At 62.7% G+C, this 46723-nt stretch carries 41 protein-coding genes, 1 tRNA gene, 2 pseudogenes and 1 riboswitch (1 of these 45 only partly in view); of the genes and pseudogenes, 18 read left to right on the forward strand and 26 right to left on the reverse strand.

What is annotated here, in order from left to right:
- From NKJ23_RS09390 to NKJ23_RS09400, 3 genes are all read right to left on the reverse strand, one after another.
- A protein-coding gene (locus tag NKJ23_RS09390) for a PQQ-dependent sugar dehydrogenase (protein WP_352680113.1) crosses the window boundary here: on the reverse strand, positions 1-280 show its 5' end (the start). It extends 1067 nt beyond the left edge of the window; the window shows 280 of its 1347 coding nt (coding positions 1-280); the start codon lies at positions 278-280; the stop codon falls past the left edge of the window.
- Positions 280-729, reverse strand: coding sequence for a DUF2231 domain-containing protein (locus NKJ23_RS09395; RefSeq protein ID WP_352647795.1), 450 nt, complete (start codon positions 727-729; stop codon positions 280-282). The genes NKJ23_RS09390 and NKJ23_RS09395 overlap by 1 nt, the downstream gene beginning before the upstream one ends.
- A 131-nt stretch (positions 730-860) precedes the next feature.
- Complete coding sequence (locus NKJ23_RS09400; protein ID WP_023678896.1) at positions 861-1217, reverse strand: SPW repeat protein; 357 nt, start codon at positions 1215-1217, stop codon at positions 861-863.
- Positions 1218-1711: 494 nt separating this feature from the next.
- Here NKJ23_RS09400 and NKJ23_RS09405 point away from each other — a divergent pair, with 494 nt between their 5' ends.
- The 3 genes from NKJ23_RS09405 to NKJ23_RS09415 all read left to right on the forward strand — a co-directional run bounded on the left by NKJ23_RS09405 (position 1712) and on the right by NKJ23_RS09415 (position 6837).
- Positions 1712-2806: a glycosyltransferase family 4 protein gene (locus NKJ23_RS09405; protein WP_352680115.1), complete on the forward strand. Its 1095-nt coding sequence runs from the start codon at positions 1712-1714 to the stop codon at positions 2804-2806.
- Positions 2807-3040: 234 nt separating this feature from the next.
- Positions 3041-3907 (forward strand): class I SAM-dependent methyltransferase, encoded by an 867-nt coding sequence (locus tag NKJ23_RS09410; protein WP_023678894.1) that lies wholly within the window; start codon positions 3041-3043, stop codon positions 3905-3907.
- A gap of 350 nt (positions 3908-4257) precedes the next feature.
- The gene (locus NKJ23_RS09415) at positions 4258-6837 is read left to right on the forward strand and encodes a bifunctional diguanylate cyclase/phosphodiesterase (protein ID WP_352680156.1); all 2580 of its coding nucleotides are present in this window, start codon (positions 4258-4260) and stop codon (positions 6835-6837) included.
- An 88-nt stretch (positions 6838-6925) separates the two neighbouring features.
- On the opposite strand, the gene radC is transcribed toward NKJ23_RS09415, so the two are convergent.
- Both radC and map read right to left on the reverse strand, forming a co-directional pair.
- The gene (radC, locus tag NKJ23_RS09420; RefSeq protein WP_352680117.1) at positions 6926-7672 is read right to left on the reverse strand and encodes a RadC family protein; all 747 of its coding nucleotides are present in this window, start codon (positions 7670-7672) and stop codon (positions 6926-6928) included.
- Between the two features lie 52 nt (positions 7673-7724).
- Positions 7725-8552 (reverse strand): type I methionyl aminopeptidase, encoded by an 828-nt coding sequence (gene map / locus NKJ23_RS09425; protein WP_352680119.1) that lies wholly within the window; start codon positions 8550-8552, stop codon positions 7725-7727.
- A gap of 297 nt (positions 8553-8849) precedes the next feature.
- Between map and NKJ23_RS09430 the strand changes: the two genes are divergently transcribed.
- Positions 8850-9146 carry a DUF982 domain-containing protein gene (locus NKJ23_RS09430; RefSeq protein ID WP_352680121.1) on the forward strand — a complete coding sequence of 99 codons (297 nt, stop codon included), beginning with the start codon at positions 8850-8852 and terminating at the stop codon, positions 9144-9146.
- 126 nt (positions 9147-9272) lie between these two features.
- On the opposite strand, the gene NKJ23_RS09435 is transcribed toward NKJ23_RS09430, so the two are convergent.
- The 3 genes from NKJ23_RS09435 to phaC form a co-directional block, all read right to left on the reverse strand.
- Positions 9273-9347: transfer RNA gene (locus NKJ23_RS09435), tRNA-Glu, on the reverse strand.
- A gap of 175 nt (positions 9348-9522) precedes the next feature.
- Complete coding sequence (locus tag NKJ23_RS09440) at positions 9523-10641, reverse strand: YcbK family protein (RefSeq protein WP_352680157.1); 1119 nt, start codon at positions 10639-10641, stop codon at positions 9523-9525.
- 327 nt (positions 10642-10968) lie between these two features.
- Positions 10969-12804 (reverse strand): class I poly(R)-hydroxyalkanoic acid synthase, encoded by a 1836-nt coding sequence (phaC, locus tag NKJ23_RS09445; RefSeq protein WP_352680123.1) that lies wholly within the window; start codon positions 12802-12804, stop codon positions 10969-10971.
- 97 nt (positions 12805-12901) lie between these two features.
- Between phaC and NKJ23_RS09450 the strand changes: the two genes are divergently transcribed.
- The 5 genes from NKJ23_RS09450 (at position 12902) to recJ (ending at position 18931) form a co-directional block, all read left to right on the forward strand.
- A complete protein-coding gene (locus NKJ23_RS09450; RefSeq protein WP_352680125.1) occupies positions 12902-13288 on the forward strand; it encodes a hypothetical protein in 387 nt (128 codons plus the stop codon).
- A 40-nt stretch (positions 13289-13328) separates the two neighbouring features.
- Positions 13329-14546 (forward strand): LL-diaminopimelate aminotransferase, encoded by a 1218-nt coding sequence (locus NKJ23_RS09455; RefSeq protein ID WP_023678886.1) that lies wholly within the window; start codon positions 13329-13331, stop codon positions 14544-14546.
- Positions 14547-14586: 40 nt separating this feature from the next.
- On the forward strand, positions 14587-15900 hold the full coding sequence (locus NKJ23_RS09460) for a homoserine dehydrogenase (protein WP_352500850.1): 1314 nt from the start codon (positions 14587-14589) through the stop codon (positions 15898-15900).
- A gap of 202 nt (positions 15901-16102) precedes the next feature.
- A complete protein-coding gene (glpX, locus tag NKJ23_RS09465) occupies positions 16103-17086 on the forward strand; it encodes a class II fructose-bisphosphatase (RefSeq protein WP_352680127.1) in 984 nt (327 codons plus the stop codon).
- Between the two features lie 60 nt (positions 17087-17146).
- Complete coding sequence (gene recJ, locus NKJ23_RS09470) at positions 17147-18931, forward strand: single-stranded-DNA-specific exonuclease RecJ (protein ID WP_352680128.1); 1785 nt, start codon at positions 17147-17149, stop codon at positions 18929-18931.
- A gap of 19 nt (positions 18932-18950) precedes the next feature.
- Here the strand turns inward: recJ and NKJ23_RS09475 are convergent, their stop codons facing one another.
- From NKJ23_RS09475 to folE, 3 genes are all read right to left on the reverse strand, one after another.
- Positions 18951-19922: a patatin family protein gene (locus tag NKJ23_RS09475; protein ID WP_352680129.1), complete on the reverse strand. Its 972-nt coding sequence runs from the start codon at positions 19920-19922 to the stop codon at positions 18951-18953.
- Positions 19923-20006: 84 nt separating this feature from the next.
- Positions 20007-20477 carry a phosphoribosyl-AMP cyclohydrolase gene (gene hisI / locus NKJ23_RS09480; RefSeq protein ID WP_352568834.1) on the reverse strand — a complete coding sequence of 157 codons (471 nt, stop codon included), beginning with the start codon at positions 20475-20477 and terminating at the stop codon, positions 20007-20009.
- A 10-nt stretch (positions 20478-20487) separates the two neighbouring features.
- Positions 20488-21150, reverse strand: coding sequence for a GTP cyclohydrolase I FolE (folE, locus tag NKJ23_RS09485; protein ID WP_023678880.1), 663 nt, complete (start codon positions 21148-21150; stop codon positions 20488-20490).
- Between the two features lie 240 nt (positions 21151-21390).
- Between folE and NKJ23_RS09490 the strand changes: the two genes are divergently transcribed.
- Positions 21391-21837 (forward strand): iron-sulfur cluster assembly scaffold protein, encoded by a 447-nt coding sequence (locus NKJ23_RS09490; protein WP_023678879.1) that lies wholly within the window; start codon positions 21391-21393, stop codon positions 21835-21837.
- Here the strand turns inward: NKJ23_RS09490 and NKJ23_RS09495 are convergent.
- Positions 21834-22523: pseudogene (locus NKJ23_RS09495) on the reverse strand (LysR substrate-binding domain-containing protein); the annotation flags it as partial. The gene NKJ23_RS09490 and the pseudogene NKJ23_RS09495 sit on opposite strands and share 4 nt — an antisense overlap.
- 144 nt (positions 22524-22667) lie before the next feature.
- Between NKJ23_RS09495 and yidD the strand changes: the two are divergent.
- The 3 genes from yidD (at position 22668) to thrS (ending at position 26145) form a co-directional block, all read left to right on the forward strand.
- The gene (gene yidD / locus NKJ23_RS09500; protein ID WP_031212323.1) at positions 22668-23042 is read left to right on the forward strand and encodes a membrane protein insertion efficiency factor YidD; all 375 of its coding nucleotides are present in this window, start codon (positions 22668-22670) and stop codon (positions 23040-23042) included.
- A gap of 146 nt (positions 23043-23188) precedes the next feature.
- Positions 23189-24004, forward strand: coding sequence for a class D beta-lactamase (gene blaOXA, locus NKJ23_RS09505; protein WP_352454452.1), 816 nt, complete (start codon positions 23189-23191; stop codon positions 24002-24004).
- Between the two features lie 167 nt (positions 24005-24171).
- A complete protein-coding gene (thrS, locus tag NKJ23_RS09510; RefSeq protein ID WP_352680130.1) occupies positions 24172-26145 on the forward strand; it encodes a threonine--tRNA ligase in 1974 nt (657 codons plus the stop codon).
- 159 nt (positions 26146-26304) lie between these two features.
- Here the strand turns inward: thrS and NKJ23_RS09515 are convergent, their stop codons facing one another.
- Positions 26305-27270, reverse strand: a complete 966-nt coding sequence (locus NKJ23_RS09515) for an RgsD C-terminal domain-containing protein (protein ID WP_352680131.1) — start codon at positions 27268-27270, stop codon at positions 26305-26307.
- A 156-nt stretch (positions 27271-27426) separates the two neighbouring features.
- On the opposite strand from NKJ23_RS09515, the gene NKJ23_RS09520 reads away from it, so the two are divergent.
- Positions 27427-28011: a nitroreductase family protein gene (locus NKJ23_RS09520; RefSeq protein ID WP_352680132.1), complete on the forward strand. Its 585-nt coding sequence runs from the start codon at positions 27427-27429 to the stop codon at positions 28009-28011.
- 20 nt (positions 28012-28031) lie between these two features.
- On the opposite strand, the gene NKJ23_RS09525 is transcribed toward NKJ23_RS09520, so the two are convergent.
- Together NKJ23_RS09525 and NKJ23_RS09530 are read right to left on the reverse strand one after the other, a co-directional pair.
- Positions 28032-28913, reverse strand: a complete 882-nt coding sequence (locus tag NKJ23_RS09525) for an HpcH/HpaI aldolase/citrate lyase family protein (RefSeq protein WP_352680133.1) — start codon at positions 28911-28913, stop codon at positions 28032-28034.
- Positions 28914-28916: 3 nt separating this feature from the next.
- Entirely contained in the window at positions 28917-29408 is a 492-nt protein-coding gene (locus NKJ23_RS09530; protein ID WP_502902519.1) for a MaoC family dehydratase, read from the reverse strand.
- 110 nt (positions 29409-29518) lie between these two features.
- On the opposite strand from NKJ23_RS09530, the gene NKJ23_RS09535 reads away from it, so the two are divergent.
- Positions 29519-30640 (forward strand): DUF2336 domain-containing protein, encoded by a 1122-nt coding sequence (locus NKJ23_RS09535; RefSeq protein ID WP_352680135.1) that lies wholly within the window; start codon positions 29519-29521, stop codon positions 30638-30640.
- Here NKJ23_RS09535 and NKJ23_RS09540 read toward each other — a convergent pair.
- Entirely contained in the window at positions 30637-32703 is a 2067-nt protein-coding gene (locus NKJ23_RS09540; protein ID WP_352680136.1) for an FUSC family protein, read from the reverse strand. The two genes, NKJ23_RS09535 and NKJ23_RS09540, sit on opposite strands and share 4 nt — an antisense overlap.
- A 42-nt stretch (positions 32704-32745) precedes the next feature.
- Entirely contained in the window at positions 32746-34797 is a 2052-nt protein-coding gene (gene parE / locus NKJ23_RS09545; RefSeq protein WP_352451346.1) for a DNA topoisomerase IV subunit B, read from the reverse strand.
- 274 nt (positions 34798-35071) lie between these two features.
- Here parE and NKJ23_RS09550 point away from each other — a divergent pair, with 274 nt between their 5' ends.
- Positions 35072-36241: a GGDEF domain-containing protein gene (locus NKJ23_RS09550; protein WP_352680137.1), complete on the forward strand. Its 1170-nt coding sequence runs from the start codon at positions 35072-35074 to the stop codon at positions 36239-36241.
- A 71-nt stretch (positions 36242-36312) separates the two neighbouring features.
- On the opposite strand, the gene gcvP is transcribed toward NKJ23_RS09550, so the two are convergent.
- The 3 genes from gcvP to gcvT are packed head-to-tail and all read right to left on the reverse strand — an operon-like array spanning position 36313 to position 40632.
- Positions 36313-39123 carry an aminomethyl-transferring glycine dehydrogenase gene (gene gcvP / locus NKJ23_RS09555; RefSeq protein ID WP_352680138.1) on the reverse strand — a complete coding sequence of 937 codons (2811 nt, stop codon included), beginning with the start codon at positions 39121-39123 and terminating at the stop codon, positions 36313-36315.
- Between the two features lie 16 nt (positions 39124-39139).
- Positions 39140-39508: a glycine cleavage system protein GcvH gene (gene gcvH / locus NKJ23_RS09560; protein WP_352473895.1), complete on the reverse strand. Its 369-nt coding sequence runs from the start codon at positions 39506-39508 to the stop codon at positions 39140-39142.
- A gap of 5 nt (positions 39509-39513) precedes the next feature.
- Positions 39514-40632, reverse strand: coding sequence for a glycine cleavage system aminomethyltransferase GcvT (gene gcvT, locus NKJ23_RS09565; protein ID WP_352680139.1), 1119 nt, complete (start codon positions 40630-40632; stop codon positions 39514-39516).
- 148 nt (positions 40633-40780) lie between these two features.
- A riboswitch (glycine riboswitch) is annotated at positions 40781-40867 on the reverse strand.
- 204 nt (positions 40868-41071) lie between these two features.
- On the opposite strand from gcvT, the gene NKJ23_RS09570 reads away from it, so the two are divergent.
- Entirely contained in the window at positions 41072-42070 is a 999-nt protein-coding gene (locus NKJ23_RS09570) for a hypothetical protein (protein WP_352680140.1), read from the forward strand.
- A gap of 12 nt (positions 42071-42082) precedes the next feature.
- Here the strand turns inward: NKJ23_RS09570 and NKJ23_RS09575 are convergent, their stop codons facing one another.
- A complete protein-coding gene (locus NKJ23_RS09575) occupies positions 42083-42898 on the reverse strand; it encodes a transporter substrate-binding domain-containing protein (RefSeq protein ID WP_352680141.1) in 816 nt (271 codons plus the stop codon).
- Between the two features lie 98 nt (positions 42899-42996).
- Here NKJ23_RS09575 and NKJ23_RS09580 point away from each other — a divergent pair, with 98 nt between their 5' ends.
- A complete protein-coding gene (locus NKJ23_RS09580; protein ID WP_352680142.1) occupies positions 42997-43599 on the forward strand; it encodes a DUF3011 domain-containing protein in 603 nt (200 codons plus the stop codon).
- 23 nt (positions 43600-43622) lie between these two features.
- On the opposite strand, the gene NKJ23_RS09585 is transcribed toward NKJ23_RS09580, so the two are convergent.
- From NKJ23_RS09585 to NKJ23_RS09605, 5 genes and pseudogenes are all read right to left on the reverse strand, one after another.
- Entirely contained in the window at positions 43623-44432 is an 810-nt protein-coding gene (locus NKJ23_RS09585; RefSeq protein WP_352680143.1) for a molybdopterin-binding protein, read from the reverse strand.
- A 1-nt stretch (position 44433) separates the two neighbouring features.
- Complete coding sequence (locus NKJ23_RS09590) at positions 44434-45315, reverse strand: cytochrome b/b6 domain-containing protein (protein ID WP_352680144.1); 882 nt, start codon at positions 45313-45315, stop codon at positions 44434-44436.
- 104 nt (positions 45316-45419) lie between these two features.
- Entirely contained in the window at positions 45420-46097 is a 678-nt protein-coding gene (locus tag NKJ23_RS09595; RefSeq protein ID WP_352680145.1) for a DUF1345 domain-containing protein, read from the reverse strand.
- A gap of 5 nt (positions 46098-46102) precedes the next feature.
- Positions 46103-46570, reverse strand: coding sequence for a YaiI/YqxD family protein (locus NKJ23_RS09600; RefSeq protein WP_352454435.1), 468 nt, complete (start codon positions 46568-46570; stop codon positions 46103-46105).
- Positions 46571-46636: 66 nt separating this feature from the next.
- Positions 46637-46723: pseudogene (locus tag NKJ23_RS09605) on the reverse strand (S-(hydroxymethyl)glutathione synthase); the annotation flags it as partial.

Here is a 46723-nt window from a genome sequence, read left to right on the forward strand (position 1 = left end):
CGTAAAGCGACCGCGGATGCTGCAAGCCGTGGGCATAAGCCTGGATCTGCAGCCCCTGCGCGACGGTCGGCTTTTCGTCGTTCTTCCATCCGACCACGGAAGCGAGATGCATGGGCGGGAAGAAATATTGGATCGGCTCCGGCAGGTTTGGATTCGGCCCTATCTGACTGCTGGGATCCGGGTCGTTGCCGCTGCACGCTGCAAGAGTGATCGCCGCAGTGCAAACGAGGACGGACACCGCGATGCGCCTGGTCTGACCGATGGAGCTTGCTATGCGCATCAATCCGCCACTCCGACGTGATGCCGGTACACCATGGACCAGCCCAGCCAACCAGTGAAGATGAGGATGAGCACGACAACCGCCGAGAGGATCAAGCCGGTAGGAACGATGGAGGTCCATGCATCGCGGGTGTGCACGAGCATGTTGATGATGGATAACGCCAGCGCCAGAAGATTGCCGAGCACGTGCGGCCAGGCGGGGGGCTGTGCCCTTATCAGCGGATTGGCCAGGAAATCGATCAGCCCCGCGATCGCTGCTAGGCAGCCCATGATCACGCCGACGGTAACCAGCCAAGCGGAGAAGTCAGCCCACATCACCTCCGCTGTTCGCCAATAGGCTAGATCCGTCAGCAGGGTGCCGACGAAGCAGGCGATCGGAAATGGCACGAGCATCGGATGAATAGGATGTCCCGCAATCCTGGCCGTCGAACGCGGATTGTCACCGACCATAATGCGCCATCCTTCCTATTCTCGTCCAAACAAACGCCGCCTGCCCGGCCTCCGGTGGCTGTTGCCGAGAGACCGGCAGACGACCGATAGATCCGTCAGGCCCAAAAAAGGGCGCTGGCTGGCTGCGCCTGTTAGGCGGCGGACTGGGTCGGCGGGTTCTGATACATCATCCAGAGCTCGATCGCCGCCAGCACGGCGACCAGAATGCCGATCACGACATGCACGGTCATCGCCGTGGTCGCCTGGAATCCAAGCACCCAGGGCGATGCGAGAACCCACAGTCCGACGACCAGGTTCACCCACTCTTCCCACACGGCAAATGCTGCGAGGGCGGCAACCGAAAGCACGACGATCAAGATTCCGCTGCCGAGGGCGTTCTGCGTCTGCGGGCCTGCCGCAAATGCGAAGATCCAGGGAGAGAAGAACAGAATTGCCCCAAGGATCAGGTTGGCTACGTCACAGAGCCTGGCGTTTGTCCACTGGTTCATGGCATCCTCCATAAGGAGCGTTTATGGCTCCTGAGTTCGGCAAGGTGGTGCCTGAGTTCGGCGAGATGCGCCCGAAGCCGCTCACTCCGTGTCACGGTAGTGCCCTGCCCGGCTGGAATTCCGCATCTGGCGGTACTCCAGCCAAATCCAGCTATCTAACTGAATTCCGGGCTTTATGTTCCATTCGGCACCGGCACGCCTGGATCAATTGGTGGTGATCGAGCGATCCAAAGCTGCCTGTCAGGGAGCGGCGGGGCGGCGGCGCGTAGCTCATTCTGTCTTTTTATCGAGCCGGTGAAACATTTCTCATGGATCGCAGTTCTTGGATGCAGAGGAGTTGAATAAGGGAAACCTGATTGCACGGGAGGAGCACGGACGGCACAACTATAAATACGCTCTGCATAGAATACTTCGCAACGGGAAGCTCTCGCTTGTCTTGGTTGCCGCCGAAGCTTGTTTGAAAGACGGCGATCGCCGCCGAAAAGATTTTCTAAATGAAAATAGCCCAGATCGCACCGCTAACCGAATCCGTGCCGCCCCGAACCTACGGTGGAACCGAGCGAATTGTCTCTTATCTGACCGAAGAACTTGTCCGACAGGGCCACGAGGTGACGCTGTTCGCCAGCGCCGATTCTCGTACCTCAGCCGAGCTGGTGCGGTGTTGCGACGTCGCGCTGCGCCTGAACCCCAGGGTCCAGGACGGTGGTCCGCACCATGTTATGATGCTTGAACGGGTGCGTCGGCGAGCCGATGAATTCGACGTTTTACATTTCCACGTCGATGTCCTGCACTTCCCCATAATTCGGGATTTTGCCAGACGAACGGTTACCACGCTTCACGGCAGGCTCGACCTGCCCGATCTGGCGCAGCTTTATGCGATGTTCGACGACGTTCCCCTGGTCTCGATCTCCTTCGACCAGCGCCGGCCCATGCCGCCCGTCAATTGGGTTGGAACCGTGCATCACGGCCTGCCCCGCGATCTTTTACCATTCCACCCGAACACCTCTGGCTATCTTGCGTTTCTCGGTCGCATCTCGCCGGAAAAGGGGCCGGAAGCGGCCATAGAAATAGCAGCGCGGGCCGGGTTTCCCCTGAAGATCGCCGCCAAGATCGACAAGGTGGACCAGTCGTTCTGGAAGGAAAGGGTCGAGCCGCAAGTGCTGCGGCATTCGAACGTGGAGTTCATTGGCGAGATCGATGAGCGGCAAAAGGCGGATTTTCTGGGCAATGCGATAGCGCTTTTGTTTCCGATCGACTGGCCGGAACCCTTCGGGCTCGTAACGATCGAAGCAATGGCCTGCGGTACGCCGGTGGTTGCGTTCCGGCGTGGCGCCGTCCCGGAGATCATCGATGACGGTGTGTCCGGATGGATCGTGGATACGGTGGAGGAAGCCGTGGGCGCGCTCCGGCGCATAGACAGCCTCGATCGCGCACGAGTGCGGCAGACGTTCGAGAAGCGGTTCACGGTCGAGCGCATGTGCAGCGATTATGTGGCACTCTACCGAGCACTTACGAGCGGCACGGCAGACGCAGTTGCCCCCACAAACGAGCTCACCAGAAATATCGCGATGGTGGCTGTGCCGGGCTGAGGAACCGACTAATCCACATACAGAGGACGGCGGAGTCCGGGAGCGCCTGCGGGGTCTTGTCGCCGGGCGCGGCGATCGCGCCAGAAGCCTTTGATCAGCAGCAAGCCTTCCCGGGGCTAATGCTTTCGCGAGCGGCGGCGCACTGCCGCCCGGTCCGGATTGACGCGCGCTACTTTCGCTGCAAAGGTGTTTTAACGACTTGTTTACCATGCGTCAGTCAGGGGTGGGGGGAATTTGGAACGGTTTCTGGGCGCGAACCGCCTTAATTGGGATGATCGGGCCGAACTGCACTCGACCGACACAACGGGCAGCTACCACATCGAGAATGTGCTGGCCGGCGGATCCAATCTCTATGAGCTGGAAACACGCGAGCTCGGCGACATCGCCGGCAAGGATATCGTCCACCTGCAGTGTCACATCGGTCTTGACACGATCAGCCTGAAGAATCTCGGCGCAGGCAGCGTGACCGGGCTCGACTTTTCACCGACGGCGATCGTGGCGGCGCGGGATTTTGCTGCGAAGGCAGGCACCGACGTGCGCTTCGTGGAAGCGCCACTGTTCGAGGCGGTGGAAGCGCTCGGCCGGACCTTTGACATCGCTTACGTTACTTGGGGCTCGGTAAACTGGCTGGACGACGTGTTCCGTTGGGCGCGGGTGGTTGCCGATCTCCTGCGACCCGGCGGCCGCCTCTACATGGCCGAGGGCCATCCATTGATGTTTCAGTGCGATCGAAAGGCCGCGGCCCTGGAATTGAAGCACGACTGGCGAACGCCGATAGCTCGGCCGCTCGCCTGGAACGAGGAACTGACCTACACCGGCGATGATCGTATCTTGAAGCATCCTCGCTATTATGAATGGATCCACCCGATCAGTGACGTGGTGAATGCGCTGATTTCAGCTGGTCTGACGCTCGATTTTCTCAATGAGCATGACACCGTTTCGTGGCAGCACTTTTCATTTGCCGTGCGGGCCGGCAAGGATATGTACGGCCTACCCGAGAACTCTCCCAAGATACCGATGGCCTATTCCATTGGCGCGACGAAGCGCAGCGTCGGCAAGATACCATACCTTGTGTCTCCCAAGGCGATTGAGGGGCACTAGTCCAAGGTCAATGCTCTGACGTACTCGGGTCGGGGCGTCGAAATGTGCAATGGCGCTCGTGCGCCTCGATCTTCCGAGCAAGGCTGATCTAGCTGGCGTTTCATGTTGGTCCGCATCGTGCAGCCCGCCTTCAGCATCGCTGTCGGTATCGCAGCCGGCGTCAGCCGTCGGAAAATGAAATTTCTCAGGAGTATGAAGGTCAAATTAAACATTGAAAGCTAATGTTCCTCATCGGGTCGACCCCGAGAACCTGAAAATGGCACTTGAGGAATCGCCTATTGGCTTTTTTCCGCGCTAGGTTCAACGGCATCAAGGAGGCCGTCTTTTCGTCGGCAAATATTCCGGCGGCGATCGCGTTTGTCGTCATCCTTGTCAGCGCAGCGTTCGCGGAGCACCAGAACAAAATCGTCTCGGACCAGGCCGTCCGTGCGGACGTGCTGACCAAGGTCAATCTCATCCGCGCCAAGCTCGAAGGCAATATCAATGGAAACCTCCAGCTCGTGCGTGGACTGGTCGCCGCGGTCGTGACCGAGCCCTATATGGGACAGCAACGCTTCGCCTCGCTCGCGAGCAATCTGTTTGGCGCCGACTCGCAATTGAACGATATTGCCGGCGCGCCCGATCTGGTCGTTTCCCTTATGTATCCGATGGAGGGTAACGAGCAGGCGATGGGTCTGGACTACCGCAAGAACGAGCGGCAGCGTGCAGCTGCGCTAAGGGCGCGAGACGAACGCAAGCTGGTGCTTGCCGGTCCCGTCGACCTGAAACAGGGAGGACAAGGCTTCATCGGCCGCTTTCCGGTCTTCGTGCCGAGCGCTGGCAATACGGAAAGGTTCTGGGGTATCATTTCCGCCGTTGTCGACGTGCAGCGCCTTTACAGAGCGAGCGGCTTGCTTGACGACGATCTCGGGATCGACGTAGCGCTGATCGGCAGGGACGCCCTCGGTCACCGAGGTGGTCAATTCTACGGCAATGAGGAGATCAGCAAAAGCGATCCGGTGACGGCTGACGTTTTGCTTCCTTCCGGCTCGTGGCAGCTCGCGGCCATTCCCAAAAATGGCTGGCCTTCGACGCCAAGCAACGCATGGTTGTTGCGCGCGATCATGGCGACCGCCGGGGCCTTGGTTGTGTTCCCCTTCCTGGTCACCGGTCGTCTGATAGGCGAAAGACAGCGCAATTATGCGGAATTGCGTCGATTGTCACGACGCTTGGAACTCGCTCTGGAAGCTTCGGCTATTGGGGTTTGGGAACACGATCTCGCGACCAACGAGCTTACGTGGGATGATCGCGTCAACGAAATATATGGCAAACCAACCGGCGAGCACCGGGGCTACCCAGACTGGGCGGGAGCAATCCACCCAGATGATTTGGCTGGCGCCAACGCGGACTTCGACAGGGCGGTGGCCAGCGGACGACCATATTTGTCGGAGTACCGGATTGTGCGTCAGGATGGCGAGATCCGTCATGTCCGGTCCAAGGCGATCCTTTACCGGGTCGCAAACGACACCCCAAAAATGATCGGCGCGGAATGGGACGTGACTGCCGACGTCCTGCTGAACAAGGATCTGGTTCGTGCAAAACAGCTGTCCGAGTCGAAAAATGCAGAACTCGAGTCGGCCAAAGCGCGCATAGAGCACATCGCGCTTCATGATTCGCTGACCGGCTTGCCCAACCGGCGTTACCTCGACCAGGTACTGGAACATTACGCGGCAAACGCCAGGCGCTCAGGCGGGCACGCGGCACTACTTCACATAGATCTGGATCGGTTCAAGCACATCAACGATACGCTGGGCCACGCCGCCGGTGACGCGATGTTGGTTCACGCGTCAACCGTGCTCAGGTCGAAGGTCGGCGACGAGGGATTCGTCGCCCGTATCGGGGGAGACGAATTCATCGTTCTGTGCGTGGTGCGCGACGATACCAAGCAACTGGCGCTGCTCGCCGACCGCATCATCAGCCAGATGCGCGAACCCGTTTACTATCAGGGTCATCGATGCCGTTTTGGTGTCAGCGTGGGAATCGCTGTCGATAACGCAAAAGATGTCGAAGCCAAACACCTGCTGGTGAACGCCGATATCGCGCTTTACCGAGCAAAGGGGCGGGGCCGCAATCGATACGAATTCTTCACCGACGCGATGCAAAGCGAAATCGTCGATACTAAGCGGATTGCCGACGAAATTCTCGGCGGCCTCGAGCGCAACGAGTTCATCCCCTTCTACCAGCCCCAATTTGACGCAAAGACGCTCGAAATCGTTGGGGTTGAGGCGCTGGCGAGGTGGAAACATCCAACAAAGGGTATTTTGGCGCCCGACGTCTTCCTGAGAATTGCAGAAGAACTGAACGTCGTCTCGATCATCGACCAAGCCATATTGAAGCAATCGCTTTCGGATTTCGAAGAGTGGTCCGCTGCAAAACTTCATATTCCGCGGGTGTCGGTCAATGTCTCGGCCAGGCGCCTTCAAGACGAGGAGCTCATCAAGAGCCTGCGAGAACAAAATATCAAGAAAGGAACAGTTTCGTTCGAGCTTGTTGAGTCGATTTTCCTGGACGAGAACGACGACCTTGTCACCTGGAATATCGAGCAGATAAAAGAGCTGGGGATTGACGTCGAAATAGACGATTTTGGTACCGGCTACGCTTCGATGGTCAGTTTGCTGAAGTTGCAGCCGCGCCGGCTGAAGATAGATCGGCAGCTGGTCACCCCAATCGTCAAATCTCCGCAGAGAAGGCAGGTTGTCTCGTCGATCATTGAAATCGGCAAGTCGCTGGGTATCGAGGTCGTGGCGGAAGGCGTCGAGACGATGCAGCATGCACGGCTACTCAAGGGCCTGGGCTGCGACATATTGCAGGGTTATGCCTTCGGCCACGCATTCAATTCCGAGGGACTTAAGACCTTTGTCCGATCGCGACGCCTGCGTACGGCCAGCTGAGCCTCGGCGCCAGAATTTATCGAGCCGACCGCCTTCACGTTGCGGTACAGAGGCGCACAGCGGACAAAGCAGAAAACAACGCCAAACCTCAGATCAGCAGCAGGCCCTTCATGCTGGAGTGGCCTTTCCTGCCGATGATGATGTGGTCGTGAACGGCAATGCCAAGCGGTTTGGCCGTCTCTATGATCAGCTTGGTCATCTCGATGTCGGCGCGCGACGGCGTCGGGTCTCCCGACGGATGGTTATGCGCCAGAATGATCGCCGTGGCGGAGAGCTCCAAGGCGCGCCTGACCACCTCGCGCGGATAGACCGGTGTGTGGTCGACGGTGCCGACCTGCTGGACTTCGTCGGCGATCAGCGCGTTTTTCTTGTCGAGGAACAGGATGCGGAACTGCTCGCGCTCCTCGAAGGCCATCACCGACCGGCAGTATTCGAGAACCTGCGTCCAGGTCGACAACAGCTCGCGGCCGGCGATCTCGCCGCGCGCCATGCGCTGCGCCGTTGCCGCAACCACCTTGAGGTCGAGCGCCACCGCCGGGCCGATGCCCTTCACCTCCTGCAGGCGCTCGACGGGCGCACCGAGGACCTCGGCCAATGTACCGAAGCGTGCCAGCAATGCCTTGGCGACAGGCTTGGTGTCGGCGCGCGGGATCAGCCGAAATAATAAAAGCTCGAGCAGTTCGTAGTCGGGGAGGGTGTTGGTACCGGCGGCGAAGCGCTCGCGCAGGCGGTCGCGATGGCCGAGATAATGCGGCTTGTCGGCGGCCACCGCTTTCGCGGGCGATCGCACTGGCCTTTCGGGAAAGAAGGCCCGCTCGTCTTCGTCACCGTTCATGGCTGCCCCACCCAGCATTTGCCGGGCAAGGTAACGCCCGATCTGCCAGACACTAGGCCCGCAGGCCGGGGCGGTCGAGGTTTTTTGGCGACAGCGTGAAGATCTCGCAGCCGGTCTCGGTGACGCCGATCGTGTGCTCGTACTGCGCCGATAGCGAACGGTCGCGCGTCACCGCGGTCCAGCCGTCCGACAGCACTTTCACATGCGGCCGGCCGAGATTGATCATCGGCTCGACGGTGAAGATCATGCCCGGCCGCATCTCGACGCCTTCGCTGGCGCTGCCGTAATGCAGGATATTCGGCGCGTCGTGAAACAGCCGGCCAACCCCGTGGCCGCAGAAATCGCGCACCACCGAGCAACGCTCGGCTTCGGCATAGGTCTGGATGGCGGCGCCGATGGCGCCGGTTCGGGCGCCCGGCTTGATTGCTGCGATGCCGCGCATCAGGCACTCATACGTGACTTCGAGCAGCCGCTCCGCGGCACGCTTGATCGTGCCCACCGGATACATGCGCGAGGAGTCGCCATGCCAGCCGTCGAGGATATAGGTGACGTCGATATTGACGATGTCGCCATCCTTCAACGGCTTGCTATCGGGTATGCCGTGACAGACGACGTGGTTGATCGAGGTGCAGGATGATTTCGTGTAGCCACGGTAGTTGAGCGTCGCCGGAAGCGCGCCATGGTCCATCCCGAACTCGAAGACGAAGCGATCAATCGCTTCGGTGGTGACGCCGGGCGCCACCATCGGTACCAGTTCGTCGAGGCAGCGCGCGGTGAGATCGCAAGCCTTGCGCATGCCGACAAAACCTTCCTCGTCGTAAAGACGGATCTGGCCGGTGTTTCTGAGCGGTGCCGTGGCGGCGTCGAGATAGGTGACCATTTTTATCCGTCTTGCAGGGATGCGGGGCTGGATGAGCCTCCGCGAGAGAAACCTTCCCAGATTTGGCACTGGAAAGCGCAAGGTTCAAGGACGAACTGCCGGCGACGGCCGAAGACCGGCGATATTCACGCCTGGGGGCATTCTCCTTGCCTCTAGCGGCCCATGCTTCGCCGGGTTCATTGACCACCGTAGTGACGACACATTTCTAGGCGAGAAGCGGCCCAAGCATTAAGCCGCCACGGCAATTTTTTGCGACGAACGGCGTTGCTGCGGGGGTGTCAGTTCGGGAGAGATCGAATGGACAGACTGCAATTCGAGGTACCGGTGCGGATCGCGCCTGTGCCCGGCCAGCCGGTCGAGGAAATCTACAGTGTCGAGCAGGCGCTCGATTTCCTGCAAACGTGGCCGGTTCGCCGGAAGGGACCAACCTACCAGGCCGCGTTCAATGCCTGTTTTGGCGCCACGGTGGACATCGTCGAGACCGAAGACGCATGGCGGGCCTTCATGGCCTTTTGCCGGGTGAGCGGCCTGCTTGCCAGGGACATGATGGTTCCGCGCAAGCGCGGCGGCGAGGCGAGAGTACTACGGGCGTAGGAAGCCGTCGACACAATCCCCAGTCTGTCTTCGCCGCCTTTGCTGACATCCCCATCAGAGTGGGTAGGGTCCAGCAAAGCTTGCCAGCATCACGCTGGCGATAGACATATGCCAAGTTGAAATTGCTGGTACGCCCAAGGGGAATCGAACCCCTGTTACCGCCGTGAAAGGGCGGTGTCCTGACCGCTAGACGATGGGCGCGCTCAGATGTGAGCGCTTATAGTTGCGTCGCGACAAACCGGCAACCCGTCTGCCGCCGGCTGCGACAACTTTTTTCCTTTGGCTCCAAACGGCGTCTTTCCGACAGCCAAGCTGGGTTTTTGCGGCATGATGCAACGCCGCCGAGGGACTTCGCAGTAGCGGAAGAACCTCGTTCCTAGCCGCGCCTGCGGCAGCGCCAGTTCCAATCGCGCTCCGGGCCGACATCGACGTGAACGGATTCGGTGTGACAGTAAGTGCCGACGCCGCCGCGGCCCGGCATGGTGCGGATGTAGCTCGCCAGTTCCCATTTCGAGACGCCGGGGACCTGGATGTCGGCGGCGGCGCAGTACATGTGCAGCGAATTCTTGGCGCCGTTGGCGCGGCGGTTGCGGGCCGGATCGCGATAGCCGGAGGTGACCGTCATCTTGCGGCCGTAGTGGCCTTCGATCGTCTTCAGCACGCGAACCAGCGACGGCTTCAAGCAGGCGACATCGACGCTTTCGTTCTGTTTCAGGAGGCCGTTGGGCGCCAGCCGGGCGAGGCCGGCGGCGGAGGCGACCTGGTAGGCGCCACCCGAACCTTCGTCTTCGTTGAGATCGACGTCACTCTCATCGTCGAGGCCGGATTTGCGCTTGATCTCGAACAGCGCCGTCTGGCGCACGCCGGGCAGCGCATCGGCCGTGAAGTGGCTGGTATCGCCCGTCGACACCAGCTGCACCGGCTTTTCAGCCGGATTGGCCGAGGCCAGGGTGACGGTGGGTTTTGCCGCAGGCGTCGCCTTGGCCTGCATGACCGTTGGCTGCCCGCCCGATCTGCTGTTGGCCGGCGAAGAAGGTGCCGCCGAAGCAGGCGTGGCGCTGAACAGTGAGGCTAGGAAGTTTTTCTTCGGTGCGTAGGCCTGCGGCTGAGGCATCTCGCCGGCGGTCACATAAACCGGGTTGTTCATCGCCGGCGCGGCGGCCTTGGCGTCGGGCTTCGATGCATCAGCACTGTTCTGTGCCACGGCCTGTTCAGCCGTCTGGGCGTTTGGTTGCAGCGGCTGCGGCGTGTGTCGCGCGATCGTCTCGGCTGCCGTGGGAACGGCGATCGGGAAGCCGGCATCGGGCTTGGCCCCTGGCTTGGCCACTGGCACATAGGCCACCTGCTCGGGAAGGTTGGCGTCACCGTCGGCATTCATCGTCATTTGTGCGGTTGTCATCTGCGACGATGATGCGGCCGTGCTGGCCTGGGGCGCACCGGCGGCCGTGCTGATTTCGGTAGCCGAGGTATTATAGCCTGGCATGCCGACCGACATGGTCGGGTCGCCGGCCGAGGTGCAGGACGCCAGGAGCACCGAGAAAAGCGCCGCCACAATGGCGCGGCTTTCTCCCTTCGCGAGGCGCGATCCTGCTGATCTCAAAACAAAATTCCCCCTCGATATCCGACCGGTTCGTCATTGGCGCGGCGTCGAAACGTCTCGTCGAAATGACCCTTGTTCCCCGAACCGGAAACGAGACCTGTGTCAAATCTGCAAGCCTCAAAGTAATTTGGCGGCTAGAGGATGAATCAAGGCTGCTCAGGGTTGACGGCACCATTTCGCCCGCTTTTGGCGGCGCGTCAACTCACCACACATTACAGATGGTTACACGCGCACCTTGACATAGGTGCCGGGGGCTTCGCCTAGAACTTGCATATGCTCGCCCGGTTTGCGGGCCGGTACGCGGGTATTGTCCTTGGCTTCGATCCAGCGTTGCCAGTGCGGCCACCAGGAACCGGGATGGTCGGTGGCCCCGGCGAGCCACTGGTCGAAGTCGCCGGCCGGCTTGCCGCCGGTCCAGTAGTGATATTTCTGCGCCGCCGGCGGATTGACGACCCCGGCGATGTGGCCGGAGCCGGCCATGACGTAATCGACCTCGCCGCCGAAATATTTCGAGCCGAGGAATACCGACAGTGCCGGCGCGATATGGTCCTCCTTAGAGGCGAGATTGTAGACCGGCATGGTAACGTCCTTCAGCGAAACCGTGCGGCCCGCCAGTTCCATCATGCCTTGCGAAAGCCTGTTCTCGAGATAGCAATTGCGCAAATAGAAGGAATGGTTGGCAGCGCCCATGCGGGTCGAATCGGCATTCCAGTACAGCAGGTCGAAGGGCAGGGGATCCTTGCCGCGCATGTAGTTGTTGACGACATAGGGCCAGATCAGGTCGCCCGAGCGCAGCATGTTGAATGCAGTCGCCATCTTGGTGCCGTCGAGATAGCCTTTCTCGTTCATCGCCTTTTCGACGGCCGCGACCTGCTCCTCGTCAACGAACACTTTTAGATCGCCGGCATAGGTGAAATCGACCTGGGTGGTGAAGAAGGTGGCGGATTTGATGCGGTTGTCGCCTTCCTGCGCCATCAGCGCCAGGGCCGCCGCCAGAAGCGTGCCGCCGACGCAATAGCCGATGGCGTTGACTTGCCTTTCGCCGGTGGCCTTCTCGATCGTGTCGAGGCCGTATTGTAGGCCCTCCCTGATATAGGCCTCCCAGCTCTTGGCGCCATGCCGCTCGTCCGGGTTGATCCAGGAGATGACGAAGACGGTGTGGCCTTGCTCGACTGCCCAGCGAATGAAGGATTTTTGCGGATTGAGGTCGAGGATGTAGTATTTGTTGATCCATGGCGGGCAGATCAGCAGCGGCCGCTTGAGCACGGTGTCGGTCGCCGGATCGTATTGCAGGATTTCGGCGACGTCGCTGCGGCCGACCACCTTGCCGGGCGTGGTGGCGAGATTCTTGCCGATCTCGAAAGGCGAATAATCGGCCTGCCGCAGCTTCAGGTCGCCCTTGCCGGCGGCAATGTCCTCGGCCAGCATCTTCATGCCGCGCACCAGGTTTTCGCCGTTGGAGGCGACAGTCTCGCGAAACAATTCCGGATTGGTCAGGATGAAATTCGACGGCGAGATGGCATTGGACACCTGCTTGACATAAAAGCCGGCCTTGTGGCGGGTGTGCTCGTCCAGGCCGTCGGCGTGCTCGACCAGTTCGGTCGCCCAGCGCGAGGTGACCAGATACGCCTGTTTGAGGAAATCGAAGAAGGCGTTGCGGCCCCATTCCGGGTCCTGGAAACGCTTGTCACCGCGCTCGGGCTTGACCGCGTCCTCGGCGTCCTCGGCGCCGGCGCCGATGCGCTGGACGGCGTTGGCCCAGACGGTCATGTAGCCGGAAAACAGCCGCGTTTGCGCCTCCAGCGCGCGCTGCGGGTCGGAGAGCCAGTACTCGGTGAGCTTGGAGAACGTCTTCACCATGTCGACGACCGGCTCGGCGACGTGATCGCGCACCTCGCCCTTTTCCCGCGGCTCGGCCCATGCCGAGGCGGCCTTGCCGGCCTGCTCGATCATGCGGGCCATGTTCAGGGCGAAGCGTTCCGGGTCCTTCACCAGATATTGCTCGACGGTCGAAGGTTGGTCATCTTCCGCTTTGCCCGAATCGGGTGTTTTGGACATGGTTTGCGGGGTTCCTCCCGAAGCGTTTTGTTGACATATTACCATGGGATATCGAATAGGGTCCAATGTGCTCTAACCCGGCCGCCAGGAAAACAATATGACGATTAATATTGGCAAGAACGTTTTTTCCGGCACTGGTCGTTTTTGCCGCATGGCGCTCGTCCTGTTGGCGATGGCCGGTTGCACGAGCAGCAACATAGAAGGTGCAGCGCCCGCCACCGGCCTTGTCGGCGCGAAGGACACCGGTTCCTATCCGAACCTGAACATCCGGCCGCAGGTGGCGGCCGAGCAATTCACCGACGAGGAAAAGAACGCCAAGCTCGCCCAACTGAAGGCCGAGGCGCAGAGCCAGGCCGCCAAGGGCGGCGGCGTCAAGGTTGCGGACCAGGCAGCGCTGGACCAGCTGGCAAAAAAACACGGCGCCGAGGCGCTGAAGCAGATCGAAGGCAAATGCGACCCCGCTCTCGACCCTAGTTGCAAATAGGCTTATACGCGCGACCGCAACCTCACTGTCTGGAACTGCCATGGAAGAATTTCACAAGGTCCGCCGGCTTCCGCCCTATGTCTTCGAACAGGTCAACCGGCTGAAGGCCAGCGCGCGCTCGCGCGGCGCCGACATCATCGACCTTGGCATGGGCAATCCGGACCTGCCGACGCCCAAGGCCATCGTCGACAAACTCTGCGAGGTGGTACGCGATCCGCGCACGCACCGCTATTCGTCGTCGCGCGGCATTCCGGGCCTGCGTCGTGCCCAGGCCAACTACTATGCCCGCCGCTTCGGTGTGAAGCTCGACCCGGACAGCCAGGTGGTGGCGACGCTCGGCTCGAAGGAGGGCTTCGCCAATATGGCGCAGGCGATCACCGCCCCCGGCGACGTGATCCTGTGCCCTAATCCGACCTATCCGATCCATGCGTTCGGCTTCATCATGTCGGGCGGCGTCATCCGCTCGCTGCAGGTCGAGCCGGACGACGGCTTCATCCCGGCCCTGGAGCGCGGCATTCGCCATTCGATCCCGAAGCCGCTGGCACTGATCCTCAATTATCCGTCCAATCCGACGGCACTGGTCGCTTCGCTCGATTTCTACAAGGAGGTGGTGGCCTTCGCGAGGAAGAACGACATCATCATCCTGTCGGATCTTGCCTATTCGGAGATCTATTTCGACGGCAATCCGCCGCCTTCGGTGCTGCAGGTGCCGGGCGCCATAGACGTCGCCGTCGAGTTCACCTCGATGTCGAAGACCTTTTCGATGCCGGGTTGGCGCATGGGTTTTGCGGTCGGCAATGAACGGCTGATCTCGGCGCTGACGCGAGTGAAATCCTATCTCGACTACGGCGCCTTCACGCCGATCCAGGTGGCGGCGGCGCATGCACTCAACGGCGATGGCGCCGACATCGCGGAAGTGCGCGACGTCTACCGCAAACGCCGCGATGTCATGGTCGACGCTTTCAGCCGCGCCGGCTGGACTATTCCCGCACCGGCGGCATCGATGTTCGCCTGGGCGCCGATCCCGGAGCCGTTCAAGCACCTTGGCTCGCTTGAATTCTCCAAGCTCCTGATCGAGCACGCCGACGTCGCGGTGGCGCCGGGCGTCGGCTTCGGCGAGCATGGCGACGATCACGTGCGCATCGCACTGGTCGAAAACGAGCACCGGATCCGGCAAGCGGCGCGCAACATCAAGCGCTTCCTCGCATCCAGCGCCAAGCAGCCGAATAACGTCGTACCGCTCGCCGCGCATCGCTGATTTTCTACACATCGACCGACTGAATGGGGCGTCGCCGGACATGGCTGAAGCGTTGCGTGTTGGAATTGCCGGGCTCGGCACCGTCGGTGCGTCGGTGGCCCGCGTGCTGCGCGACAAGGCGGCTGAACTGACGCGACAGTGCGGACGCGACATCGTCGTGTCGGCGGTTTCGGCCCGCGATCCCAAACGCGACCGCGGCGTTGATCTTGGCACAGCACAGTGGTTCGACGATGCCGTCAAGATGGCGCAGACCGCCGAGATCGATGTCTTCGTCGAGCTGATTGGCGGCGACGAAGGCCCGTCACGCTCGTCCGTCAAAGCGGCGCTCGAGGCCGGCCGCCACGTCGTCACCGCCAACAAGGCGCTGCTTGCCAAGCACGGGGTGGCATTGGCCGAGATCGCCGAGAGGAAAGGCGTGCTGCTCAATTACGAGGCGGCGGTGGCCGGGGGCATTCCGGTCATCAAGACGATGCGCGAGGCGATGGCCGGCAATTCGGTGACCCGCGTTTTCGGCATCCTCAACGGTACCTGCAATTATATTTTGACGCGCATGGAAGCCGAGGGCCTGTCCTTTGATGCCTGCCTGAAGGATGCGCAACGGCTGGGCTATGCCGAAGCCGACCCGACCTTCGACATCGAGGGCCACGACACCGCGCACAAGCTGTCGATCCTGACCAGCCTTGCCTTCGGCACGAGGATCGCCGCCAACGATATCTACATGGAAGGCATCTCCAACATCAGCCAGGCCGACATCCGCGCGGCCGGCGATCTCGGCTACCGGATCAAGCTGCTTGGCGTCGCCCAACGCACCGAAAGCGGCATCGAGCAGCGCGTGCACCCGACCATGGTGCCGACGGCCTCGGTCATCGCGCAGGTGCACGGCGTCACCAACGCGGTGGCGATAGAAACCGACATCCTCGGCGAATTGCTGCTTTCCGGCCCTGGCGCCGGCGGCAACGCCACCGCGTCGGCGGTGATCGGCGACATTGCCGACATCGCCAAGAGCCGGCCTGGCTTCCAGCATGGTCCGGTCTTCGGCCGGCCGGCAAAGGAATTGAAGCCTTACAAGAAGGCGCAGATGCGCAGCCATGCCGGCGGCTATTTCATCCGGCTGACCGTGCACGACCGCCTCGGCGTCTTCGCGGCAATAGCCAAGCGCATGGCCGACAACGACATTTCGCTGGAATCGATTGTCCAGCATGCCGCCGGGCCGGAAACCGAGGCACAGAAGACGGTCATCCTGGTGACCCACGAGACGACCGAGGCGGCGGTGCGCAAGGCCGTCGACGGCATCACCAGGGACAGCCTTCTGACCGACAAGCCGCAAGTCATCCGCATCGAGCGGGCCGGATAGCAGTCTCACATTTTGCGTTTAATCGATTGATATTGCTGCGCTTTCAAAAAGGTCCAGCGCAGGTCTTGCTGTTGTCACGGGGCTTTGACACAAGAAGCGCGTCTCTGGCGGGAGGCTAATGCATGTCGCCCAAAAGTGTGCAGCGGTTTTGGGACAACGACATGCATAATAAAAACAAAGTGCCAACGAGGATTGTCCATCGATGAATGTGGCCCAGAACATTGTCGCCGGCCTCGACCGGATACTGACCATGGAATTGGTGCGCGTCACCGAACGCGCCGCGGTCGCGGCCGCCAGATTGCGCGGACGCGGCGACGAGAAAGCGGCCGACCAGGTCGCGGTCGATGCCATGCGGCAGGAGCTCAACCGTCTTGCCATCAACGGCACGGTGGTGATCGGCGAGGGCGAGCGCGACCAGGCGCCGATGCTCTATATCGGCGAGGAGGTCGGTACCGGCAAAGGCCCGGCTGTCGACATCGCGCTCGATCCGCTCGAAGGCACGACGATCTGCGCCAAGAACCTGCCCAATGCATTGGCCGTTATCGCCATTGCCGAAAAAGGCAGCCTTCTGTTCGCGCCCGACGTCTATATGGACAAGATCGCGATCGGCCCGGGTTATGCCGACGGCATCATCGACATCGACGCCTCGCCGGCCGAAAACATCGCCAGCCTCGCCAGGGCCAAGGGCGTGCCGGTGGCGGAAATCACCGCCTGCATCCTCGACCGGCCACGCCATGGCGCGTTGATCGAAGCCGTGCGGGCGACCGGAGCCGCAATCCGTCTGATCGGCGACGGTGATGTCGCCGGGGTCATCCATACCACCGACCCGGACGAGACCGGCATCGACATCTATCTCGGCACCGGCGGCGCGCCGGAAGGCGTGCTCGCAGCTGCCGCCTTGCGCTGCACCGGTGGCCAGATGCAGGGCAAGTTGATCCTCGATACGCCGGAAAAGCTGGCGCGCGCCGCCAAGATGGGCATCTCCGACCCTAAACGGATCTACCACACGCAAGACATGGCACGCGGCGACGTGCTGTTTGCCGCGACCGGCGTCACCGACGGCAATATGCTGGCCGGCGTCAAGTTCGGCCGCAATTTCATCACCACGCACACGATCGTCCTGCGATCGTCATCGCGGACCGTGCGCGAAATCAAGGCCAGGCACCAGGATCTGGAAAAGTTTTGATTTCGACTCAGTTAGCCGTTGCATACTGTGCGCAATGACAAATTGCAGACGGCGCGTCACGTGACGGGGGAAAGACGCTTTTTCCTCGATGTCAGGCAGTCGGCCACCGGCGTTTCCTGGGAACACCGGCTGACCGAGCGTCAGGACATGGCCGCGCTCGCCATCGCGCAAGGGTATGGCGTGCCTGACATCGTGGCACGCGTGCTGGCCGGGCGTGGCGTCACCGCCGAGCAGACCGAGCGGTTTCTGGATCCGACCATCCGCAACCTGCTGCCCGACCCGGCATCGCTGACCGACATGGACAAGGCCGCCTCTCGCATCGCCCAGGCGGTGATGGCCAGGGAAAAGGTGGCGATCTTTGGCGACTACGATGTCGACGGCGCCGCCTCATCGGCGCTGCTCAAGCGCTTTCTCGCACATTTCTCGGTGGCGTCGGAGATCTACATACCGGACCGCATCTTCGAGGGCTACGGCCCCAATCCGGAAGCGATGCGCGAACTCGTCTCGCGCGGCGCGACGCTGATCGTCACCGTCGATTGCGGCACCAACAGTGCTGCTTCCATCGACGCCGCAAAGGCCGCCGGCGCCGACGTCGTGGTGCTCGATCACCATCAGGTCGGCGGACCGTTGCCGGCGGCGGCTGCGGTCGTCAACCCAAATCGCGAGGACGACCTTTCCGGCCAAGGTCACCTTTGTGCCGCCGGCGTCGTCTTCCTTTGCCTGGTGCAGACCGCGAAGATCCTGCGCGGCCGCTTGCCGGATGCCGCACCGCCGGACCTGCTTGCCCTGCTCGACCTGGTGGCGCTGGGCACAGTCTGCGACGTGGTGCCGCTCACCGGCGTCAACCGTGCCTTCGTGGTCAAGGGGCTGCAGGTGGCGCGGCAGCAGAGAAACGAAGGGCTGGCGGCGTTGGCGCGGGTCTCGCGTATCGGCGAGCCGATCAGCACGTTCCATCTGGCCTTTCTGATCGGTCCGCGCATCAACGCCGGCGGGCGCATCGGCGACGCAGCACTTGGCAGCCGCCTGCTTGCAACCGACGACCCGGTCGAAGCCCGCACCATCGCCGAGACGCTGGATCGGCTCAACCAGGAGCGGCAGTCGATGGAGCAGGAGATGCTGGCCGCGGCGCGCTCAGAGGCCGACGCCGAGCTTGCCGGCGGCAATGGTCCGGCCATCGTGGTCACAGCCAGCAGCAACTGGCACCCGGGCATTGTCGGCCTGCTTGCCTCGCGGCTCAAGGACCATGCGCGCCGGCCCGCATTTGCCATCGCCTTCAACGCCAATGGTGTCGGCACGGGGTCAGGCCGTTCAGTGTCTGGCTTCGACCTCGGCCGGCTGGTGCGCGAGGCTGCCGATGCCGGACTGATCGTCAAGGGCGGCGGCCACGGAATGGCGGCCGGCATCACTGTCGAGCGGGCGAAGCTCGGCGAACTCAGGGCTTTCTTCGAAGAACGCGCGGCGGTGGATGTATTCCGGCTGCAAGGCGAGGAGAGCCTGGCGATCGACGGTGCGCTAGCCGCCGAGGGCGCCACGCTTGGGCTACTCGATGCACTAGAGAGGGCAGGGCCGTTCGGCGCTGGGCATGTCGCGCCGGTGTTCGCGCTGCCGCGTCACCGGCTTGTCGATGCGCGGGCGGTCGGCACCAACCACATCCGCGCCGACCTGCAGTCGGAAAGTGGCGGCCGCATCCAGGCGATCGCCTTTCGCGCCGTCGACACGGCGCTCGGCGAATTCCTGTTCAAGAACAGGGGCAAACCGGTGCACGTCGCCGGCTCATTGTCGGGCAATCACTGGAACGGCAACCGCACGGTGCAGTTCCGCATCGTCGACGCGGCGCTTGCCTGAGAGCTCGCTGCCGCCCTGCCTAAGCGAGGACGGTCTGCAGCCGGGTCAGGTCGCCGATCTGCGCCATCGTTGCCTGGTAGCCGATACGGATCGCTTCGTCGGCGCGGTGGAATTCGGTCAGGCCGATATGGCTGAGCTTCGGCTGCAGCGATATGTCCGGCGGGTCGCCGGCCAGCCTGGCGCGCGAAATGCGGTCCTGGATGATGTTGAAGGCCTCGACCATGACGCCGGTAATGCCGAGCCGCGTCTCGCGCGACTGGCGTTCGGGATCGGCGTGGCCGGCCCTCGGCGCGTCTTTCTCGATGACCAGCTCGCCGGCATTGTGCTTGATCACCGCGGCGCGGCCGAACAGATCGTAGTGAAGGTTCACCGCAACCACGAGCGGCTGCTCGTAGGCGCGGCAGACCGAGACCGGCACCGGATTGACCAGTGCGCCATCAACCAGCACGCGCCCATTGCAGGCGACCGGCTCGAACACGCCGGGCAGCGCGTAGGAGGCGCGCATGGCGGTACTCAACGAGCCGCTCGACAGCCAGATTTCATGGCCGGTACGGATTTCGGAAGCGACGCAGACGAACGGTTTTGGCAGGTCCTCGAAGCGGATGCCGGCTATGTGCTCGCGCAGCCGTGCGTCGAGCTTCATGCCACCGAACAGTCCGCTGCCGCGTAGATTGAGGTCGAGAAGGCCAAAAATGCGCCGCCTGGTCAGGCTGCGCGCGAATTCTTCCAGCTCGTCAAGCTTGCCGGCAACATAGCAGCCGCCGACCAGCGCGCCGATCGAGGTGCCGGCGATCATCGACACTTCGATGCCGGCTTCGTCAAGCGCGCGCAGCACGCCGATATGCGCCCAGCCGCGCGCACAGCCGCCGCCCAATGCCAGCGAAATCCCTGTTTTGCCCGGAGATTTGGTTTCGGCTGCGCCCGCGGCCGAGGAGAGGCCATTGGCCTCCCGAACGTCAGGTCTGTTGCGCAATGACGCCCAGTCGAGCATCACAATCTCCCTTGTCCCACGGCCATCCTATAGGCGGGCCGTATCGAAATCATGAATATACGTGGCTGAAGTGCTGCGAATGGTTCATATTGATGGTGTATTGCGCTTTCGATACGTTTTTTCCGCATCGAACAGCGGCTTGCTGCCGTCGCTGGCAAGTGTCCCTTTGCCATCGCTCAGCCCCACCGTCCGATAAAAGCATGAACGTCGGCCGGTGTGACAAGTTGCTTGGTGACCCAGCACTTTGACGCGCAACCATATCGCGTCCTGGTCACAATCCGTGAGCATCTCGACAACCTCCTGGACATTGCCCGAGGTTTCGCCCTTCTTCCACAGCGCGTTGCGCGAACGCGACCAGTAGTGCGCGATGCCGGTCTCGAGCGTCAGCGCCAGTGCCTCGGCATTCATGTGCGCGACCATCAGCAGCATGCCGTCTTCGGCATCGGTGACGACGGCGGTGACGAGGCCGCCGGCATCGAAGCGCGGCGAAAGGACCGTGCCTTCCTCAAGCGCCTTCTTGTCTGAGGGAGCTTTCGGGAACTCCAATGCCGACATTCGCCGGTCCTTATTTAACTAAGGTGGGGCGGGTCTGATCAGTTCCGCCGCCGCGCACCATGGTGACGAAGCGGACCTGCTCTTCGGGTGTATCCTTGAAGACGCCGGTGAAGGTCGAGGTCAGCGTGGTGGAGCCCTGTTTGCGGATACCGCGCATGGCCATGCACATATGCTCGGCCTCGAGCATGACGGCGACGCCACGCGGATTGAGCACGTCCTGGATGACCCCGGCAATCTGCGCCGTCATCGCTTCCTGGGTCTGCAGACGATGGGCGAAGATGTCGACGACGCGGGCGATCTTGGACAGGCCGACGACCTTGCCGTCCGGCAGATAGCCGACATGCGCCTTGCCGATGATCGGCACCATGTGGTGCTCGCAATGCGAGTGGAACGTGATGTCCTTGACGATCACGAGGTCATCGTAGCCGGCGACTTCCTCGAAGGTGCGGCCGAGTTCCTCGGCCGGACACATGTCGTAGCCGTTGAACATTTCGCGGAACGCCTTAGTGACGCGCTTCGGCGTGTCGATCAGACCCTCGCGGTCAGGGTTGTCGCCGGTCCAGCGCAGCAAGGTGCGCACCGCGGCTTCGACTTCGGCCTCGCTTGGCCGGTCGGTGACCGGCTTTTCCATATAGGCCGACTGCGGCATGAGTTTCTTGATAACGGCGTCCATAAAGGCGTCTCCCGTAGTTCCTCTCTTAGGAGGAACGAGTTGAACGGACCACGACCTTTCGGGTGTTAGAAACTCGCCCGGTTTCCAGCCCGTAAGTGGCGTGAACAGATTTGGGCATGACGAGGTTTGTGGTCGCCTTGTCGATACCCGACTACCGCCATTATATATGTTCGTGCCGAGCGAAAGGAAGACGCCAGAGCGGCAATCGCTGTTCGCTGGGCGGCGACGGATTGGAAAAATATGATCGACGATGTCTACAATGCGAAAATTCTGGGTTTTGCCGGAAATATCGCACGGATCGGCCGGCTCGACCGGCCCGACGCAACCGCACGAGCACATTCCAAACTGTGTGGCTCGACGGTGACCGTCGATCTGAAGATGGATGACGGCGTCGTCAGCGATTTCGCGCATGACGTGAAAGCCTGTGCGCTTGGCCAGGCGTCGTCTTCGATCATGGCGCAGCACGTCGTCGGCGCCAGTGCAGAAGAATTGCGCAGCGTGCGCGAGACGATGCTGAAGATGCTGAAGGAAAATGGCCCGCCGCCCGAAGGCCGCTTCGCCGACCTGAAATACCTGGAGCCGGTGCGCGACTATAAGGCGCGCCACGCCTCGACCATGCTGACCTTCGACGCAGTGGTCGACGCGATCGGCCAGATCGAAAAGAAGCGGGCGGAAGAGGCGGCTTAAACCTTGGCGAGAAAACGCCGGCTTTCGGCGAATTCCGCCCGGACCCAGTCGGCAAAAGCCCTGGCCGGCTCGGAAAGGTCATTCAGCCTTCTGGCCACTAGCCAATAGGCGCCCGACGCGACGTCGATGTCGAAAGGCTTGATCAGCGCGCCGGACGCAAGTTCTTCGCCGATCTGCAAAAGATCGCCCAGCGCGACACCATGTCCAAGCAAGGCTGCCTGCTTCGAAAGCGAAGCATCGGCCAGCATCGGGCCGCGCGCAGGCACGGCATCAGCCGTCACGCCCGCCGCTTCGAACCAGCGCGCCCAAGCCTGACGGTTTTCTTCGTGCAGCAATGTATCGCGACCAAGGTCGATCGGCTTTTCCAGAGCTGGGCCGGATGCAAGAAGTGCCGGCGACAGAACTGGGGAATCGACGACCGCGGCAAGCTGTTCGGCTTCGCTGCGTGGCCATGAGGTGGCGTGCGCACTGAAACGTAGGGCAAGTTCGGGCTGATCGCTGCGAAACTCTATCAACCTCGGGTCGACCTCAAGGGAAACGTCGATGTCGGGTCGCAACTCGCGAAACCGGTTGAGCCGCGGCACCAGCCATACGGATGCAAGCGATGGCTCGACGCTGACACGTACCACGGACTGCGTCGGGGCCGCCGTCAATTCCGAAAGCAGCCTGTCGATGCCCTCGAAACTTCAGCGTCGCCGTATGTCGAAGGCCGACGCCCGACCGCTACCCGGTTCGCCGTACCAGGCCATGACGGGATTGCCGGAACGGCATTGCGTTCCTGGCCCGATGCGCACATCTATCGCGTAGGGAAACGCGATGTGGAGACTGCGGTGGTCGGCCAACATCGGCAAGCGCACGGCGCCAGACCGATTCGACAAGGACGCAATTGGCCCGGCCCGTGGCGCAAGACGCCGGGCCGCGTCTTCGGCACGTCGCTTGTCCGACTCTACCAGCTGACGCTGTCCGGCTTCGTCGGCAATTCCTGCCGGCATCTGCCGACCTGTTCCGAATACGCGCACGAAGCGATCGCCCGCCACGGGCTGTGGGCCGGCGGCTGGATGGGGTTTTTCCGGGTGCTGCGCTGCGGACCGTTCGGCACGCACGGCATCGACCGGGTGCCTGAGGCACTGGCTGATCGCTACCTCTGGTTCATGCCATGGCGGTACTGGCGGATCGGGAAAAAACGCGGCGACCTGGACAGTTGACCGCAGCTGTGCGGTGCACAAAGGGATCGCTTTTTACGATCTGGTAGGGTTAACCGCAGCTTGCGCTGACATAGCGCATTTGAGACAAAATCGAGACAAGACACCTCGCTAAGCCGCTCCTGACACCCTTCAGGAGAGATTACCAAATGCGCCGGATAGATCGTCTTCCCTTCGTTTTCGCCGTGGTTCTCTATGTCCTGGCGTGGCTGATGGGTTTTCCGATCCGTGCGCAATCGGCGCCGCTCGGGGACGTCGAATGCACGCTGATCGTCGACGCCGCAAGCGGCGAGACGCTGTATCGCCAAGGGACCTGCGATCAACGCTTCAGCCCCGCCTCGACATTCAAGGTTCCGCTGGCGCTGATCGGCTATGATGCTGGAATCCTGAGCGACGAGCATACGCCAAGCTGGGAGTACAAGGCAGAGTTCAATGCCCCGAAACGGGACCGCAAGACCGTCGACCCGACCATCTGGGAAAGGGATTCGGTCCTTTGGTTCTCACGCGAGATTACGCGCCGGCTCGGCAGCAAACAGTTTGCCGGCTATGTGTCCAGATTGGACTATGGTAACACCGAAGTCTCCGGCACTGCCGGCAAGAATGACGGCCTCACCCATTCCTGGGTGAATTCTTCGCTCAAGATATCTCCGGTCGAGCAGGTCGATTTCCTGCGCAAGCTGCTGGCGCGGAAACTGCCGGTCTCGGACAAGGCCCATGCGATGACCAGCGCGATTGTCCCGACCTTCCGGGCAGGCGGCTGGACGGTGCAGGGCAAGACTGGAACGACCAGGCTCGGCGACAGCGCCGACAAGCGCTCGCTTGGCTGGTTTGTCGGCTGGGCGCAGACCGATGCTCGCAAGATCGTCTTTGCCCGCCTGGTAGTCGATACGAAACGTTCCGACACGCCAAAGGGGCTCAAGACGCGGGCGATGTTCCTGAAAGATCTGCCGAATCTCCTCAGGTGACCTACATCCGGCTTTACGGCGCCGAAAACTGCCCATAAAAGACCGCTCGCCGCCGGACGCATCCGGCTCTTACTGATGCATGTCGTAGCCCCAAAACCGCTAAGCAGTCTTGGGCGACATGCATTTCACCACCCGCGCTCGTTTGCGGGACTGGATAGGAGAATCTTATGCTGAATTCCGTTTCCCTGACATTTCCCGATGGTTCCGTTCGCGATTACGACGCGGTGATGACCGGCGCCGGCCTGGCGGAATCGATCTCGAAGTCGCTGGCCAAGAAGGCCGTTGCCTATTCGATCGACGGCACAGTGCGCGATCTTTCCGACCCGATCGGCAGATCGGGCAAAGTCGAGATCATCACCCGCGAGGACCCGCGTGCGCTGGAACTCATCCGACACGATGCAGCCCATGTGCTGGCCGAAGCCGTGCAGGAACTTTGGCCGGGAACGCAGGTGACCATCGGGCCGGTGATCGAAAACGGATTCTACTACGATTTTGCCCGCAACGAGCCGTTCACGCCCGACGATTTCCCGGTGATCGAGAAGAAGATGCGCGAGATCATTGCGCGCAACAAGCCGTTCACCAAGCAAGTCTGGTCGCGCGACAGAGCGAAAAAGGTCTTCGCCGACAAGGGCGAGCGCTACAAGCTGGAGCTGATCGACGCCATCCCCGACGATCAGGAGCTCAAGATCTATGCGCAGGGCGATTGGTTCGATCTCTGCCGTGGCCCGCACATGGCCTCGACCGGACAGATCGGCAATGCCTTCAAGCTGATGAAGGTGGCCGGCGCCTATTGGCGCGGCGACAGCAACAACCCGATGCTGACCCGCATCTACGGCACGGCCTGGGCCGACCAGGCGCAGCTCGAAGCCTATCAAACGATGCTGGAGGAAGCCGAGAAGCGCGACCACAGGAAGCTCGGCCGTGAGATGGACCTGTTCCACTTCCAGGAGGAGGGCCCCGGGGTCGTGTTCTGGCACGCCAAGGGCTGGAGGATGTTCCAGAACCTGGTCAATTACATGCGTCGCCGCCTCGACGAGCAGGGCTATCAGGAGGTAAACGCGCCGCAGGTGCTCGACAAGAGCCTGTGGGAGACGTCAGGCCACTGGGGCTGGTACCGGGACAACATGTTCAAGGTGACGGTTGCTGGCGACGACACCGACGACGACCGGGTGTTTGCGCTGAAGCCGATGAACTGCCCCGGTCACGTCCAAATCTTCAAGCACGGGCTGAAATCCTACCGCGATCTGCCGGTAAAACTTGCGGAATTCGGCAATGTGCATCGCTATGAGCCGTCCGGCGCGCTGCACGGGCTGATGCGCGTGCGCGGCTTTACCCAGGACGATGCGCACATCTTCTGCACCGAGGAACAGCTCGCCGACGAGTGCATCAAGATCAACGATCTGATCCTCTCGACCTATGCCGATTTCGGCTTCGACGAAATCACCGTCAAGCTGGCGACCCGCCCCGAAAAACGGGTCGGCACCGACGCGATGTGGGATCATGCTGAGGGCGTGCTGCAGGACGTGCTCGACAAGATCGCGGCGCGGTCGGGCAACCGGATCAAGACGGGCGTCAATCCGGGTGAGGGCACGTTCTACGGGCCGAAGTTCGAATATGTGCTGAAGGACGCCATCGGCCGCGACTGGCAATGCGGCACCACGCAGGTTGATTTCAACCTGCCGGAACGGTTCGGCGCCTTCTACATCGGCTCGGATTCGGAAAAGAAGCAGCCGGTGATGGTGCATCGCGCCATCTGCGGCTCGATGGAGCGTTTTCTCGGCATCCTGATCGAGAATTATTCCGGCCATTTCCCGCTCTGGTTCGCGCCGCTGCAGGTGGTGGTGGCGACGATCACTTCCGATGCCGACGATTACGCCCAAAAGGTCGTTGCGCAGCTGAAGGCGGCGGGGCTGATCGCCGAAGCCGATCTGCGCAACGAGAAGATCAACTACAAGGTCCGCGAGCATTCGCTGGCCAAGGTCCCGGTCATCCTCGTCTGCGGCAAGCGCGAGGCCGAGGAAGAAACGGTCAATATCCGTCGTCTCGGGTCGCGCGACCAGGAATCACTCGGCCGCGCAGCCGCCGTGAAGCTGCTTGCCGACGAGGCGGTGACACCCGACCGCAAGCGCCGCGCGGCCTGAACCAGTCGACCAGCAACGAATGGCGGTGGAGCGATCCACCGCCATTTTTTATATTTTATATGCCTTTCACGCCGCGCGCCTATCTGGCAAATCGATCGACGTGCGCGTCGGCGACGCGCTGGCGCGACGCATGCGCAAGGCAGCTTAGAGGGGCGCGCCTCAGTCGGCGCCTTCCTCGGAATCGATGGCCGAAGCCTCGGTGGCCAGAACCTCGATGTCCTGGTTGTGCCCAGCCACCACCGTAAAATCCTTCTGGTAGATGCGGTCGCGGTTCTTGGCGATGATGGTGTAGTCGCCCTCGGCCAGCACCATCGAGGCAAAGGCGCCGACGGTTTCCTTGATCGGATCGCCGGATTCGTTGAGCAGGGACCAGGAGGTGTCGGCGATCGCCTCGCCGCCTGGTTCGCGCACCAGCTTCATGGTCATCTCGGCGGCACGGTGCTCGACGGTCGCTTCGGTCAGCTTGCCGGCCTCGACGCGGATGTCGGAGCGGATGACCGCGTTCACCGCGCCATAGGTCGACACGACGTGGTAGGTGCCGGCATTGAGCCGCACGACGCTGTTCGGCTCGACATCGGGTATGATCAGGGCGCGATCGCCATCGGCCGCGGCGTGGCTCTCATAGATCGAGAAGCGCAGCTTCTTCGGCGGTATGCGTACCCCGCCGGACAGCACGGCATCGAGCTTGAGGCCACCGGCATCGAGCACGAGGCTCTCGCGCTTGGCTTCCTTGCCGACGGTGATGCGCTTGGTGGCGCCGGCCCGCCCGTAGGAGGCGTGGACCAGATACGAACCCGGCTCGAGCTGGAATATGGCGGTGCCGCCATGAGCGGAGGCGACCATCGGCAGCTTGCCGTCGCTGGCCGATTCGGGTTTGAAGACGCGCCAGACTATGCCGCGCGTGATGTCGGCGCCCTTGTCGGTCAATTGCGCCGACAGCGTGATCGCCCCGCTGCTGCCCAATGCCAGCGACGTCTCGCTTTTCGGAGGCGCATAGCCCGAAATTCCGGGAAGCTTCAGCTCGCCGAGGCCGTCCACATCCTGGGCGACGGCAAGCGAAGCCGGCACCATCAACAGTGCGGCAGCGAGCCATATCAGGAAAAGACGCAATGTCCCCTCAAACATGCCTTGCGTTGAAGCCCAAGGCGGTGGCAATTTCAAGGCTTAAGAGTCCGGTCGGCTTCTGCTACAGGGCTCTTTGTCCGGCGCGCCGCGCCAATGCCCAAGCCGCCCGATGTCCCGATGGTGCGCTTTAGCTCAAATTCCAGGAGACTTGCGCCCATGGCGTCGCCGATCATCGATCTTCTGCTGACCCGAAATTCCGCGCCGATCGCGGATTTGAAAGAACCGGCACCGGGCGATGCGGAGATCGCGACGATGATCGCCGCCGCCTCGCGGGTGCCGGACCATGGCCGGCTGGAGCCTTGGCGTTTCATCCTTTATCGCGGCGAGGCTCGCATCGAGATCGGCAAGAAGCTGGCAGAACTTGCCGATCAGCGCGAAGGGCCGCTGCCGGAAGGCCGCCGCAACCAGGAACTGGCGCGCTTTTCGCGCGCGCCGCTGGTCATCGGCGTGATTTCTATCCCCAGGGAAAACCCAAAGATCCCGCAATGGGAGATGTTCCTGTCCGGCGGCATGGCGGCGATGAACCTGATGCTTGCCGCCAATGCGCTGGGCTACGGCACCAACATGATCAGCAACTGGTATTCCGACGTGCCCGAGGGCAGGGCGATCCTCGGCCTGGCGCCGCATGAGCGGGTCGTCGGCTTCCTCCATATCGGCTCCTACCAGGGGCCAGCGCCGGAACGACCGCGGCCCGATCCGGCAAAACTCTATGCCGACTATTCGGGGCCGTGGGCGGGATAATTTCGGCGCGGAACAGACCCCTAAGGATCAAGCTCCGATGCCTTGGCTCGCGCCAGGAGCCGTTCGGCGAGCTTGAGATGCGGCCGGTCGTACATCTTGCCGTCGATGCCGACGACGCCGGGATTTCCTGCCGCCTCGAACGCCTCGACGATCGCCAGGGCGCTTTTCACCGCTTGCGCCGAAGGCGTGAAGGCGGCGTTGATGACCGGCACCTGCGCCGGATGGATCGCCATCTTGCCGGTGAAACCGTCGCGCTCGGCCTCGGCGCATTCGGCCTCGAAGCCGGCCATGTCGCGAAAATCCGGAAAGACGGTGTCGATTGCCGCGACTTCCGCGGCACTTGCGGCAAGCATGGTCATGGTGCGGGCGAGGCGGAACACATCCGTGTAGCGGCCATTCGCGTCGCGCGTCGCGCGCGCGCCAATCGCCGCCGACAGATCTTCCGCCCCCCAGGTGACGCCGACAAGCCGCGCGCTTGCACGGGCGTAGGTCGCTGCGGCCAAGACGCCTGCGGCCGTTTCTGTGATGATCGGCAGGATCCTTATCGCTCCATCCGGCAGGCCGCTTTCGGCTTCGTGCACCCTGAGCTTGGCCGAGAGATGCTGGACATCCAGTCCGCTGTTCGACTTAGGCAGCATGATGCCGTCTGGTTTTGCTGGCACGAGCGCCGCCAGATCGTCGTCGGTCAGTCCGGTCGAAAGGTCATTGACGCGGACATAGATCGCGGAGCTGGTCCGGTGCCTGTGCGCGGCGATGAAACGCGCCGCTGTGTCGCGCGCCAGACCTTTGTTCTGCGCGGCAATCGAATCCTCGAGGTCGACGATGACCACGTCGGCGCCTACGCCAAAGCCCTTCTCCAGCTTCTTTTCCGAATCGCCGGGAACGAAGAGCAGAGAACGCATCGGCTATGCCTTTTTCATCATCATGGCTTGCCTCGTGCATTTGGCAACCAGCACGTCGTTCTGGTTATAGGCGCGGTGCTCGAACTCGACGATACCGCGGTCCGGTTTCGACCTGGAATCGCGCACCGAAACCACCGTGGTCTCGACGCGAATGGTGTCGCCATGGAAGACGGGGTGCGGAAACACTGTCTCCTTCATGCCGAGATTGGCGATGGTGGTGCCGACGGTGATGTCGTTGACTGAAATGCCGATCATCAGGCCAAGCGTGAACAGCGAATTGACCAGCGGCTTGCCCCATTCGCTCTTCGCCGCGAAGTCGAAGTCGATGTGCAGCGGCTGCGGGTTCAACGTCATCACCGAAAACAACATGTTGTCGCTTTCGGTCACGGTTTTGCGCAGCGTGTGCGTGAACACTTGGCCGGCAGCGAACTCCTCAAGATAAAGCCCGGCCATGGTCGATCTCCTCCGCTGCTTCAGGGTTGATAGGCGTTGCATATCGCGCTCGCAAGCCAGTTAACGAACATGGTGAACCGTTCGTAAACCATTTGTGCCTACGGTCTCCACCAGGGTCAGAAGCGTTCTGGCAAGGGGCGTAAGCAGGCGACATGGTCGTTTCGCATTTCCTGAAATGGATCCATACGGCGAAGGTGTCGGAGCGTGCTGCGGCGGCAAGCGCGCTGGCTCGCGCCTATGTCGACTCGGAGCTGCCTTTCGAGGACCGCTGCGCTGCCGAGGCGGCGTTGACGTTGCTGCTCGATGACGTATCGTCGAAGGTGCGGCTGGCGATCGCCGACGCGCTTTCCATGAGCCATCACGCGCCGCCGCAGATCGTCAGCGCGCTGGCGTCGGACCAGCCGGAAGTCGCAGCCTTGGTGCTGGCGCGCTCGCCGCTGCTCACCGATGCCGACCTGATCGATCGGGTTGCCGGCGGCCAGAAAGCGACGCAGAGGGTGATCGCCGACCGGCCGCGTGTCTCGATGTCGGTTGCGGCGGCGATCGCCGAGATCGGTGAGCCGGAGGCTTGCACCACGCTGCTCGCCAACAGCGGCGCCGACATCGCATCCGTCAGCTTTCGCCGCATGGCCGAGCGGCACGGCCATCTGCCTCTAGTGCGCGAGGCGCTGATTGCCGACGCGCGCCTGCCCGCCGACTGCCGGCATTTGCTGCTGGTAAAAGTGGGCGAGACGCTCAAGGGCTCGCCGCTGGTGCTGGCGCTGATGGGCGCCGCCAGGGCCGAGCGCGTTACGCGCGATGCTTGCGTCAAGGCTTCGGTGACGCTGATCGAAGGCACCCGGACAGAGGAACATACCGCACTTGTCGAACATCTGCGCCTGCGCGGCGACCTGACCGCAAGCTTCGTCGTCCGCACCATTGCGCACGGCAAGGTCGACTTCTTTGGTTCGGCGCTGGTCGCGCTCAGCCAACAGTCCGAACAACGGGTGAGAGCACTGCTGGCCGGCGGGCATGACATAGCGTTACAGGCACTGTTCCGCAGCGCCGGGCTTGCCGCCGCCACCCACGCCATCATTCTGCGCGCGCTGAAGGTCTGGCGCGAGGTCGCCAATGGCAAACGCCTCGCCGGCGTCCAGGAAGTCAGCTGGCTGATGCTGAAGGAATTGGGCGGACAGTCCGCCGAAGGCGATCTCGCCGGGCTGGTCAAATCGATCCATCTCGACGCGCTGCGCGAGAACGCACGCGGGCACGCGCTGGCGATCGCCGCTGCTTAAACCCGGTCTTTCGCGAAAAAATCCGGAAAATCCTCGATCGCGGCGGCGATGATGCGCAGCGAGGCGGCGATCTGCAGCATTTCGGCTGCTTCGCTGCGCTCCGCGATGCCTGCTGCATACTGCCTGGCGACTGCGACGGTCGCCGTCTGCGGCTCGCCGACGCGCCTGAACAGCAGTTCGCGTGCCAGCCCGCGCAGGAAATTGGTGATGGAAAGTGCCGTTTCGGATGGCATCGTGGAACTTTGCTGCGCGTTGCGCAGCCGTAGGATTTCGAGGCCGACGGTAACCGCAGCTATGCCGCCGCCGAGAACCGCGTCGCCTTTCTTGCCGGCGTTCTGCAGCAGTGGCATCAACTGGTTGATCCGGTCGTAGGCAAGGCTTTCGAAGGCCGATCGCCGCGGCAGGCGGTCGTGCAGGCAAAGGCGTGCAAGATCTTCGCGCATGGTTTGCAGGATGCGGTTGACTGTAACCCAGGGGTCGGCGGGCAGCACGACGGCGAAGACGCCGATCGCCAGAAGAATGCCGACAAGGACCGCTGCCGAATTGGCGAGGAACGGCTCCGGATCGTAGGTCATGACCTGATGTGGGCTGAGGAAGGCGAGGAAATTGATGGCAAAGGCCGTTGCCACGCCGACGTAGCGCGGATTGGCCATGCCCAGTGCCGCTGGCACCAGGATCGGGACGACGAAAACCGCGAACCAGCCAAAGCCCGGCAGCGCTGGAAGTGCTATCTGCCCGACCACAAACGCGAACGGCAGGGCGAGCAACGTGCCCTCGAAGAAGTTCCATGCCGACCGGATCGGATCGGCGCGCGCGGCGAACAAGCTGGAGACAACGGCGACCAGAATGACCGTGCCGGTCGCGTCCGACCATTTCGTCGCCAGCCAGAAGCCGGCGACCAGGAGCGTGGCGATTGCTGCGCGCACGGCATTGCGCGATGCCGCACGGTAATCGCGGTGCACCACCAGCGCTGGCTGCCGCCGTTCGCGACTGGCACGAGACGGGGGAGAGCGGAGTGCATCCAGGCCGCGCAGCACTTGCTGCATTGCCTCGGCGAAGTCGGCGGCAATGGTTAGGCGGGTGACAGTGCCAGCCCAGTCAATGTCTTGCCCGGCCGCGATGTCAGGCATCTGTCGCGCCTTGCCGGCGATTGCGTCGAGCCGCGCCACCCAGGGCGCCGTATCGTCCAGCGCGCCCGGCTTGGCTACCAGTTCGCCGACAACGGCCTGCAACTCGGCGCGAACGGGGATGAGGGCTGCATTCTTCGGCGCGGCATGGGCATGCAGCGCACGCGCCGCTGACAGGGCCGACAGAAGCTGACCGATGGTACGCCGGACCGGATAGGCGCGGGTGGCGAGGCTCGGCCCCTCCAGCCTTGCGTAGGTGCGCATCTCGCCGAGCGTCTGGACATCGCCGATCAGCTTGCGGTGCAGCCCGGCAAGCCTTTCCGCATCGCCGCCGGAAAAAGCGCCGTCCGCATAGGCCGCCAGGTCGAGAATGCTGCGTTTCAGTCTTGAGATGATGGCGTCGGCGGCCAGTTTCGGCAGGATCAGCCGGCTGGTCAGCGCAGCGCAGACGATACCAAGCACGATTTCCGCGCAGCGCGCCACGGCGAGATCGATGACGAGGTGCGGCTGGCCGAAAGCCGGCAGGCCGATGATCATCGCGGTGTAGCCGGCAAGCGCCGCGCCATAGGCTTCCGGATTGCGTAGCAGCGACGAGACCAGCGAGCAGATGCCGATCCAGACGGCAAGAACTGCAACCAGCAACCACGGGTTGGCATCGAAAACAGTGGTAATGCCGATCGCCGCCAGCGCGCCGGCAAGCGTGCCGAGGAGACGATAAAACCCCTTCGCCAGCACCATGCCGGCGACCGGCTGTGCGACGATGAACACCGTCATCATCGCCCATTGCGGGTGGTCGAGCTTCAGCGCATAGGCGGCCAAAATCGCGATGAGGCCGGCCGAAACGGTGCGCAGGGCAAAGATCCAGTCCGAGCGCGTCGGCCGCGTCAGGCCAGCGATCCGCGTGCCGATATCGTCCTTCAGCCGCGCCCAGGTCAAGTGCGCGTCTCCAGCTCAGAAGGCCAAGCTAGCGGCGGGAGCTCAGATATCCAGCACTTCCGTCTCGGCGAATTCCGCGCGTTCCTGGATGAACCGGAAACGGGCCTCGGGCTTGGTCCCCATCAATGCGTCGACCGCATCCTTGGTCGCCGCCTCGGCATCGATAACGTCGACCCGCAGCAGCGTGCGCTTTTTCGGGTCCATGGTGGTTTCCTTGAGCTGGGCGGCCATCATTTCGCCCAGCCCCTTGAAGCGGCCGATTTCGACCTTGCCGCGCCCGGTGAATTCGGTGCGCAGGAGTTCGTCCTTGTGCGCATCGTTGCGGGCATAGGCGACCTTGCCGCCTTGCCGGATCGAATAAAGCGGCGGCACCGCCAGATAGAGATGGCCGCCGCGGACCAGGCTCGGCATCTCCTGGTAGAAAAAGGTGATCAGCAGCGAGGCGATATGGGCACCGTCGACGTCGGCATCGGTCATGATGATGACCCGGTCGTAACGCAGGTCCTCGTCGCGATATCTCGAGCGCGTGCCGCAGCCAAGCGCCTGGATGAGGTCGGATATCTGCTGGTTGGCGGCAAGCTTGTCGTTGCCGGCGCTGGCGACGTTGAGGATCTTGCCGCGCAGGGGCAGCACCGCCTGGCTGGCGCGGTCGCGCGCCTGCTTTGCCGAACCGCCGGCCGAATCGCCCTCGACGATGAACAGCTCGGCACCGGCGGCGGCATTCTGCGTGCAGTCGGCGAGCTTGCCGGGCAGGCGCAGCTTGCGCACCGCACTCTTGCGCGACACTTCCTTTTCCTGGCGGCGGCGCACCCGCTCGTCGGCGCGCGCGATCACCCATTCGAGCAGTTTCGAAGCTTCCTGCGGATTGTCGGCCAGCCAGTGGTCGAACGGGTCGCGGATAGCGCTTTCGACGATGCGGATCGCCTCGATCGTCGCCAGCCTGTCCTTGGTCTGGCCGACGAATTCCGGTTCGCGGATGAACACCGACAGCATGCCCGCCGCCGAGATCATCACATCCTCGGAAGTGACGATCGAAGCGCGCTTGTTGCCGACCAGGTCGGCATAAGCGCGCAAGCCGCGCGTCAGGACGTTGCGGAAGCCTGCCTCATGCGTGCCGCCTTCGGCGGTCGGAATGGTGTTGCAATAGGAATTGATAAAACCGTCGCCGCCGAACCAGGTCACCGCCCATTCGAGCGAACCGTGGCCGCCCTGCTTCTCGCTCTTGCCGGCAAACATTTCACGGGTCACCTGGAATTCGTCGCCGAGCGAGGCTTTCAGATAGTCCTTGAGGCCGCCCGGAAAATGGAATTCTGCCTTGGCCGGCGTCGTGTCCTTTTCCTTGATCAGCGACGGATCGCAGGTCCAGCGGATTTCGACACCGCCGAACAGATAGGCCTTTGACCGCGCCATGCGGTAGAGCCGCGCCGGCTCGAAAGCAGCACCCTTGCCGAAAATCTGCTCGTCTGGATGGAAGCGGATCTTCGTGCCGCGGCGGTTGTGCACCTCGCCGAGCTGCTCCAGGCCGGTCACCGGAACGCCTCGCGAGAAGCGCTGGCGATAGAGCTTGCGCCCAATCGCGACCTCGACCTCGAGATGGTCGGACAGCGCGTTGACCACGGAAACGCCCACACCGTGCAGGCCGCCGGACGTCTCGTAAACCTTGCTGTCGAACTTGCCGCCTGAATGCAGCGTCGTCATGATGAGTTCGAGCGCCGGCTTCTTGAATTTCGGGTGCGGATCGACCGGAATGCCGCGGCCGTTGTCGGTTACGGACAGGTATCCGTCGGCGGAAAGCTCGACATCGATGAAGGTCGCATGGCCGGCGACCGCCTCGTCCATCGAATTGTCGATGACCTCGGCGAACAGATGGTGCATCGCCTTGTCGTCGGTGCCGCCAATGTACATGCCCGGGCGGCGGCGCACCGGCTCCAGCCCCTCCAGCACTTCGATATCGGCGGCACTGTAGCTCTCGCTGGCGTCGCGGGGCGCCGGCCGCTTCGCCGCCTGCACCAGCGGGTCGGCCGGGCGCGCGGCGGCGCGAGCCGGTTGCGGCTGCTTGTCCAATTTGGCGAAAAGATCGTTATTGTCGTCCATGCCGGTCCTGGATTCCGATGCTGCGAATCACCACCCGATACTGCCACGCTTTTTGCGGGCAGGCGACGGAGGTTCCTGTTACGTTCGAGGATAGGGCCTCTTACTGCAAAACCATTCGACAACCAAGCGGCGGAAATGGGGTCGAAGCCTGGAGCATCGACGCTTTGTAAACCCTGTCCGAAGGTTACGCCGCAAGATTGGCTGAAAAAACGGTATTTGCGGACTGTCGCTGACCTAGAATGCAGCGGAACCCTCAAGAGGCTGTCGCTTAAGCATGTTGGATTACAGTTCGCTCCTGCTCGCGGCGGCGCTGTCGGGCACGTGCCTTAGCATCACCATGTTTGCGATCTGGTTCACCGCGCCACAGGCACGCTTTGTGCTGACGGTGGCCTGCGGCATTCTCGTGCTGGTCGCACATGTCGTGTTGTTCTGGCATTACACCAGGGATCCAAGCGCCTGGCTTTGCCAGATCGTGCTTGCGCTTCTCAGCCTCGGTTTCCTGATTATCTGCCTGTCGGCCATGCAATATCTCGGCATAGGCGACTACAGGCGCGCCATCTTGCCGACCTTGGTTGCGATGGCTGTTTGCACAGGCGCGACGTATCTCGGATTTGATGGTGTCGGCTTTATTGTCACCTACGCAACGGTAACGGCGCTGCTCTCGCTCATCGGAGCGATGTTCTGGATTGAGGGTGGTCACGATCGCCGGATATTGCTGGTCGTCTCGTTCCTGAGCGGCGTCTGTGCCCTGTCGTTCGGACTTTGCGGCGCGGTCCTGCTGGTCAAGGGCCAATGGGTGCTGGGTGTTGCGCCCGACAATTGGGCCGAGCGGGTGAATTCCGTCGTGGCCGTCGCCTGCATGACCGGGCTCGGCGCATTGACGCTCTCCCTGCACCATTTGCAGGCGCAGATCGAATTGAAGGCCGAGACGATGACCGATCCATTGACCGGGCTGATGAATCGGCGGGCGTTGACGGCACTCTACGGCGAGCGGGTCTTCGGTCCGTTCATGTCCGTCGCCATGTTCGACCTTGACCATTTCAAGAGGACGAACGACGTATTTGGTCACCCGGTCGGCGACCAGGTCCTGCGCCGCTTTGCCGCCGTCATCAGGAAATACGCCCGGACCGGCGTCGACGCCTTCCGGTTGGGCGGCGAGGAATTCGTGCTCGTCATGTCGCGGATGACGGAAGAGAAGGCCTATGACATTGCGAGCAAGATCAGCGTTGCCTTCGGCACGGAAGTCGTGGCCACCCAACTCGGTCCGTTGCGAAGCACAGTCAGCGGCGGCATCGGCTTTGGTGGAACAAACGGCACCGGTCTCGACGATGTGGTGGCCGAAGCCGACGCAGCACTCTATGCGGCAAAGCGCGCCGGGCGAAATCGCGTCGTCCTTCGGGATCGGGCGAGCAAGGCCGACGGGCCGGCCTTGCGTTCTGCCTGATTGAGGTTTCTATCTTCTTGTTAGACCATGATCTTGTCCGAAAACCGGATTCCACTTTTCGGGATCATGATCTATTCCGCCGCCCCCAGATATTCCGACAGCGGCGGGCACGAGCAGACGAGGTTGCGGTCGCCGGCGACATTGTCGATGCGCGACACGGGCGGCCAGTATTTTGCCGCCGTGTCGGCATCGCCGGCTGGATAGGCCGCCTCCAGGCGCGAATAGGGATGGGTCCACTGGCCGGCCAACGCCTCGGCGGCGGTGTGCGGCGCATTGACTAGAGGATTGTCGGCTAACGGCCATTCGCCCTTCGCCACCTTGGCTGCCTCGCCGGCTATGGCGATCATCGCCTCGCAGAAACGATCCAGCTCGCGCTTGGGCTCGGACTCGGTCGGCTCGACCATCAGCGTGCCGGCCACCGGGAACGACATGGTCGGCGCGTGGAAGCCATAGTCGATCAGCCGCTTGGCGATATCGTCGACGCTGATGCCGGCGCTGTCCTTGAACACGCGGGTGTCGAGGATGCATTCATGCGCAACGCGTCCGTTGCGCCCTTTGTAAAGCAGGGGGAAATGCTCGCCGAGCCGCGTCGCCACATAGTTGGCGGAGATGATCGCCGTCTCGGTCGCCTGCTTCAGGCCGGAAGCGCCCATCATACGAATATACATCCAGGTGATCGGCAGGATGGAGGCACTGCCGAACGGTGCCGCCGCCACGGCATGGGCCGAGCCTTCGGTGACGTGGCCGGGCAGATATGGCTTCAGATGCGCCTTGACGCCGATCGGGCCGACACCGGGGCCGCCGCCGCCATGCGGGATGCAGAAGGTCTTGTGCAGGTTCATGTGGCAGACATCGGCGCCGATATCGCCGGGACGGGCGAGGCCGACCAGCGCGTTGAGGTTGGCGCCGTCGAAATAGACCTGGCCGCCATGGCTGTGGACGAGGGCACAAAGGTCGCGCGCGCCTTCTTCGAAGACGCCATGCGTCGAAGGATAGGTGAACATCAGCGCCGCAAGGTTGTGCGCATGCTCGGCCGCCTTGGCCTGCAGGTCGGCCGTATCGATATTGCCGTCCTCGGTGCAGCGCACGACGACGACGCTCATGCCGGCCATGGCCGCGCTTGCCGGATTGGTGCCATGCGCCGAGGACGGGATCAGGCAGACGGTGCGATGGCCTTCGCCGCGCGACAGATGATAGCCGCGAATGGCGAGCAGCCCGGCATATTCGCCCTGGCTGCCGGCATTGGGCTGCAGGGTCACCGCGTCGAAGCCGGTGATCTCCGCCAGCCAGCCTTCCAGCTCGTCGATCATGGCGCGATAGCCTGTCGAATGGTTTGCCGGGGCGAAGGGATGCAGGTTGGCGACATCAGGCCAGCTCACCGGCATCATTTCGGCGGCGGCGTTGAGCTTCATGGTGCAGGAGCCGAGCGGGATCATGGCGCGGTCGAGCGCCAGGTCCTTGTCGGCCAGCCGGCGCAGGAAGCGCATCATGTCGGTTTCCGAGTGGTTTTCGCGGAAGACGGGCTGGGTCAGGAACTCCTTGCCGCGCGTTTTTCCTGGCATGGAACTGCCGGCGGCAACGCCGGCCTTGGCGCCGAAAAGCGCTGCGATTGCCTCCAGATCGGCTTCGGTGGAGGTCTCGTCGAAGCTGATGGCGACATGGTCGGCGTCGATGACGCGCAGCAGCCGGCCGGTCTTTTCTGCGGCGGCGGCAATCGCGCCGGCTCTGCCCTTCACTTTCACGGTCACCGTGTCGAAATGGCTGTGGCCGACCACCGAAACGCCCGCTGCCTTGAGGCCGGCAGCCAGGCGGTTGGCCAGCGTGTGGATGCGGCCGGCAATCGCCTGCAGCCCGGCAGGGCCATGCCAGATCGCATAGGCCGTCGCCATATTGGCGAGCAGCGCCTGTGCGGTGCAGATGTTGGAGGTCGCCTTGTCGCGGCGGATATGCTGTTCGCGTGTCTGCAAAGCGAGGCGATAACCAGGACGGCCCTTGCTATCCGTCGACTGGCCAACGAGCCGGCCGGGCATCAGCCGCGTCAGCCTGTCGGAGACGGCGCAATAGGCGGCGTGCGGCCCGCCAAAGCCCATCGGCACGCCAAAACGTTGCATCGGGCCGACGGCGATGTCGGCGCCAAGCTTGGCCGGCGCATCGGTCAGCGTCAGGCCAAGCGGGTCGGCGATGAAGACGACCAGCGCGCCGGCAGCACGGGCCCTGTCGATCGCTGCCTTGTGGTCGCCGTAGACGCCGAACGTATCGGGCCAGGAGACCAGCAGGGCGGCGGTGTTGTCGTCGACCACCTCGCCGTCCACCTCGATGCCGAGCGGCTCGGCACGGGTGCGCACGACGTCCAGCGTCTGCGGGTGCGGCGTGCCGGCCAGTGCCACCTTGGTGCGCTTGTCGCGATGATGGCGCAGCGCGATGCCGACAGCTTCGGCCACCGCCGTCGCCTCGTCGAGCAGCGAGGCCGATGCCACCGGCAGGCCGGTCAGTTCCGTCACCAGCGTCTGGAAGTTGAACAGCATTTCCAGCCGGCCCTGGCTGATCTCGGCTTGGTAAGGCGTGTAAGCGGTATACCAGGCCGGATTCTCGAACAGGTTGCGCTGGATCACCGGCGGCACATGGACGCCATGATAGCCGGCACCGATGAAGCTCTTCAGCACCGTGTTCTTTGCCATCTTCGCCGCGAGCTCGGTCAGCGCTTCCGCTTCGCTTGCAGGCGCGGGCAGGGCCAGCGGCCGGTCGAGCCGGATCGACTTCGGCACTGCCTGGCTGATCAGGGTCTCGACCGAAGGAACGCCGATCGTCGCCAGCATGGCTCTGACGTCATGGAGGCCCGGGCCAATATGGCGAGCCGAGAAGGGGTAGGGTGCTGCGGTCATCTTCCTGGTCCTGCTATCAACCAATATGGGCTTTGTAAGCGGCTTCATCGAGGAGTCCGTCGAGTTGGCGCTCATTGGCCAGCTTCATCTTCCACAACCAGCCGTCGCCGGTTGCCGCCGAATTGACGAGTGAAGGATCCGATGACAGCGAGGTGTTGGCCTCGGTGATCTCGCCGTCGACCGGCGCGTAGACATCCGATGCGGCCTTGACCGATTCGACCACCACGGCGGTGTCGCCCTTGGCCAGTTTTCTGCCCAATTCCGGCAGCTCGACGAAGACGAGGTCGCCGAGCTGCTGCTGTGCGTAGTCGGTGATGCCGACCGTGGCGATGCCGCCCTCGACGCGCAGCCATTCGTGATCTTCGGTGAAATAGGTCTTTGCCATTGAAATCATCCTTTGCGGTAGCGATGGGGCGTGAAGGGCAAGGGGTGGATGTCGACCGGGATTTTCGTCCCGCGGACATCGGCGAACAGTTTTGCGCCGGATTTGGCAAGCGGCGTCTGGACGTAGCCCATGGCGACCGGATGACCGGCCGAGGGGCCGAAGCCGCCTGAGGTGACATGGCCGGCAGGGTTGCCGTCAGCATCGAAAAGGGCAGCACCGGCGCGCACCGGCTGGCGGCCTTCCGGCTTCAGGCCGACGCGTTTTTGCGCCGGACCGCGCTCCAGGATGGCGCGCAGCGCATCGGCGCCGATGAAGGCGCCAGAGGCGCGAACCTCCTTGGGGATGGCCCACATCAGCCCGGCGCTGGCCGGATCGATCTCCGGCGTGATGTCCAGCCCGTGCAGGCACAGTCCGGCTTCGAGCCGCAGGCTGTCGCGGGCGGCAAGGCCGACCCACATCACCCGCTCGTCCTCGAGCAGCCTGGCGACGAGGTTTCTTGCATCCGCTTCCGGCAGGCCGATCTCGAAGCCGTCTTCGCCGGTATAGCCGGACCGGCTCATGAACCATTTCTCGCGCGGTTCGATGCCGTGCATGAACACCAGCGAACCGGTCTCGATGCCGGCGCGGGAAAGGGCAGCCCACGCCTCGGGGCCCTGTATGGCCAAGAAGACGCGGTCGAGCGCATCCACTTTTACATCGAAATCGCCCTCTGCATCGAAATTTTTGGCCAGTGCGCGCAGATGCTTTTCGTCGGCGGCGGCGTTGCCGGCATTGGCGACCATCATGAAGCGCTCGGCGCCGAGCCTGGTGACGATCAGATCGTCCAGAATGCCGGCCGCCTCATTGAGGAAGAACGTGTATTTGGACTGGGAAATCTCAAGCGCGCCGGCATCGAACGGGCAGGCGCGGTTCAGAAGCGCTGCTGCCCCCAGGCCGCTGATTTCGAACAGCTTCATGTGCGAGATGTCGAACAGGCCGGCACGCTCGCGGCTGTGCAGGTGCTCCTTCATCACGCCGGCCGGATAGGTCAGCGGCATCGACCAGCCGGCGAAGGCGCCAAAGCGCGCACCGGCTGCCATATGCAGATCTTCGAGGGGAAGGTGTTTGGTGTCGTCGCCCGTCATGTCATCTCCAGAGTCGCACGCAAGCGGCCGCGAATGGCGACCAGTCCGTGCCCCTCTGTCTGAAGCCTGAGAGACTCGCGCCCCGTAACTCTGTCGGCAGCGCTTACACCTTCGGCGCGGGGGCCAGCCCCGACTTTCCAGAGTGTCTTTCCCGTCTACGGTTCTTTTGCCTGAGAGATTTCGGGCGATTTCCCCTTCGGCGGCAGCTCTCGCTGCTCTCTCCCGCAAACAGGTAGGACTCGGTCAGGAGCCCTCGACTCGTCATCCATAGCCCGTGGACGACACCTTGTCACCTGCCGGCGACATTTTTACTGCCAAGTCTTCTGCGGGCCTTCTTTACAGGCAAGCCTTCGCTAACCACGCCGCTTGCCGGTTTCTCAAGACCTTGCCGATATACCGCATAAGGGCCGGCAATTACCGGCGGCGGGCGGGGAAGAAAATGGGCGAATTGATCATGAGCGCGCCGGTGGCCGGGCTGACCTCGAAAAATCGGATCACGGCGGAAGACGTGATCATGCTGCGCGGCGAAGTGTTCGGCGACGGCGTGGTAACGCGCGGCGAGGCCGAGGCGCTGTTCGCGCTGGATGCAACGGCGAGGGACAAATGCGCAGAATGGCTTGAGTTTTTCGTCGAGGCCGTCACCGATTTCATCGTCCACCAGGAAAAGCCGGCGGGCTATGTTTCGCAGGACAATGCCGACTGGCTGATCCGGACGATTTCGCGCGACGGCATGGTCGACAGCCAGACCGAACTCGAGCTGCTGGTGCATGTGCTGGAAGTTGCCAAATCATCGCCGAGCACGCTTTCCAGCTATGCGCTGGAGCAGGTCGCTCATGCGGTCGTGCACGGCAAGGGGCCGCTGATGACCGGCGGCAGGCTTATCCCTGGGTCGATTGCCAAGGCTGAGGTCGAGCTGTTGCGCCGCATTCTTTACGCCTACGGCGGCGATGGCAACATCGCCATCAGCCGCGCCGAGGCCGAGGTGCTGTTCAAGATCAACGAGCGGACAGCGGCGGCCGACAACGATCCGTCGTGGAACGATCTGTTCGTCAAGGCGATCGCCAATTTCGTCATGTGTTCGGCCGGCTACGAACCGCCGGTGCGCGACGTGGCGCTGCGCCGGGATTCCTTCTTCGAACAGGCCGATCCGGAGATCGGCGGGTTCTTCAGCCGCATGGTATCGGGCGGCCTGTCCGGCATCATGGAAGCCTATCGCTCACCCGGCGATATCGAAGCCGAGTGGGAGTCCAAGAACAAGGCAGCCGAGGCTCTGGCCCGCCGCGCCGAGACGGTCGATGCCGGCGAGGCGAAGTGGCTTGCTGAACACATCGGCGACCGGCCGCTGCAGGAGAACGAGCGTGCGCTGCTGACGCTGATCAAGCACGCCTCGCCGGAAATCCACCCGGCGCTGAAGCCGCTGATCGACAAGGTTGCGTAACAGGTCGCGACCCTATTGCTTGGCGGGCTCGGACTTAGCTGTCTCGAAGCGCGACATCCATTTGAAGCTGCCGAACCAGTAGCGGCGCACGCCGCCTATGGTGCCGTCGGCGGTGCGCGCGCCGATCCAGTTGTTGACGTATTGGATGAGGCGGACATCGTCCGGGCGCATCGCAAACGCTTCCGGCGTCCGCAACAGCGGGCCGCCCACCATCGTCAACTTCGCGTCATAGAGCCTGGCGGCCATCTGCGGCGTCGGCGACGTCGCGACCATCGCCTGTGCGTCGCCGCCGATGATCGCGGCGAAAACATCTGAGGTATTGTCGAAAGACAGGATGGTCGCCTTGGGAAAAGCTTCCTTCGCGGCGGCTTGATCGGTGGAATTGGACAGCACGGCGATCTTGTATCCCGGCGCCGCCACTGCCTTTCCCGGCTTTTTCCCAAGGCTGGCGATCGTCGCAACCATGCGGATATCGGCGGTGCCGGTCTGGTTGGAGAATACCACCTCGCGTGCGCGTTCCGGCGTGCTGGCGTAGCCCGCCGCGATCATGTCGAAATCACCCTTGAGCAGTCTTGTCTTGAGGTCGTTCCAGGGCACCTCGACCAGCTTCAGGTCGACGCCGAGATCAGACGCCAGCGCACTGGTCAGGTCGACATCATAGCCGGCGAACTTGCCGTCGGCCTTCTTGAGGATCCATGGCGGGTTGAGCGCCACGCCGATCGTCAGTGTCTTCTGGTCGATGATGCGCTTGAGGCTGTCGTCCGCCCGGGCTGGCAGCAGCGACAAAGCCAACCAGGCAGAAAGGGCAAGTATAGTTGTGGCGATCATCTTAGCGCGCATTAATATAACCTCGCTGAGCCCGTCCGGTTGTCAGATTTACACAGAGGTGCCATTCTGTCGATAGCGGACCCTGATGGAGAGTTGCGATGTCGGCACGGATGGCGGTTACCGGTTCGATGATGTTCCTGGTTTGCATCCTGGGCAATCCAGCGAAGCTTTCGCTGCTGCCGGCGGCAGCGCAGGCTGCGGGGGCAAAACGCGTGGTCTGCTCCAGCGCCGACTACCGCTATTCCTATTGCGGGGTCGATACGCGCCGCGGCGTGCAGTTGACCTCCCGTCTGTCGAAGGCGCGTTGCGTATACGGTAGAAGCTGGGGCTATGACGGCGGCGGCATCTGGGTCGACAATGGTTGCTCGGCCGAATTCGCAGTCGCCGGCCCCAACCGCAATCCCTCTGCTGGCGACGTCGCCGCAGCCATTATCGTCGGCGGCGTGGTAGGCGCCATTCTCGACAACGGCAATTCGCATCGCCATCATTCCGATAATTACTATCCGAAGCCGCGCCCGCGCCGTTACGACCAATCGATCGATCCGACGCCGCAATTCGACAATCAGGGCAACCCCAACTTCGATACCCACGGCAACTACCAGGGACCGCACGGGCTGGGCAAGCTTGTCACCCCTGACGATAATCCTGACCTGAACCCGGCCCTGCGCAGCGACGGCGACGACAGCGACGACGACAGTTAGATGAAGCTTGGGTCAGGTTTCGGTCAGATGCCGCCGTACCAGTCGTAGCCATTGTCCTCCCAATAGCCGCCTCTGCCGCCGCCGAGATTGGCGAAGCCGTCGACCAGCTCGATCTTGTAGAGGTATTTCGGCATCTTGTAGCCGAGCTGGCGCTCGACGCGGACGCGCAGCGGCGCGCCGTTCTCGACCGGCAATGGCTTGCCGTTGAGGCCATAGGCAAGGATCGTCTGCGGATGGCGGGCATCGACCAGGTCGATCGAGCCGTAATATTTGATGTCGCCGGCCAGGCTGCGGTCGATCGTGTCGAGGCAGTGGAACATGACGTAGCGCGCCTGCGGCTTGACCACAGCCTGGTCGAGCACCAGCGACAGCGGCGTGCCGGTCCATTTGGCAATGCAGCTCCAGCCTTCGACGCAGTCGTGGCGGGTGATCTGGGTGCGGCTCGGCATGTTCATCAGCTGCTCGCGGCTCAGCGACAGCGGCTTTTCGACCAGGCCTGAAACCTCGAGCCGCCAGTCGGCGAAATCGCTGGCGAGCAGGCCCTTATAGAAATCGTCGTCGGGCGCGGTGACGCCGTTCGGCCGCTGCGGCTGGCGAATGTCGGCCTCGGTGAACTCCGGCGCCAGCGCATCAGCGCCGGCAAGCAGTCGCTGCGCCCGCCAGGTCAGGCCATTAGCGCTTTCGAGGAAGCTGCGCAGGCTGTCGCCGACGCCAAGCTGGCTGTCGAAGGCGTCGCAGCCCGACAGCATGATGCCGGAAAGGCCGAGGCTGGCCGAGGTCAGGAACTTTCTTCGGCTTATCTGTAGCTTGGGGCTGATCTCGAATTTCGCCATGTCAGGCACTCCTCTCTGGCGCTTTGTCGCCATGCGCCGGCGGGTCGGTTCGGTACCACCCGGTGATGATGGAGCGCAGCTCGTTGATTGGGCCGGCGGCCAGGATCATCAGGATGTGGATAATGAAGAAGGCGACGAGCAGCAGCATCACCGTGAAATGAATGGTGCGCGCCGTCTGTCGGCCGCCGAGCAGATCAATCAGGAACGGCAGCACCGAATCCATGCTCGGCGACATGGCAAGGCCGGTGATGATCATCAGCGGCAGCAGCACGAACAGCACGCCGCCATAGGCCATCTTCTGCAGCGTGTTGTAGTCGCGCGTGTGATGGAACCTGAGCTTGGCGTGCTCGACAATGTCTCGCGGCAGGCGCCTGAAATCATCGAGGCGCGGGGCAAGATCGCGGCGCAAATGGCCGTTGATCAGGCTGGCGACCAGCCAGACCAGCAGCGTGGTGGTCAGCACCCAGGCAAAGAAGAAATGAACGACGCGCGCGGTGCCGAGATCGTAATAGGAAGGGATCGTCGCCCAGGACGGGAAGGCACGGGAGGTCTCCTGGCCGGCCGGACCCGACCAGCCGAGCACGCCAGTGGTATCGAAGCGCTTGCCGAAGATTTCGGTATAGCCGCGCGGGCCAGTCGCCGTATTCTCGGCGCCAATGGCGAAGACGGTGTTGTTATAGCCAAAACCCGACTCCTTGCCGATATAGAGCTGCGGGCGGGCGTTGAAGATCTGCAGGCCGGAAAGCAGCATGAAGAACAGCGCGATCGCCCACAGCCAATGCGTCAGCCGCGTCCAGCGCGACTGGCGATAGATCAGCGTCGCATCCGTCGAAGCAGCGCTATCTGCCTCGGTGCTGGCTTCGCCTCTGGCAACTGATTCCATATTTTCCGTGCCTCCCTGCCAAGCGGTTCCGCATGGCCTATCAGATCTCTTCTCCTCCCAATACGTCGCCAGCCTAAGCGATGTTTCACCCGATCACGGATTTATTACGGACTGCCGAGGCTGACGGCGAGGTTGACCGCGGCTGCCACGATGACCGTGTTGAAGAAGAACGACAGGATCGAATGCACAAGCACGACACGGCGCATTTGCGAGGTCGTGATGTTGGTGTCGGCGGTTTGCGCCGTCATGCCGATCACCGTGGCGAAATAGAGGAAATCCGAGCCTTCCGGCCGCTTGCCGCCCGGGAAGTCGAGGCCGCCGACCGGAATTTTCTTTTTTGTGTCGCCATCCATCGCATCGCCATCCAACCAGTAGATATGCGCGTAGTGAAGTGCGGCCATGGCATGGATGGTCAACCAGCCAAGCGGGATAGACAGCAGCGCCACCGTAAGCTCGACGGTGTCCGCGCTCTTCTCCCTGTTGATCAATTGAAACAACGAAATGATGGCAATAGCGACGACAATCAGCGTGACCGCGAAGATGGCCAGTACCGGCAGGTCCGTGTCGCCTGCATTCTTGCGCAGATAGCTGCCGGTAAGCCGCGGCATGTGGGCGATGACAAGAACGAGATAGGCGGCAAAGAACACATTGGCGCCGATCCAATAGGCAAGCGGCGCACGCCAGATCAGCGCGGCGCCAAAGGCTGCCACGCCGATGCAGGCCGACACCGCGAACGGCGTGTGGCGTCGCATGGGCATCTTGGTCGGGGTACCGGTCGCCATGGCCTTCAGTCCGCTGACGCGGATTTCAGCGCTCGCCGTAGGATGCGGTCAAGCTCGCCTAGGAACCGCGAGCGATCCTGCGGCGCGAAGCTCGAATTGTAGCCCTTGCTTTCGCCGGTCTCGCGCAGATGCTGCTTGAGATCGCGCATTGCCACCGCCATGCCGATCGTCTCGGGCGTAAACGGGCGTCCGGTCGGACCAAGTACGTGGGCGCCAAGCGCTACAGCGCGCGCGGCAAGCGGGATATCGGCGGTCACCACAATGTCGTTGGACCGGGCATTTTCGACGATCCAGTCGTCGGCGGCATCGGCGCCCTTGGAGACGACGACATTGCGGATCATCGGATCGCGCGACGGACGCAAGCCGCCATTGGAGACGAAGGTGACGACGATGCCGTGCCGCTCGGCGACTTTTTCGACCTCGGCCTTCACCGGGCAAGCGTCGGCATCGACGAGAATAGCAGGTGCGGGCATCGTTGTTCCAAATGTGAAAGAGCCGGGCGGCGTCGCCCGGCTCGATCGATGATAGTCGAGCGGCTACTAGGCCGGCAACGCGCCGGACCTCTTGGCCGTCCAGGTGGCGATATAGTCCATCAGTCCTGGATTGAGGCAATCATAAGGTTCGAG

The sequence above is a fragment of the Mesorhizobium sp. M0184 genome, assembly GCF_040322215.1.
In the GTDB taxonomy this organism is placed as follows: Bacteria; Pseudomonadota; Alphaproteobacteria; order Rhizobiales; family Rhizobiaceae; genus Mesorhizobium.

Coding starts and splice junctions, on each gene's coding strand:
- NKJ23_RS09395 (WP_352647795.1), bottom strand. CDS start 729: ATGGTCGGTGACAATCCGCGTTCGACGGCCAGGATTGCGGGACATCCT.
- NKJ23_RS09400 (WP_023678896.1), bottom strand. CDS start 1,217: ATGAACCAGTGGACAAACGCCAGGCTCTGTGACGTAGCCAACCTGATC.
- NKJ23_RS09405 (WP_352680115.1), top strand. CDS start 1,712: ATGAAAATAGCCCAGATCGCACCGCTAACCGAATCCGTGCCGCCCCGA.
- radC (WP_352680117.1), bottom strand. CDS start 7,672: ATGAACGGTGACGAAGACGAGCGGGCCTTCTTTCCCGAAAGGCCAGTG.
- map (WP_352680119.1), bottom strand. CDS start 8,552: ATGGTCACCTATCTCGACGCCGCCACGGCACCGCTCAGAAACACCGGC.
- NKJ23_RS09430 (WP_352680121.1), top strand. CDS start 8,850: ATGGACAGACTGCAATTCGAGGTACCGGTGCGGATCGCGCCTGTGCCC.
- NKJ23_RS09440 (WP_352680157.1), bottom strand. CDS start 10,641: ATGTCGGTCGGCATGCCAGGCTATAATACCTCGGCTACCGAAATCAGC.
- phaC (WP_352680123.1), bottom strand. CDS start 12,804: ATGTCCAAAACACCCGATTCGGGCAAAGCGGAAGATGACCAACCTTCG.
- NKJ23_RS09450 (WP_352680125.1), top strand. CDS start 12,902: ATGACGATTAATATTGGCAAGAACGTTTTTTCCGGCACTGGTCGTTTT.
- NKJ23_RS09455 (WP_023678886.1), top strand. CDS start 13,329: ATGGAAGAATTTCACAAGGTCCGCCGGCTTCCGCCCTATGTCTTCGAA.
- NKJ23_RS09460 (WP_352500850.1), top strand. CDS start 14,587: ATGGCTGAAGCGTTGCGTGTTGGAATTGCCGGGCTCGGCACCGTCGGT.
- glpX (WP_352680127.1), top strand. CDS start 16,103: ATGAATGTGGCCCAGAACATTGTCGCCGGCCTCGACCGGATACTGACC.
- NKJ23_RS09475 (WP_352680129.1), bottom strand. CDS start 19,922: ATGCTCGACTGGGCGTCATTGCGCAACAGACCTGACGTTCGGGAGGCC.
- hisI (WP_352568834.1), bottom strand. CDS start 20,477: ATGTCGGCATTGGAGTTCCCGAAAGCTCCCTCAGACAAGAAGGCGCTT.
- folE (WP_023678880.1), bottom strand. CDS start 21,150: ATGGACGCCGTTATCAAGAAACTCATGCCGCAGTCGGCCTATATGGAA.
- NKJ23_RS09490 (WP_023678879.1), top strand. CDS start 21,391: ATGATCGACGATGTCTACAATGCGAAAATTCTGGGTTTTGCCGGAAAT.
- blaOXA (WP_352454452.1), top strand. CDS start 23,189: ATGCGCCGGATAGATCGTCTTCCCTTCGTTTTCGCCGTGGTTCTCTAT.
- thrS (WP_352680130.1), top strand. CDS start 24,172: ATGCTGAATTCCGTTTCCCTGACATTTCCCGATGGTTCCGTTCGCGAT.
- NKJ23_RS09515 (WP_352680131.1), bottom strand. CDS start 27,270: ATGTTTGAGGGGACATTGCGTCTTTTCCTGATATGGCTCGCTGCCGCA.
- NKJ23_RS09520 (WP_352680132.1), top strand. CDS start 27,427: ATGGCGTCGCCGATCATCGATCTTCTGCTGACCCGAAATTCCGCGCCG.
- NKJ23_RS09525 (WP_352680133.1), bottom strand. CDS start 28,913: ATGCGTTCTCTGCTCTTCGTTCCCGGCGATTCGGAAAAGAAGCTGGAG.
- NKJ23_RS09530 (WP_502902519.1), bottom strand. CDS start 29,408: ATGCAACGCCTATCAACCCTGAAGCAGCGGAGGAGATCGACCATGGCC.
- NKJ23_RS09535 (WP_352680135.1), top strand. CDS start 29,519: ATGGTCGTTTCGCATTTCCTGAAATGGATCCATACGGCGAAGGTGTCG.
- parE (WP_352451346.1), bottom strand. CDS start 34,797: ATGGACGACAATAACGATCTTTTCGCCAAATTGGACAAGCAGCCGCAA.
- NKJ23_RS09550 (WP_352680137.1), top strand. CDS start 35,072: ATGTTGGATTACAGTTCGCTCCTGCTCGCGGCGGCGCTGTCGGGCACG.
- gcvP (WP_352680138.1), bottom strand. CDS start 39,123: ATGACCGCAGCACCCTACCCCTTCTCGGCTCGCCATATTGGCCCGGGC.
- gcvH (WP_352473895.1), bottom strand. CDS start 39,508: ATGGCAAAGACCTATTTCACCGAAGATCACGAATGGCTGCGCGTCGAG.
- gcvT (WP_352680139.1), bottom strand. CDS start 40,632: ATGACGGGCGACGACACCAAACACCTTCCCCTCGAAGATCTGCATATG.
- NKJ23_RS09570 (WP_352680140.1), top strand. CDS start 41,072: ATGGGCGAATTGATCATGAGCGCGCCGGTGGCCGGGCTGACCTCGAAA.
- NKJ23_RS09575 (WP_352680141.1), bottom strand. CDS start 42,898: ATGATCGCCACAACTATACTTGCCCTTTCTGCCTGGTTGGCTTTGTCG.
- NKJ23_RS09580 (WP_352680142.1), top strand. CDS start 42,997: ATGTCGGCACGGATGGCGGTTACCGGTTCGATGATGTTCCTGGTTTGC.
- NKJ23_RS09585 (WP_352680143.1), bottom strand. CDS start 44,432: ATGGCGAAATTCGAGATCAGCCCCAAGCTACAGATAAGCCGAAGAAAG.
- NKJ23_RS09590 (WP_352680144.1), bottom strand. CDS start 45,315: ATGGAATCAGTTGCCAGAGGCGAAGCCAGCACCGAGGCAGATAGCGCT.
- NKJ23_RS09595 (WP_352680145.1), bottom strand. CDS start 46,097: ATGGCGACCGGTACCCCGACCAAGATGCCCATGCGACGCCACACGCCG.
- NKJ23_RS09600 (WP_352454435.1), bottom strand. CDS start 46,570: ATGCCCGCACCTGCTATTCTCGTCGATGCCGACGCTTGCCCGGTGAAG.